The following is a 56,870-nucleotide window of genomic DNA, read 5'->3' on the forward strand; positions in this document are numbered from 1 at the left end:
GGTGTTGATCAGGCCGAGGCTGTACATCTGCTCGCGACCGAAGACTTTCGGGATCAGGTGGTACAGCGAACCGATGGAGATCATCGCAACCCAGCCCAGGGCGCCGGCGTGTACGTGGCCGATGGTCCAGTCGGTGTAGTGGGAGAGGGCGTTGACGGTCTTGATCGCCATCATCGGACCTTCGAAGGTCGACATGCCGTAGAACGCCAGGGACACCACCAGGAAGCGCAGGATCGGGTCGGTGCGCAGCTTATGCCAGGCGCCCGAGAGGGTCATCATGCCGTTGATCATGCCGCCCCAGCTCGGAGCCAGGAGGATCAGCGACATGATCATGCCCAGCGACTGCGCCCAGTCCGGCAGCGCGGTGTAGTGCAGGTGGTGCGGACCGGCCCAGATGTACAGGGTGATCAGTGCCCAGAAGTGCACGATCGACAGGCGATAGGAGTAGACCGGACGCTCGGCCTGCTTGGGCACGAAGTAGTACATCATCCCCAGGAAGCCGGTGGTCAGGAAGAAGCCCACGGCGTTGTGGCCGTACCACCATTGCACCATGGCATCGGTCGCACCGGCATACAGCGAGTAGGACTTGGTCAGGCTGACCGGCAGTTCCAGGTTGTTGACGATATGCAGGATGGCCACGGTGATGATGAAGCCACCGAAGAACCAGTTACCCACATAGATGTGCTTGGTGTTGCGCTTGACCAGGGTGCCGAAGAACACGATGGCGTAGGCCACCCAGACAATGGTGATCAGGATATCGATCGGCCATTCCAGTTCGGCGTATTCCTTGGAGCTGGTGTAGCCCAATGGCAGGCTGATGGCCGCCAGCAGGATCACCAGCTGCCAGCCCCAGAAGCAGAACGCGGCGATTTTCGGCGCGAACAGCGTGGTCTGGCAGGTGCGCTGCACCGAATAGAACGACGTGGCAAACAGTGCACAGCCACCGAAGGCGAAGATCACTGCGTTGGTGTGCAATGGCCGCAGGCGACCGAAGCTGGTCCACGGCAGATCGAAGTTGAGTTCGGGCCACACCAACTGGGCTGCGAGAAAAACCCCGAGTCCCATGCCGACGATGCCCCACACCACCGTCATAATGGCGAATTGGCGGACCACCTTGTAGTTGTAGGCGGTACTGATAGAAGTGTTCATGGTTCCCCATCCACGGTTCAGCTGAAGTGAAAGCGACTGCGCGCGGCACGGCGCGCCCACTTCGTCTGGAGTTATAGGCAGACTAAAAGCGAGGCAAGCATGAGCAATGAGCACAAGGCCAGTATTGACGGGGATCAATGGGCGCAGTGCGTGCGGGAACGGGGCTGGTTGTGGGACGTCGCGGCGAGCGCGACCCCGGGCACGTCACCGACCTTGATCCTGGCTCACGGTGCTGGAGCGCCGATGGACAGCGGGTTCATGGAGCAGATCGCTGAACGCCTTGCCAGGCATGGGGTAAACGTCTTGCGCTTCGAGTTCCCCTACATGGCCCAGCGTCGCCTGGACGGCGGCAAGCGTCCTCCGAACCCGGCGCCCAGGCTCCTGGAGTGCTGGCGCGAGGTGTATGCCCAGGTGCGACCTTATGCCGCCGGGGTGCTGGCGGTGGGTGGCAAGTCCATGGGCGGGCGGATGGCCAGCTTGCTGGCCGACGAGCTGCAAGCCGATGCCCTGGTTTGCCTGGGGTATCCCTTCTATGCGGCCGGCAAACCGGAAAAGCCCCGGGTGGCGCACCTGGCCGAACTGACTACGCCGACGCTGATCGTCCAGGGCGAACGCGATGCCCTGGGTAATCGCCCGGCGGTGGAGGCCTATACCCTGGCGCCGGCCATCGAGCTGGAATGGCTGGTGGCGGCCGACCACGATCTCAAGCCCCTCAAGGCCTCGGGGTGCAGCCACGAGCAGCATTTGGAGTCCGCCGCGGCCAGGGTTGCCGGGTTCCTACGGGCGGCAGGCTGAACGCCGGGTCTGGCGGGGCAAAAAAAAACCGGAGGCGCCTGCTTCCGGTTTTTTTAATGCCCCTTGCTGGATCAGCGGTTGAACCGCTCCACCAGCGAGTATTGGGTATGTGCAGTACGGGTCAGGGCCTCGCTGAGTTCGGCCGAATGCTGGGCCTGCTCCGAGGTCTGGTCCGCCAGTTGGGCGATGGTGCTGATGTTGCGGCTGATCTCCTCGGCCACCGAGCTTTGCTCTTCGGTGGCGGCGGCGATCTGGGTGGTCATGTCGGTGATGTTGGCCACCGCTTCGCTGATGCCCACCAGCGCCTGGTCGGCTTCCAGCACCCGGGCCACGCCTTCCTCGGCCTGGCGATGGCCGGCATCCATGGTCTGCACCGCACTGGCGGCGGTTTGCTGCAGCTTGGCGATCAGGGCGTGGATCTGCCCGGTGGACTCGCTGGTGCGTTGCGCCAGCTGGCGCACCTCGTCTGCCACCACGGCGAAGCCGCGACCCATCTCCCCGGCCCGGGCCGCTTCGATCGCGGCGTTCAGCGCCAGCAGGTTGGTCTGGTCGGCGATGCCCTTGATCACGTCCACCACCCCGCCGATTTCGTCGCTGTCCTTGGCCAGCTGGGTCACCGTCTGGCCGGTCTCGCCCACCACCACCGACAGGCGCTGGATGGCTTCACGGGTTTCCCCGGCGATATTGCGGCCGCGCCCGGTAAGACGATTGGCTTCCTGGGTGGCGTCGGCGGTGCGCTGCACGTGGCTGGCCACTTCCTGGGTGGTGGCCGCCATCTGGTTGACCGCGGTGGCGACCTGCTCGGTCTCCTGGCGCTGGCGCTCCAGGCCGCTGGAACTGTTGTGGGCCAGGGTATCGGACTGGCGGGCCTGCTCGTTGAGGTGCTCGGCGGTGTCCTGCAGTCGGGTCAGGCAGGTTTTCAAGCGTGCCTCCTGGCTGAGGATCGACATCTCCAGGCGCGCCTGGGCACCCCGGCTGTCGGTGTACATCTGCGCGATCAGTGGGTCCGAGGTGGTCTGTTCGGCCAGGCGCAGCAGGCGCTTGAGGCCACGCTGTTGCCAGGTCAGGCCCAGCAGGCCCAGCGGCACCGAGAGACCGGCGGCCAGGACGAAGCCCCAGTGGGAGTTGAGCCAGGCACCGATCATGAAGCTCAGTTGGCTGACCAGGATGAACGGCAGCCAGTCTTGCAGTATCGGCAGCCACTTGTCGCGCTTGGGAATGGCCGACTTGCCCTGGTTGATCCGCTTGTAGAGGGATTCGGCGCGGCGCACCTGTTCGGCGGAGGGCTTGACCCGCACCGATTCGTAGCCCACCACCTTGCTGCCCTCGAACACCGGGGTCACGTAGGCGTTGACCCAGTAGTGATCGCCGCTCTTGCAGCGGTTCTTGACGATACCCATCCATGGCAAGCCTTGTTTCAAGGTGGTCCACATGTGGGCGAATACCGCCGCTGGCACATCCGGATGGCGTACCAGGTTGTGCGGCGCGCGAACCAGTTCTTCGCGGGAGAACCCACTGATCTCGACGAAGGCGTCGTTGCAGTAGGTGATGACGCCCTTGGCATCGGTCGTGGAAATCAACCGTTGTTGAGCCGGGAAGGTACGTTCGCGCTGAGTGACAGGCTGGTTATTACGCATGTTTTTTCAATCCGCAAGGCTTTGGTAAGTGATCGGCCGCTTTAGCCGATTATTGAAATTATTTTTCAATAATCGGCACTGGGTCTCATTGGCAGAGTGTGTTGTGTCGTCGTATGCGGCGCCGGCATCCAGCGGCGTTGGCGAGGGGCTAATCATTGACCTTCTTCCTTGGCAGTCAATACGTCTGAAGTACTGGTTTTGGCAATTCGCTTGCGGTTTTGCAGTGTCCGGGCCTATCCGGCGAGCATCGGATAGGTGAAAAGCCCGAAATGCAGCAGGTTCAGTCCGAAGTGGGTGGCCAGCGCGGCTCCCAGGCCCCCGAACCGATAGGCCAGACCGTACCCGATCCCGGCGACGCTCGCCAGCAGCGTCCATTGCCAGCCGGCTCCCAGGTGCGCCAGGCCGAACAGCAGGGCCGAGGCGAGCAGGGCCAGGTTCTCGCCGTAGGGCAGGTGTTGCAGGCGCCGGCTCAGGCCACCCTGGATATAACCCCGGAACAGCGCCTCTTCCACCAGTGTCACCAGCAGCAGGTTGTTCAGTACCCATAGCCAGGCCTGTTCCGGCCATTTGGGGGCCCAGCCGATGATGCCCAGCAGCAAGGCGCCGCCCAGCGCAGCGATGGCGCACAAGAGCAGGGCCAGGGCACCGGCGTACAGCGACAGGCGCAGGGAGCGACGACCGACGATCCAGGGGCAGGCCAGCAACAGCCAGAAACCGATCAGCGGCTTGTCCTGGTTCAGGTACAGGGAAAACGGCACGGCGTCATCGGTGAGGCGTTGCGGGTCGATGGCGCGTCCGTTGTAGAAGCCGGGTAGCCAGTGCATCGCCAGGGCCAGGGCGACGACCACGAACAGGCTGTGACCCAGGTATCGGCCGATGGGGCTGCGCTGCTGGCGTACGGCGAAGCCGGCGCACAACAACAGCAAGAGCGGGAGGGCGGCCAGCAGCCCCAGTTGTCCATAGCTCAGGGCCAGCGCATAGCCAAGGGAAAGGAGTGCCAGGTACATCCATGGCAGAGCGGTCATGGGGAATCCTTGTTGCGAAAGAAGGGGTATTGCAGAGACGTTGCCCGGTGCCTGATCTGTAGTCGTTGCTGTGACCGGGTAGTCAGGTTTTGCGGTCGGGCATTATAACCAGTCGATTTGTATGCGTTAACCCAATGAAAGACACCGCCCGAAGGCGGTGTCTGTGGCTGTCATGGGTCAGGCCGCGATCAATTGGCGCAAGACGTAGTGCAAGATCCCTCCGGACTTGAAGTATTCCACTTCGTTCAGGGTGTCGATGCGGCACAGCACCTCGATCTGCTCCCGGCTGCCATCCTCGCGGGTGATCACCAGTTGCAGGTTCATCCGCGGGGCCAGTTGCGTGCCGCCGAGGCCGAGGATATCCAGGGTCTCGCGGCCGCTGAGCTTGAGGCTCTTGCGATCCTGGCCGGCCTTGAACTGCAGCGGCAGCACGCCCATGCCCACCAGGTTGGAGCGGTGGATACGCTCGAAGCTCTCGGCGATCACCGCCTTGACCCCCAACAGGTTGGTGCCCTTGGCCGCCCAGTCGCGGCTCGAGCCGGTGCCGTACTCCTGCCCAGCAATCACTACCAGTGGCGTGCCCATGGCCTGGTACTTCATGGCCGCGTCGTAGATCGCCATTTTCTCGCCAGTGGGGATGTACAGCGTATTGCCGCCTTCCTCGCCGCCGAGCATTTCGTTGCGGATGCGGATGTTGGCGAAGGTACCGCGCATCATCACTTCATGGTTGCCGCGCCGCGAGCCATAGGAGTTGAAGTCCCGGGGTTCCACGCCCTTGTCCCGCAGGTAGCGCCCGGCGGGGCTGTCGGCCTTGATGTTGCCGGCGGGGGAAATATGGTCGGTGGTCACCGAATCCCCCAGCAGCGCCAGGACCCGTGCGCCATTGATGTCCTTGACCTCGGGCAGGGCGCCGGCGATGTCGTCGAAGAACGGTGGGTGCTGGATATAGGTCGAGTCGTCCTGCCAGACATAGGTCGCGGCCTGGGGGACCTCGATGGCCTGCCACTGGGCGTCGCCGGCGAACACCTCGGCGTACTCCTTGTGGAACATCCGGGTGTTGACCTGGGCGACGGCGTCGGCAATTTCCTGGCTGCTGGGCCAGATGTCCTTCAGGTACACCGGCTGGCCATCCTTGCCCTGGCCCAGGGGCTCGCGGCTGAGGTCGATGCGTACCGTGCCGGCCAGGGCATAGGCCACCACCAGGGGCGGCGAGGCCAGCCAGTTGGTCTTCACCAGCGGATGCACCCGGCCTTCGAAGTTGCGGTTGCCGGACAGCACCGAGGCGACCGTCAGGTCGGAGGTCTGGATGGCCTTCTCGATCGGTTCCAGCAGCGGGCCGGAGTTGCCGATGCAGGTGGTGCAGCCGTAACCCACCAGGTCGAAGCCCAGTTGGTCGAGGTAGGTGGTCAGGCCGGCAGCCTGGTAGTAGTCGGTCACCACCTTGGAACCGGGCGCCAGGGAGCTCTTGACCCAGGGCTTGCGCTGCAGGCCTTTTTCCAGCGCCTTCTTGGCCACCAGCCCGGCGGCCATCATCACGCTGGGGTTGGAGGTATTGGTGCAGGACGTGATGGCGGCGATCACCACCGCGCCGTTCTTCAGGCGGTAGGTCTGGCCTTCATGCTGGTAGTCGGTCTCGCCGACCAGGTCGGCATTGCCCACGGCGACGCCACCGCCGCCTTCGCTTTCAAGGCGGCCTTCTTCCTTGCTGGTGGGCTTGAACTGCAGGTCGAGGAAGTCGCTGAAGGCCTGGGCCACATCCGGCAAGGCCACCCGGTCCTGGGGCCGCTTGGGTCCGGCGAGGCTGGCTTCGACGGTGCCCATGTCCAGGGCCAGGCTGTCGCTGAACACCGGTTCCTTGCCCGGCAGGCGCCACAGGCCCTGGGCCTTGCTGTAGGCCTCGACCAGTTTCACCAGTGCGGCTGGGCGGCCCGACAAGCGCAGGTAGTCGAGCGTCACCTGGTCCACCGGGAAGAACCCGCAGGTGGCGCCATATTCAGGGGCCATGTTGGCGATGGTGGCGCGGTCGGCCAGGGGCAGGTCGGCCAGGCCATCACCGTAGAACTCGACGAATTTGCCCACCACGCCTTTCTTGCGCAGCATCTGGGTCACGGTCAGCACCAGGTCGGTGGCGGTGATGCCTTCCCTGAGCTTGCCGGTGAGCTTGAAACCGATGACCTCCGGAATCAGCATCGACACCGGCTGGCCGAGCATTGCCGCTTCGGCCTCGATCCCGCCCACGCCCCAGCCCAGCACGCCCAGGCCGTTGATCATGGTGGTGTGGGAGTCGGTGCCCACCAGGGTGTCGGGGAAGGCATAGGTGCGGCCGTCCTCGTCCTTGCTCCAGACGGTGCGCCCCAGGTATTCCAGGTTGACCTGGTGGCAGATGCCGGTGCCCGGCGGTACCACGCTGAAGTTGTCGAAGGCGCTCTGGCCCCAGCGCAGGAAGGCGTAGCGTTCGCCGTTGCGTTGCATTTCGATGTCGACGTTCTGTTCGAAGGCGCTGCTGCTGGCGAACTTGTCCACCATCACCGAGTGGTCGATCACCAGGTCCACCGGCGACAGCGGGTTGATCCGTTGCGGATCGCCACCGGCCTTGGCCATGGCCGCGCGCATGGCGGCCAGGTCGACCACCGCGGGCACCCCGGTGAAGTCTTGCATTAGCACCCGCGCCGGGCGGTACTGGATCTCGCGGTCGGAGCGGCGCTCCTTGAGCCAGGCGGCGAGGGCCTTCAGATCGTCGCTGGTGACGGTCTCGTTGTCCTCCCAGCGCAGCAGGTTCTCCAGCAGGACCTTGAGCGACATGGGCAGGGCATCGATATCGCCCAGGCTCCGCGCTGCGTCCGGCAGGCTGAAATAGTGATAAGTCTTGTCGTCGACTTTCAGGGTCTTGAGGGTTTTCAGGCTATCGAGGGATGGCATTGAACGACTCCTTCTGGCCCGCACGGCTACGGGCCTGTGATACGGACAGAGAGTTAACCTAGCTCTGTTTGGGTCTTATCGCTAATCACTGGACTGCTGGGTTCAGCCCAAGGTTCCTAACTCGGTTATCATGCGCCGTTTTTCGTGACAGGCTTTGCGCGTGCTCCGTTTCGTTGATCCGGGGCACTTTCGGGCAGGTTTGCGCAACGATTGATCGCCAACGCCCAGGAGATTCCATGAACACCCTGTTTATCCATTGCCGTCCCGGTTTCGAAGGCGAGGTCTGCTCGGAGATCGCTGATCATGCGGCCCATTTGCATGTCGCCGGATATGCCAGGGCCAAGCCGGGCACCGCCTGCGCCGAGTTCATCTGCAGCGAGGACGACGGCGCGCAGCGGCTGATGCAGGGCCTGCGTTTTTCCCAGTTGATCTTTCCCCGGCAGTGGGCGCGGGGAGCTTTCGTCGAGCTGCCGGAAACCGACCGCATCAGCGTGATCCTGGCCCACCTGGACGCTTTCCCGCAGTGCGGCAGCCTGTGGCTGGAAGTGGTGGATACCAACGACGGCAAGGAGCTGTCGAACTTCTGCAAGAAATTCGAAGGTCCGCTGCGCAAGGCGCTCAAGGGCGCCGGCAAGCTGGTGGAGGATGCTGGCTTGCCGCGCCTGCTGCTGACCTTCAAGAGCGGGCGGGAAGTCTTCGTCGGGCTGGCCGATGCCGGCAACTCGGCGATGTGGCCCATGGGCATCCCACGGCTGAAGTTCCCCCGGGAGGCTCCTAGCCGCTCGACCCTGAAGCTCGAAGAGGCCTGGCATCATTTCATTCCGCGAGAGCAGTGGGACGAGCGCCTGCACAGCGACATGACCGGGGTCGACCTGGGAGCCGCCCCGGGCGGCTGGACCTGGCAGCTGGTCAATCGCGGCATGCTGGTGACTGCGGTGGACAATGGGCCGATGGCCGAGAGCCTGATGGACACCGGCCTGGTCCAGCACCTGATGGCTGACGGCTTCACCTACCAGCCCCGGCAACCGGTGGACTGGATGGTCTGCGACATCGTCGAGAAGCCGGCGCGCAACGCAGCCTTGCTGGAGACCTGGATCGGCGAGGGCCATTGCCGCGAGGCGGTGGTCAACCTGAAGCTGCCGATGAAGCAGCGCTATGCCGAGGTCAAGCGCCTGCTGGAGCGGATCGAGGATGGATTCAAGGCCCGAGGCATCCGCGTGGCCATCGGCTGCAAGCAGCTGTACCACGACCGCGAGGAGGTGACCTGCCACCTGCGGCGCCTGGACACCAAGCCTGCCCGTTCCCGCTGAGCCCCTCGCCACATGGCCGGCATTGCGCGACAATGCCGGCCAGTTTCAGGAGTGAACCATGAGTCAGATCATCGATACGCCGGTAGACGGTACCCTCGACGCCACCGGCCTCAATTGCCCCGAGCCGGTGATGATGTTGCACCAGCATATTCGTGACCTGCCGCCGGGCGGGTTGTTGAAGGTGATCGCCACCGACCCGTCCACCCGCCGCGACATCCCCAAGTTCTGCGTCTTCCTCGACCATGAACTGGTGGCGCAGGAGGAAGACGCGGGCACCTATCTCTACTGGATCCGCAAGAAACTCGATTAACTCGCCGAGCGGCTGCTGCGGATCTGCTTGCGTGCGCTGCGCACCAGGCGGATCGACAGCATCAGCGCGGCGCAGCTCAAGCCGACGATCAGGCCTTCCCACAGGCCGCTTGGCCCCCGGGGCGCACCGAACCATTCGGTCAGGCCCAGGGCATAACCCACCGGCAACCCGATACCCCAATACGCGAACAGGGTCAGGATCATCGTCACCCGGGTGTCCTGGTAACCGCGCAGCGCGCCGGCGGCGGTCACCTGGATGCCGTCGGAGAACTGGAACAGCGCCGCGTACACGATCAGCATCGACGCCACCTGGATCACCAGCGGATCGGTGGTGTAGATCGAGGCGATGGGCTCGCGCAGGAAAAACATCAGGCTCGCCGACAGGCAGGCATAGGCCAGCGCCGTCGCCATGCCGACCCCGGCGCTGAAGCGGGCGTTGCGCGGTTCCTGGCGCCCCAGGGACTGGCCGACGCGCACGGTCACGGCCATGGCCAGGGAGTAGGGAATCATGAACATCAGGGCGCTGACGTTGAGGGCGATCTGGTGTCCGGCCACCACCGTGGCGCCCAGGCTGCCGATCAGCAGGGCGATCACCGCGAAGATACTCGACTCGGCGAACACGGCGATGCCGATGGGCAGGCCGACGCCCAGCAGGCGCTTGATCACCGTCGATCGCGGCCACTCGAAACGGCCGAACAGCTGGATCTTGCGATAGGCCGGCGCCCAGCGGACCCAGCCGGCCATGCCCAGCATCATTGCCCACATCACGATCGCCGTGGCCCAGCCGCAGCCAACGCCACCCATGGCCGGCACGCCGAAGTGGCCATAGATGAAGATGTAGTTGATGGGAATGTTCAGGGCCAGGCCGCAGAGGCCGATGACCATGCTCGGCACGGTACGCCCCAGGCCATCGCTCAGGCAGCGCAGCACGTAATACAGGGCCACCGCCGGCAGGCCGCTGGCGATGCCATGCAGGTAGCCCATGCACGGCTCGATCAGCTCCGGATCGACCTTCATCAAGTGCAGCACTGGCTCGGCGCTGATGAGGATCAGCATGGCCGAGATCCCGGCCGCCACGGCCAGCCACAACGCCTGGCGCACCAGCGGGCCGATCTCCTCGAGCTTGTTGGCACCGAAACGCTGGGCGACCTTGGGGGTGGTGGCCAGCAGGGTGCCGGTCATCAACAGGAACACCGGGATCCAGATCGAGTTGCCCAGGGCCACGGCCGCCAGATCGCGGGGGCCCACTCGCCCGGCCATCACCGCATCGACGAAGCCCATGGCGGTGGTGGCCACCTGGGCGATCATGATGGGCAGGGCCAGTACCAGCAGGTCTTTTAGCTCGCGGCCGACCCGGGCGGGGCGGCTGGTGGAGAGGGTGGCGGTGGAGTCGGTCACGGAATTCACGGGGCGAAGCGTCCATAGGTGTGTTGCGCGGGACGCGACAGTCTACGCGTTGCCGCCATGCCTGGGATAAGTCCCGTGTTGTGGATTTGTAATACGGGCCTCGGTTGCCTTCGCGCCTGCAAGCCGTGCTGGTTCGCCGGGTGATCTGGGCCTAAACTGCGCCTCCCCAAGAGGAGCCTGCCATGCTGATCGTTGCCGACGAAAACATTCCCCTGATCGATGAATTCTTTGCCGGGTTCGGCGAGATCCGGCGCTTTCCCGGGCGCGCCATCGATCGCGCCAGCGTGGCCCAGGCGGATGTGCTGCTGGTGCGTTCGGTGACCCAGGTCGATCGTGCCTTGCTCGAGGGCACCCCGGTGCGCTTCGTCGGAACCTGCACCATCGGTACCGACCACCTGGACCTGGACTACTTCCAGCAGGCCGGCATTGCCTGGTCCAGCGCTCCGGGCTGCAACGCCCGCGGGGTGGTGGACTACGTGCTGGGCAGCTTGCTGACCCTGGCCGAGATCGAGGGCGTGGACCTGTCGCGCCGCTGCTATGGCGTGGTCGGCGCTGGTGAGGTCGGTGGCCGCCTGATCGAGGTGTTGCGTGGCCTGGGCTGGCAGGTGCTGGTCTGCGATCCGCAGCGCCAGGCGCTGGAGGGCGGTGACTACGTCAGCCTGGAGCAGTTGCTCGAGCGTTGCGACGTCATCAGCCTGCATACGCCGCTGACCCGCGATGGTGAACATCGTACCTGGCACCTGCTGGATCGCCAGCGCCTGGGGCGGCTGCGCCAGGGCGCCTGGCTGATCAACGCTGCACGAGGCCCGGTGGTGGACAACAGTGCCCTGCGTGAAGTGCTCCTGCAGCGTGAGGACCTGCAGGCGGTGCTGGATGTCTGGGAGCAAGAGCCGACGGTGGACACTGCCCTGGCGGATTTGTGCGTGCTGGCCACGCCGCATATCGCCGGCTACAGCCTGGATGGCAAGCAGCGTGGTACGGCGCAGATCTACCAGGCGTTCTGCCGGCACTTCGGCCATGCCGAGCAGGTCCTGCTGGAGAGCCTGCTGCCAGCGCCGTGGGTGGCGCAGGTCAGCCTGGATGCCAAGGCCGATCCGGCCTGGGCCCTGGCGACGATTTGCCGGGCGGTGTACGACCCGCGTCGCGACGATGCGGATTTTCGCCGGAGCTTGTCCGACGATGTCGCGCAGCAGCGCAGCGCCTTCGACGGGTTGCGCAAGCACTACCCGCAGCGCCGGGAGATCGACGGCCTGCAGGTGCGGATCCAGGGCGAGTCGGCGGATCTGCAGCGGATCGTCCGGGCATTGGGGGCCACGCTGGCCTGAACCGCGGGCATAAAAAACCCGGCCACCAGGCCGGGTCAAGAGGACGTGAGGCTATGTGTCAATCTTGCCGAGCAGGCTTGACCAGTCGCTTTTCCAGTTCGCGGCAGGCGTTCTGGATCATGTCTTCAGTAATAGGTACTTCGCGGCCCTGGGCATCGATGATGGCACAACCCAGAGACTGGTTGGGCTGGGTACGGATCACTTGAATCTTGTCATTGCTGCTGTGTTGCAAGGACATGGCCTGTCTCCTCATCAGGTTGTGTGCTTACTTTAGAATGACCGGGTGACCGGGCTGTTACAGACCAGCGCCAGGGCAGGTCCGGTAACTTCACTCCATCAGAAATACCGCAGGAGTGCCAGTCGCGGATTAGACCGATAACCTCTAGGTGCTAGCGTTACCGGTCATAATCAACCTGACTCATTGCGATTTACCAAAGTTCCTGCGAATTCATCCCGTTACCGGCGCTGCCGTGGGGCGATCGCCGGCGCGTCAACGGATGAACGGCATGCTCTCTTCTCGTCATCGCCGGGCCTTGCGCCTGGCCAGTCGCTTTATCGCTCCCTACCGTTGGCAGGCGCTGGGGGCCTTGCTGGCCCTGGTGCTCACCGCGGGCATCACCCTATCCATGGGGCAGGGCATCCGCCTGTTGGTGGACCAGGGCTTCATGACCCAGTCGCCGCACCTGCTGAACCAGACCATCGGCCTGTTCCTGCTGCTGGTGCTGGCGCTGGCCGTGGGCACCTTCGTGCGTTTCTACCTGGTGTCGTGGATTGGCGAGCGCTGCGTCGCGGACATCCGGCGCCAGGTGTTCAACCACTTGATCTACTTGCACCCGGGTTTCTACGAGAACAATCGCAGCTCGGAAATCCAGTCCCGCCTGACGGCGGACACCACGCTGCTGCAGTCGGTGATTGGATCTTCGCTGTCGTTGTTCCTGCGTAATGCACTGATGGTCCTGGGCGGCATAGTCCTGCTGTTCATCACCAATCCCAAGCTCACCAGCATCGTGGTGATCGCCCTGCCGCTGGTGTTGGTGCCGATCCTGCTTTTCGGTCGCAGGGTGCGCAGCCTGTCGCGCTTGAGCCAGGATCGGATCGCCGATGTGGGCAGCTACGTGGCGCAAACCCTCGGGCAGATCAAGACGGTCCAGGCCTACAACCACCAGGCCGAGGACGAACGGCGCTTCGCCCTGACGGTAGAGGACGCTTTTCATACCGCGCGCCAGCGCATCATCCAGCGTGCCTGGCTGATCACCCTGGTCATCGTCCTGGTGCTGGGCGCCGTGGGGGTGATGCTCTGGGTCGGCGGCATGGATGTGATCGCCGGGCGAATTTCCGCCGGCGAGCTGGCGGCCTTCGTGTTCTACAGCCTGATCGTCGGCAGCGCCTTCGGTACCCTGAGCGAGGTGATCGGCGAGCTGCAACGGGCGGCAGGGGCTGCGGAGCGGATCGCCGAGCTGCTGCGGGAGCAGAGCATCATCCAGGCGCCGAGCGCCGGGCTGGTCCGCTTGCCAGTCCGGGTCAGGGGTGAGCTGCAACTGGAGAACCTGCGCTTTGCCTATCCCTCACGAGCGGATCGCTATGCCCTGGATGGCTTGTCCTTGAACATCCGCGCCGGGGAGACCCTGGCCCTGGTCGGGCCCTCGGGGGCTGGCAAGTCCACCTTGTATGACTTGCTGCTGCGTTTCTACGATCCACAGCAGGGGCAGATCCTGCTGGATGGCGTGCCCCTGGCCAACCTCGATCCGCAGGACCTGCGGCGTTGCTTCGCCCTGGTGTCGCAGAATCCGGCGCTGTTCTTCGGCAGCATCGAGGAGAACCTGCGCTACGGCAATCCTGGCGCGACTGCGGAGCAAGTCCGGGAGGCGGCGCGGATCGCCTATGCCCATGAGTTCATCGAGCAGATGCCCCAGGGCTACCAGACTCACCTGGGCGATGGTGGGCAGGGCCTGTCCGGAGGCCAGCGCCAGCGCCTGGCGATCGCCCGGGCGCTGCTGGTGGATGCACCGATCCTGCTGCTGGACGAGGCCACCAGTGCCCTGGATGCGCAGAGCGAACACCTGATCCAGCAAGCCTTGCCGAGCCTGATGCAGAATCGCACCACCCTGGTGATCGCCCATCGGCTGGCCACGGTGAAGAATGCCGATCGAATCGTGGTCATGGACCAGGGCCGGCTGGTGGCGGTAGGTACGCACCAGCAATTGATTGCCGACAGCCCGCTGTATGCGCGCCTGGCGGCACTACAGTTCAGTGACGGTTCTTGAGTTCACCGGGCTTGATGGTGCGCACGAGGACGTAGTCCTCGCCAGCCACGGAGGATTGCAAGGGACAGGCGCAGAGGCGAAAAAGCCCGCAATCATGCGGGCTTTTTCTTGGGCGGGAGATCAGAGGTCGTCGAAGTAGCGTTCGTGCCAATCCACCAGCGGTTGCGGTGAATTGAGCTTCTGGCCGTAGATCACCGAATAGGACAGGACGTTCTGCACGTACTGGCGGGTTTCGTCGAAGGGGATGCTTTCCACCCACACGTCGAAGCTCAGGTGGTCGGCGCCCTTGAGCCACTGGCGCACTCGGCCGGGGCCGGCGTTGTAGGCTGCGGAGGCCAGCACCCGGTTGCCGTTGAACTGGCTGTGGACCTGGCTCAGGTAGGCCGCGCCCAGCTGGATGTTCTTGTCCGGATCCAGCACTTGCTGCGGCGAGGCCAGGGGAATGCTGAACTTGCGCGCGGTTTCCTTGGCGGTGCCGGGCATCAGTTGCATCAGGCCGCTGGCGCCGACACCGGAGCGGGCGTCGTCCATGAACGCGCTTTCCTGGCGGGTGATGGCGAACACCCAGCTGGAATGCAGGCCACGGACCTTGGCTTCGCGCACCAGGGTATCGCGGTGGGCCATGGGGAAGCGGATGTCCAGGTCGTCCCAGTACTGGGCCTGGCTGATGGTGCGGATGGCCGGGAAGTACCACTTCAGGTCATAGGCCAAGCGGGCCTGGGCGACCATTTCGTCGCGGTTGAAATGCCGGCTGACGTGGTACCACTCGCGACGCCCGTCGACGATCTGTCCCCGGGCATGGAGTTCCAGGGCGCGACGCACGCCGGGAGTGTTGCGTACCTTGTTGATCACCGCCTGGCTGAGCATCAGCGGCTGGTTGTTCAACTGGTAGGGCGCCTTGGCATGATCGGCGGCGAGGAAGCCATAGAAGTCCCGCTCCCGGGACAGGCCCTTGAACAGTGCCTGGGCCTGGGGGTTCTTCGGTTCCGCCAGTTCCAGGCTGCGCGCCTGCCAGTAGCGCCAGCGGTTGGTGCTGGCCAGCTCCTGGGGCAGCTTGCGGGTCAGCTGGTAGGCATCTTCCCAGCGCGCCAGGCGCAATAGCAGGCGCAGGCGCCATTCGGACACGGTGTTGTCCCGCAGCTCGGGATCGTACTTGGTCATCACGTCCAGGGCGCGGCTGTCGAAGCGCCGGGCCAGGGTCAGGCCGATCTCGCGGGCAATGGCCACTTTTTCGTCACGGGAGAAGTGCATGCTGCTGGCATAGCCGTCGAGCAGGGCCATGGCCTTGTCCGGGTCCTGGCGGGCCAGGCGGCGCAGGCCAAGGCCGACCACATCGGACATGGCTTCGTTGGCGGGCTGGAAGCGTGAGGGCTGGCTCAGCAGCTCCGGTTTCTGGGCCACGTCCACCAGCAGGCGGCCCTGGGGCGCCAGGGTGGTCATGCTGTTGACCAGGCTGTTGGCCAGGGCGTAGTTGCGCGCCTCGGCCGCCAGCTTGGCCCGCTGCCAGCGCTTTTGTTCGGTCAGCTGGCCCTCGGCGGCCCACTGGCCGAACAGGCCGTCGCAGGCCGCAGGTTGGGACTTGCCGCTCAGCCAGAGCTTTTCGGCGGTGGCGTAGCCCTCGGCCTTGAGGTTGTGGCCCAGCTGGTACTGGCCGTTGAGGCAGTCGAGTTCGGTGAAGTTGAGCTTGGGGTCGTAGTACTTGGTGAAGGTCGCCCAGTCGCCGCGTTCGGCCAGCCAGCGCAACCAGCGCAGTTTCATCCAGTTGGCCTGGGGCAGGTCGCCGTGTTCGGCGAGGAATTTCTCGATCTCGGCGTTGCTGGCGCTCTTGAGCCGGGCAGTGAGTTCGTCGTAGGCCAGGTAGGGCTCCAGCGGGTAGTCACGCAGCGCATCGGCGTAACGGAAGTAGGGTCCGGAATCACCCTTGGCCAGGGCGCGCTTGGCTTCGTCGTAGTACTGGCGTTGCAGGCTCAGGTCTGCCGCCTGGGTGGATTGGGCGGCAGCGGCGGAAAGAAGCAGGCAGGATAAAAGGCTGAAAAGGCGACTGCGCATGAGACATCCGGGCAGAGAAATCATGACAAGTGCCGACAGGGCCAACACTGATTGCTCACTAGCTTAGCCTTTTGCCAGCAACCGGCGAAAGCTTTGCCGGTTCGCTGGTATCAGTTGGCAACAAATGTCGCCCCAGGGTCGCCACCGGCGAAATAGCCGGCCTTCTGCGAGCCTAACTCAGGTAGAATGCGCGCCCGGTTTTTGGAGAAGAACATGACCCTGCTCAAATTCAGCGATGTGTCCCTTGCTTTCGGCGCCATGCCGTTGCTGGACAAGGTGTCCTGGCAGATCGCCCGTGGCGAGCGGGTGTGCATCATCGGTCGCAACGGTACTGGCAAGTCCAGCATGATGAAGCTGGTCAAGGGCGACCAGAAGCCCGACGACGGTGCCATATGGCGCGCACCCGGCCTGAAGATCGGCGAGTTGCCCCAGGAGTTGCCGGTGGCCGACGAGCGCACCGTGTTCGATGTGGTCGCCCAGGGCCTGGCTGGAGTCGGCGAGCTGCTGGCCCAGTACCATCACCTGAGCCAGAACATCGTCACCGACGCCGACCTGGAAAAGCTGATGCACGTCCAGCACGACCTCGAGGCTCGTGACGGCTGGCGCTTGCAGCAACTGGTGGACAGCACCCTGAGCCGCCTGCAACTGCCTGCCGACAGGACCCTCGCCGAGTTGTCCGGCGGCTGGCGCCGGCGCGTCCTGCTGGCCCAGGCTCTGGTGGCGGAGCCGGACCTGCTGCTGCTCGACGAGCCGACCAACCACCTGGACATCGGTGCGATCGCCTGGCTGGAAGAAGCGTTGAAGGATTTCCCGGGGGCCGTGCTGTTCATCACCCACGATCGTTCCTTCCTGCAGAACCTGGCCACTCGTATTCTCGAACTGGATCGTGGCGGCCTGATCGACTGGAACGGCGACTACGCCAGCTTCCTGGTGCACAAGGAAGCGGCCCTGGCCGCGGAAGAAACCGCCAACGCACTGTTCGACAAGCGCCTGGCCCAGGAAGAAGTCTGGATTCGCCAGGGCATCAAGGCCCGTCGCACCCGTAACGAGGGCCGCGTGCGAGCGCTCAAGGCCTTGCGCGTGGAGCGTAGCCAGCGTCGCGAGCGCACCGGCAAGGCCAACATCCAGCTGGAAGCGGCGGACAAGTCCGGCAAGCAGGTGATGGTGCTGGAGAATGTCAGCTTCGCCCACCCGGAAGGGCCGTTCCTGGTCAAGGATTTCTCCATGGTCCTGCAGCGCGGCGATCGTATCGGCCTGCTGGGCGCCAACGGCACCGGCAAGACCACCTTGCTCAAGCTGATGCTGGGCGGCCTGGTGCCCAGCAGCGGCACGGTGGAAGAGGGCACGCGGATCGAAGTGGCCTACTTCGACCAGTTGCGCCACCAGCTGGACCTGGAAAAGACCGTGATCGACAACGTCGCCGAAGGTCGCGACTTCATCGAGATCGATGGCCAGAACCGGCATGTGCTCAGCTACCTGGGTGATTTCCTGTTCAGCCCACAGCGGGCGCGGACGCCGGTCAAGGCGCTGTCGGGTGGCGAGCGTGCGCGCCTGCTGCTGGCCAAGCTGTTCAGCAAACCGGCCAACCTGCTGGTGCTGGACGAGCCGACCAACGACCTGGACGTGGAAACCCTCGAGCTGCTCGAAGAGGTGCTGTCGAACTACCAGGGCACGGTACTGATGGTCAGCCACGACCGAGCCTTCCTCGACAACGTGGTCACCAGCACCTTGGTCTTCGAGGGTCAGGGGCGCGTGCGCGAGTACGTCGGTGGTTATGAGGACTGGATCCGCCAGGGTGGCTCGCCGCGTTTGCTGGGTGTGACCGAGAACAAGTCCGGCAAGGCCGAGCTGAACTCCGCCGTAGTGCCGCCAGTGTCGGCCCAGGCGCCGGAGCCAGTACTGGAAGCCGCTGCACCTGCGGCGAAGAAGAAGCTCAGCTACAAGCTGCAGCGTGAGCTCGAGGCCCTGCCGGGGCAGATCGAGGCCATGGAGCAGCAGATCGCCGACGTCGAGGCGGAAATGGCCGATGCCGGTTTCTACCAGCGGCCCGTGGCGGAAACCACCGCGGTCATCGCGAAGCTGGAGCAACTGAACGCCGAACTGGACCAGATGGTCGAGCGCTGGGCGGAGCTGGATGCCTGATTGCTGGGTGCCTGATGCAAAAAGCCCGACTCCAGAGTCGGGCTTTTTGTCGGTGCGGTTATCGGTTCTTCAGTTCGGCAACGGCAAGCGTCAGCGCTTGGCCAGGTGTACCGCCAGCACGTCGCAAGGTGCTCCGTGCAGGACGTCGTTGGCGGTGGAGCCGAGCAACAGGGCCAAGCCATGGCGACCGTGGCTGCCGACCACGATCAGGTCGCACTCCTGTTCCTTGGCCAGGTGATGGATTTCCTGGCGCGGCTGGCCATAGGTCAGGTGGCTGTATTCCTTGGTCAGTTCCGGGTACTTGTTGATCAGGCGGTCCAGGCGTTCCTTGGCCTGGTCGAATTGTTGCTGCTGCAACTGCGAGAGATCCATGGGGACGTCGCCACCGAAGGCCATCGCCATCGGTTCGACGATGTGCACCAGCGACAGCTTGGCGCCATTGCTCACCGACAGTTCGCGGGCCCGGTGGATAACAGGATCGCACTCTTCGGTTAGATCTACGGCGACCAGAATATGGTGGTAGGGCATGAGGCGCTCCTCCAGAGGATTGCAATAGCTTCAAGTATGGCTGGTTTGAAGCGGGTTGGTTGCAACGGCCCGCTCATCGAGAATCGAGAGTACAGATATGACGGTGTGGATAGTGGTGTCAATCCTTGTGGTGGTCTTGAGTCCCTGGGCATGGCTACGACCTTCGCGTCGCCAGAGTGGGTTGATCGCCGTGCGCATGGAGGCTCGGCGCATGGGCCTGGCCATGCAGTTGGCGCCCCAGGAGTGGCCGCACTGGCTGGGCCAGCAGCCTCCAGACCCGTGTCCGCAATACCACCGTCCACGGCGTGGCGGCCAGGTGGCGTGTTGGAGCTATTGGCAGGTGGCCCCGGGAAGTTGGGTCAACCAATGGCGCGAGCCCTGTGCCGATGAGCCGCTGCTCCAGCACCTGCGAACCCTGCCGGCCGGCGTGTTCAAGGTGGAGGCCGACAAGCAGCTGATCGCCCTGTACTGGAATGAGCGGGGCGAGCCCCGGGTGTTGCAGGATATCGCCGCGGTACTCAAGGCCCTGGCTTGAGGGTCGAGCAAGTGGGGCAAGCCTGTGCGCCAGGCAATAAAAAGCCCGACTCAGCATCGGGCGGGGTGGCCAGGCAGGCCGGAAACTCTCATGAAGCCACCTTCGGGTGGCTTTTTGTTGCCTGGGCATGGGCTTGTGACGGCATGCAGTTCCAGTGGCCAAGCATGCGGCGTTGTTCGGATTTCTTCCTGAAGCTTAGCCAGGGGTTGTCATGTCCGCGGAAGATTTAGGGCGATTTTTCTAAATATTGATCTTATGAATGACTGCAGATGCAGGGGCGTGTTGGTGGTCCGCGACACCCGGGAATGACCGCAAAGTCGCGTTTCAAACAGCATTTCGGACGATTGACAATTAGCGGATTTTCCGTGAATGTGGCGTACCCAAATCAAACGGGCGTATGAAATGAGCGTTTGTATCTCAGGCGTCTCGATACAGATTCCCGATTATCGCGTTGGCGGGTGTGCCTGGCGGATTGGCGTTAGCATCGACGGTGACGTCAGTGTCATGCCAGAAGTTAGCGTCCGACGTGTACTGTTCAGCTTCCATATCGTGGAGATCAGTTGATGATTTACGAAGGTAAAGCCATCACGGTTAAGGCTCTTGAAAGCGGCATCGTCGAATTGAATTTCGACCTCAAGGGTGAGTCCGTCAACAAGTTCAACCGTCTAACCCTGAACGAATTGCGTCAGGCTGTTGACACCATCAAGGCAGATGCGTCGATCAAGGGCGTGATCGTCAGCAGTGGCAAGGACGTGTTCATCGTCGGCGCCGACATCACCGAGTTTGTCGACAACTTCAAGCTGCCGGATGCGGAGCTGGTGGCAGGCAACCTCGAAGCCAACAAGATCTTCAGCGATTTCGAAGACCTTGGCGTGCCTACCGTTGCCGCCATCAACGGCATCGCCCTGGGCGGCGGCCTGGAAATGTGCCTGGCAGCGGACTACCGCGTCATGTCCGCCAGCGCCAAGATCGGCCTGCCGGAGGTCAAGCTGGGCATCTACCCGGGCTTCGGCGGCACCGTGCGCCTGCCACGCCTGATCGGTACCGACAACGCCATCGAATGGATCGCCGCCGGCAAGGAAAACCGTGCCGAAGACGCGCTGAAAGTCGGCGCGGTGGATGCCGTGGTAGCTCCTGAGAAGCTCAAGGATGCGGCCCTGACCCTGCTCAAGGGCGCCATCTCCGGCGAGTTCGACTACAAGGCCAAGCGCCAGCCGAAGCTGGAGAAAATCAAGCTCAACGCCATCGAGCAGATGATGGCCTTCGAAACCGCCAAGGGTTTCGTGGCCGGCCAGGCGGGTCCTAACTACCCGGCTCCGGTCGAGGCGATCAAGACCATCCAGAAGGCCGCCAACTTCGGCCGCGACAAGGCCCTGGAAGTGGAAGCCGCAGGCTTCGTCAAGCTGGCCAAGACCTCGGCCGCCCAGAGCCTGATCGGCTTGTTCCTGAATGACCAGGAGCTCAAGCGCAAGGCCAAGGCCTACGACGAGATCGCCCAGGACGTGAAGCAGGCCGCCGTACTTGGCGCCGGCATCATGGGTGGCGGCATCGCCTACCAGTCGGCCTCCAAGGGCACGCCGATCCTGATGAAGGACATCAACGAACACGGTATCGAGCAGGGCCTGGCGGAAGCCGCGAAACTGCTGGTTGGCCGCGTCGAGAAGGGCCGCATGACCGCGGCGAAGATGGCCGAAGTGCTCAACGGCATTCGCCCGACCCTGTCCTACGGTGATTTCGGCAACGTCGACCTGGTGGTCGAGGCCGTGGTCGAGAACCCCAAGGTCAAGCAGACCGTACTGGCTGAAGTCGAAGCCCAGGTCAAGGAAGGCGCGATCCTGGCGTCCAACACCTCGACCATTTCCATCAGCCTGTTGGCCAAGGCCCTCAAGCGTCCGGAAAACTTCGTCGGCATGCACTTCTTCAACCCCGTGCACATGATGCCGCTGGTGGAAGTGATCCGTGGCGAGAAGTCCAGTGAGCTGGCCGTCGCCACCACCGTTGCCTATGCCAAGAAAATGGGCAAGAACCCAATCGTGGTCAACGACTGCCCGGGCTTCCTGGTCAACCGCGTGCTGTTTCCGTACTTCGGCGGTTTCGCCAAGCTGGTCAGCGCTGGCGTGGACTTCGTGCGCATCGACAAGATCATGGAGAAGTTCGGCTGGCCGATGGGCCCGGCCTATCTGATGGACGTGGTTGGCATCGACACCGGCCACCATGGTCGCGACGTGATGGCCGAAGGTTTCCCGGATCGCATGAAGGATGATCGCCGTTCGGCCATCGACGTGCTCTACGAGGCCAAGCGCCTGGGCCAGAAGAACGGCAAGGGCTTCTACGCCTATGAGACCGACAAGCGCGGCAAGCAGAAGAAGGTCGCCGATCCGTCGGTGCTGGAAGTGCTCAAGCCGATCGTCTACGAGCAGCGTGAAGTCACCGACGAAGACATCATCAACTGGATGATGATCCCACTGTGCCTGGAAACCGTTCGCTGCCTGGAAGACGGCATCGTCGAGACCGCTGCCGAAGCCGACATGGGCTTGGTCTACGGTATTGGTTTCCCTCCATTCCGTGGCGGTGCGCTGCGCTACATCGATTCCATCGGTGTCGCCCAGTTCGTTGCCCTGGCCGACCAGTACGCCGATCTGGGCGCGCTGTACCACCCGACCGCGAAGCTGCGTGAGATGGCCAAGAACGGCCAGAGCTTCTTCGGTTAAGCGCCCACACTAGAGCGAGAGTGAACATATGAGCTTGAATCCTAGAGACGTCGTGATTGTCGACTTCGGTCGTACTCCGATGGGCCGCTCCAAGGGCGGCATGCACCGCAACACCCGTGCCGAAGACATGTCGGCACACCTGATCAGCAAGCTGCTGGAGCGCAACGCCAAGGTCGATCCGGCGGAAGTCGAGGACGTGATCTGGGGCTGCGTCAACCAGACCCTGGAGCAGGGCTGGAACATCGCCCGCATGGCCTCGCTGATGACCCAGATCCCCCACACCTCGGCTGGCCAGACCGTCAGCCGCCTGTGCGGTTCGTCCATGAGCGCCCTGCACACCGCGGCACAGGCGATCATGACCGGCAACGGCGACGTGTTCGTCGTCGGCGGCGTCGAGCACATGGGCCATGTGAGCATGATGCATGGCGTCGATCCGAACCCGCACCTGTCCCTGTATGCGGCGAAGGCCTCGGGCATGATGGGGCTGACTGCCGAGATGCTGGGCAAGATGCATGGCATCACCCGTGAGCAGCAGGACGCCTTCGGCCTGCGCTCCCACCAGCTCGCCCACAAGGCGACCCTGGAGGGCAAGTTCAAGGACGAGATCATCCCGATGCAGGGTTACGACGAGAACGGCTTCCTGAAGCTGTTCGACTACGACGAAACCATCCGTCCGGACACTACCCTGGAAAGCCTGGCGGCCCTGAAGCCGGCGTTCAACCCCAAGGGCGGCACCGTGACTGCCGGTACTTCGTCGCAGATCACCGACGGCGCCTCGTGCATGATCGTGATGTCTGCCCAGCGTGCCCAGGACCTGGGTATCCAGCCGATGGCAGTGATTCGCTCGATGGCGGTCGCAGGTGTGGATCCGGCGATCATGGGCTATGGTCCAGTACCGGCTACGCAAAAAGCCTTGAAGCGTGCGGGCCTGGGAATCGCCGATATCGACTTCTTCGAACTTAACGAAGCTTTCGCCGCACAGGCCCTGCCAGTGCTGAAAGATCTGAAAGTACTCGACAAGATGGACGAGAAGGTTAACCTGCACGGCGGCGCGATCGCCCTGGGCCACCCTTTCGGTTGTTCCGGCGCGCGTATCTCCGGGACTCTGCTCAACGTCATGAAGCAGAATGGCGGCACCTTCGGTGTGTCCACCATGTGCATCGGCCTTGGCCAGGGTATCTCGACCGTCTTCGAACGCGTTTAAGCGTTGGGTTGATGGAAGCCGGGGCCCTGTGCCCCGGTTTTTGTTTTTCTGAAGATTTTTAATTTTTTGCACGAGGGCCAGAGCATGCAGTTACAACCCGGGCTCTACCAGCATTACAAAGGGCCGCAGTACCGCGTGTTCAGCGTGGCGCGGCATTCGGAAACGGAAGAAGAAGTGGTGTTCTACCAAGCCCTGTATGGCGATTACGGCTTCTGGGTGCGTCCCTTGAGCATGTTCCTGGAGTCAGTCGAAGTTGACGGCGAGCAGGTCCCACGCTTTGCTTTGGTGCAGGCCGAACCCAGTCTTTTTTCACCGGCTTGAGCGCAGGTCGCGCAGTACCCTGCGCTTGACCTCACCTTGTTGCCACTATATATAGCGGTGCCGCGTCAGGCGCCATCCGCCTCAACTTCTCGAATTCAGGAATTTTCCGATCCATGGGCAAATCGCTGGTCATTGTGGAATCCCCGGCTAAGGCCAAGACCATCAACAAGTACTTGGGCAACCAATACGTGGTGAAGTCGAGTATCGGCCATATCCGAGACCTGCCCACCAGCGGTTCGGCAAGTGCCGCCAAGGAGCCTGCCGCCAAGCGTGGCAAGGCCGCAGGCGAGGCTCCGGCCCTGTCGCCGAAGGAAAAGGCGCGCAAGCAGCTGGTGGCGCGCATGGGCGTCGATCCCGAGCACGGCTGGAAAGCCAAGTACGAAATCCTTCCTGGCAAGGAAAAGGTCATCGAAGAGCTGCGCCGCCTTGCCAAGGATGCCGACACCATCTATCTCGCGACGGACTTGGACCGCGAAGGGGAAGCCATTGCCTGGCACCTGCGCGAGGCCATCGGTGGTGACGACGAGCGCTACAAGCGCGTGGTGTTCAACGAAATCACCAAGAAGGCGATCCAGGACGCCTTCTCCCAGCCGGGCGAGCTGGATATCCATCGGGTCAATGCCCAGCAGGCCCGGCGCTTCCTCGACCGCGTAGTGGGCTACATGGTGTCGCCGCTGCTGTGGGCCAAGATCGCCCGTGGCCTGTCCGCCGGTCGCGTGCAGTCGGTTGCGGTCAAGCTGGTGGTGGAGCGTGAGCGAGAAATCCGCGCCTTCATCCCCGAAGAGTACTGGGAAGTGCATGCCGACCTCGGGACCGCGAAGAACGCCAAGGTGCGTTTCGAAGTGGCACGCGAGAATGGCGAGGCCTTCAAGCCGCTCAACGAAGCCCAGGCCATGGCGGCGCTGGAGAAGCTCAAGGCGTCGTCCTACAGCGTCGCCAAGCGTGAAGACAAGCCCACCAGCAGCAAGCCTTCGGCGCCGTTCATCACTTCCACCCTGCAGCAGGCCGCGAGCAACCGCCTGGGTTTCGGGGTGAAGAAGACCATGATGATGGCCCAGCGCTTGTACGAAGCGGGCTACATCACCTACATGCGTACCGACTCCACCAACCTCTCGGCCGACGCCGTGGCGATGGCTCGCAGCTATATCGAGAGCGAATTCGGTGACAAGTACCTGCCAGCCTCGCCCAATGTCTACAGCAGCAAGGAAGGGGCCCAGGAGGCGCACGAAGCGATTCGTCCGTCCGATGTGCACACCCATCCGAGCAAGCTGTCGGGCATGGAGCGTGACGCCGAGCGCCTGTATGAGCTGATCTGGCGCCAGTTCGTGGCCTGCCAGATGCCGCCAGCGCAATACCTGTCCACCACCGTCAGCGTTGCCGCTGGCGACTTCGAGCTGCGCGCCAAGGGCCGTATCCTCAAGTTCGACGGTTACACCCGGGTCATGCCCCAGGTGAGCAAGCCGGGCGATGACGATGTGCTGCCCGACATGGCCCAGGGCGAAGTGCTGAAGCTGATCAAGCTGGATCCGAGCCAGCACTTCACCAAGCCGCCGGCGCGCTACTCCGAAGCCAGCCTGGTGAAGGAAATGGAAAAGCGTGGTATCGGGCGTCCTTCGACCTATGCGGCGATCATCTCCACCATCCAGGATCGCGGCTACGTGACCCTGCACAACCGACGCTTCTATTCGGAAAAGATGGGCGATATCGTCACCGAGCGCCTCTCCGAGAGCTTCTCCAACCTCATGGACTACGGCTTCACCGCCGGCATGGAAGAGAACCTCGACGATGTGGCCCAGGGCGAGCGTGACTGGAAGAACGTGCTCGACGAGTTCTATGGCGACTTCAAGAACAAGCTCGAGGTCGCGGAGGGCGCTGAAAGCGGTATGCGCGCCAACCAGCCGGTCATGACCGATATCCCGTGCCAGACCTGCGGCCGGCCGATGCAGATCCGTACGGCCTCCACAGGCGTGTTCCTGGGCTGCTCGGGTTACAGCCTGCCACCCAAGGAGCGCTGCAAGGCCACGGTCAACCTGGTTCCGGGCGACGAGATCGCGGCGGACGACGAGGGTGAATCCGAGTCCCTGGTACTGCGCGGCAAGCATCGTTGCCCGATCTGCAGCACGGCGATGGACGCTTACCTGCTGGATGAAAAGCGCAAGCTGCATATCTGCGGCAACAACCCGGATTGCGCCGGCTACGAGATCGAAGAGGGCAGCTACCGGATCAAGGGCTACGAAGGCCCGAGCCTGGAGTGCGACAAGTGCGGTAGCGAGATGCAGCTCAAGACCGGTCGTTTCGGCAAGTTCTTCGGTTGCACCAACCCGACCTGCAAGAACACCCGCAAGCTGCTCAAGAGCGGCGATGCGGCGCCGCCGAAGATGGACCCGGTGAAGATGCCTGAGCTCAAGTGCGAGAAAGTCAACGACACCTATATCCTGCGTGACGGTGCATCGGGGCTGTTCCTGGCTGCCAGCCAGTTCCCGAAGAACCGCGAGACCCGTGCGCCGCTGGTGCTCGAGCTGATCCCGCACAAGGACGAGATCGATCCGAAGTATCACTTCCTCTGTGAAGCGCCGCAAAAGGATCCGGAAGGCCGTCCAGCGGTGGTGCGCTACAGTCGCAAGACCAAAGAGCAGTACGTGCAGACCGAAGTCGATGGCAAGCCTACTGGTTGGCGCGCCTTCTACGACGGCGGCAGCTGGAAGGTCGAGGACAAGCGCTGAAGTCCCGTGAGCGCTGTAGGGCGACCTCCGCGCGGTGACTGACAAGGCCGCATGTTCCCTTGGAGCATGCGGCCTTTCTTTTGGCTTGCGGCCGGCGTGAGCGATCCCTGAAACTGCGATACCCGCATCCGGCTCTGTTCTTATGGTGGAGGCTGCCTACATGGCCCATGAGCTCTATACCCGTACCAATCAGAAAATCTATTTCGCCGGCTTGGCCCTGGAGGCTTTGGCGCGGGCGCAAGAGGGGCGGGCGATGAATGCCCAGGCCCTGGTCCAGGCTGGCCGCGAATCGGTGTTGTTTCACCTGTACGGGGCGCTGCTCGGGTTGTGCCACGAGATTGCCGGGTTCTATCGATTGCCCCAGGCAGGTGCTTCCCGCGTGGAGCAGATCCTCAATCGTGAGGTGCTGGAAAACATCGCCATTCCCGAGCTGGCGGAGTTGGTCGAGCTGGCGCAGAGCCCGCAAAGCTGGCTGGCGCAGTTGCTGACCGCCTATGGGACTTTGCTCCAGCCGCCAAGGGCGCCCCACAAGCCCAAGGGCGATGTCACCCAGCCGTTGATCGTGGCGGTCAGCCTGGATGAAGAGGAGCCGCCAGAGCTGGGGCATGAGGAGCTGGAAAGCTGGCGGCAGAATCTCAAGGCCCTGGCCATTCGTTTTCGGGACGGCTTGAACGAGTGTTGAGCCCGGACGCCGACTGATCCGCTGTACGACAATTTGATCAAGGAAGATTCATGCTGTTCTTCTTGCGTGACCAGGCATTGGTTCGCCTGCTTCATGACGCTCAGGTGCGGGTCGCCCGTGCCCGCTCAAACGCGGATTTGCTGGAGGTGCTCGACAGGCTCGAGGTGTTTCCCGGCGGGCTGGAGTTCAATCATATGCAGTCGATAGTCCTTCTGGTGCTGGCCTTTGCCACCTTTGCCGCGATGTGGTTGATGGATGGCATGGGTGGGATGTTCTGGCTGGGTCTAGCCCTGGTCTTTTTCAGCTACTACATCGGTAAAGGGCTTTCTGGATCATCGACGGACCTGGCCGCCAGCATTGCTCGCAAATGTGCACTGTTCTGCAATGAATTGAGCGAATTCGACAGTACCGCCGAGTGGCGCCTGAAGAAGCTCAATAGTGAATTCATCGAATATCAGCGAGGCAATGAGCGACGTCACATCGTCGACTCGGTCCAGGGCGTCTATCGGGGAGGCTGCCACCGGCTGGCGCTCGAATACCACCACCTGCAGTACGTTACCTCCAGCAACCAGCGTGGGCCGGGTGGCAGCTACAGGAAGGTCTTCGATACCTTCAATCGCTATAGCCTGGTGGTGGATTTCCCTTGGGTGATGGATATCGCGGTTCGTTCCAGTCCTTTGCCGGCCCCACAGACGTTGCAGCCGTTCAAGACCGGTTGCAGCGCTTTCGATGAGACCTTCGTACTGTGGGGCAATGATCAGGCCGGTTGCGAGCGATTCGCCACGGGCGCGACCCTGGGTTTTTTGCTGGAGTTGGCGCGTCGCCTGGATAAGGTCAACCTGGAGTTTTCCAGCCAGGGGCGGCTCTGCCTGAGCTTCGGCGATGAGATCATGGCCCGTGCCGATCTTGGGGCGTTGAGCGATCTTGCCGTCTTTCGTCAGCGGATCGTGGAGGGGATTGAGCTACCTGGGCTGTTTTCGGTGCTGGAATGGGTGTACCAGTTGGTGCTGCTGCAAGGTGGTCCAGTCGATCCGGCCTCGCAGGAAGAAGTTCGGCAGGAGAACCCGAGTTCAGTGTTTTTGACTCTCAAGCACGATGCGCAGTGAGTGCGTTTGCACTATTGAGTAGTGGCGTGGGCTCAATCCGGCGCAGTTTTGCTGGTGGTTATCGGCAGGCTCAAGTCTTCCATCACCCAACCTGGGATTAGCAGCATTTCAACAATAGCGTCCAGTTGTTCACGTGGTTCGGTGGTCAATCGATTGAATGTGAGCAGGCTTCTTACAGCGCCGTTCTCTGCTGGTCAGGTTGCAATGGATTTTGAATACAAGCCAAATTTTTGAAGATACCAAGAGGTTCTCGCGCTATTGCGCTGCTGCTGGTTGGTACCTGGTTCTTCGAGAGGCAGCCAATCGGACTCAAGCGATTCCCGCGCGAGGTTCGGGCGATGGCTGGTATAATCCTTCGCCTTTCGTGGAGAATAAATCTATATGCCAACGTCCTTTCTAGAAATTGTCGAGTTGCCAGACGGCCGTATCGAGCTGCGCAGGGCTGAAGACGAGGGTTCTCTGGTGACTTTGGATTTCTCCGAGGATGCCAAGGCCTTTCTGCAAGGCCAGCATGTGGAAGTGGCCAAGGCCATGTTGAGCGTCGGCGTACAAATGGCTGGCCGCTTGGTCGAGGGTGAAATCGAGAAGGAAGAAGGGCCGCGGGTTCTTCACTAAGGCCCGTCCATCGGTTTCTTTAGGCCGCTCGTCGCGTTGTTTCGGCTTCTCAGTCCTGGAGAAGCCTTGAATCATCCAAGCGTGTCTCCAGCTATTTCCCGTTGTTTATCCCAGGCGGATATTCAGGCTTTGTGCCTCGCCAGTCCGCGCAGCGCTGACCAGCTGTTGCCTGGCGCTGCTGCTCAGTGGGTTCAGCCAGCTGACCACCGTATGGCTACGGCCCAGGCGCAGGGCTTCGCAGGCCAGTTGTTGAGGGCTCTGGGTGCCTCGTGGGTGCAGTAGCAGGATGCGTTCGCGATTCAGGCCGGCATCCCGCAGCCAGGCCTGGGTAACACTGGAGGGCGGGGCGATCAGGGTGAGCCAGCGGGCATCCTGGTCCTGGCTCAGTTCCCTGAGGATGGGGGCCAACAGGTTCAGGCAGTTCCCGGCGGCGCCACGTAATGACAGTTCGCTGAAAGCTTCTGGGGCATTGTTCCAGGGCGATTCGGCTGCTTCCTTGAGAGCCGGCGCCAGGGGTTGGGCCAGGAATGCTTCGAACAGCGGGAGCTGTGCTTGCTGGGGGATATGGGGGAACTGCATGGAGCCTCCTTCAGCGGCGAATGACGCCGACACTCAAGCCTTCGATCACCAGTTCCTGGTCTTTCAGGTTGACTTCAATGGGGGCGAACTCGGGATTCTCGGCAATCAGCCAGACCTTGCTGCCTTCGCGCTTGAAACGCTTGACCGTGACTTCGTCGCCGATGCGTGCCACGACCACCTGGCCGTTGCGAGCTTCACGGGTGGTGTGCACGGCCAGCAGGTCGCCATCGAAGATGCCGATGTCCTTCATGCTCATGCCGTGGACCCGCAGCAGGTAGTCGGCGCGCGGATGGAAGAAAGTCGGGTTGATGTTGCAGGACTCTTCGATGTGCTGCTGGGCGAGGATCGGTGCACCAGCGGCGACCCGGCCAATGATCGGCAGGGTGTCGTCGCTTTTGGCTTCGAAGCCCGGGATACGGATGCCGCGGGAGGCGCCTGGAGTCATCTCGATGGCTCCCTTGCGTGCCAGTGCCTTGAGGTGTTCCTCGGCGGCATTGGGGGACTTGAAGCCCAGTTCCTGCGCGATTTCGGCGCGGGTCGGCGGATAGCCATTGTCTTCGAGGCAACGTTTGATAAAAGCCAGAATCTCAGCTTGGCGTGGCGTCAGTTTTAGCATGTCGATCGCTCTGTCTTTTTATACAGTTGCTGGGATTATATACAGTGGACCTGGCTTGGCAATCCTCCTTTTGCCATGCCCGGCCCGACGGTTGTCGTCCTGGCATCGGAATCTGCCGGCCCCGGCAGGCTACAGCGGCCGGCAGGTATGATTAAATAGCGCGCCGGAAGGCCTCGGGAAGGGCAGGCAGGCTTGACAATAAAGAGCCTGAAACGTATGTTTCAAACAAGTGTTTGTCAGGCGGAGTAGCCATGGCCCAGTCGGAAACCGTTGAACGCATTCTCGATGCTGCCGAGCAGTTGTTCGCGGAAAAAGGTTTTGCCGAAACCTCGTTGCGCCTGATCACCAGCAAGGCCGGGGTCAACCTGGCGGCGGTCAATTACCATTTCGGTTCCAAGAAAGCCCTGATCCAGGCGGTGTTCTCGCGCTTTCTCGGGCCGTTCTGCATCAGTCTCGATCGCGAACTGGAGCGGCGTCAGTCCAAGCCCGACAGCAAGCCGAGCCTGGAAGAGCTGCTGGAAATCCTCGTGGAACAGGCCTTGGTAGTACAGCCGCGCAGTGGCAACGACCTGTCGATCTTCATGCGCTTGCTGGGCTTGGCCTTCAGCCAGAGCCAGGGCCACCTGCGGCGTTACCTGGAAGACATGTACGGCAAGGTATTCCGCCGCTACATGTTGCTGGTCAATGAAGCGGCGCCACGTATTCCACCGATCGAGCTGTTCTGGCGGGTGCACTTCATGCTGGGTGCTGCGGCCTTCAGCATGTCCGGGATCAAGGCCCTGCGGGCCATCGCCGAGACCGACTTCGGGGTCAACACTTCCATCGAACAAGTGATGCGCCTGATGGTGCCGTTTCTGGCCGCCGGCATGCGTGCCGAAACCGGCGTCACCGACGAAGCCATGGCCAGCGCCCAGCTCAGGCCGCGCAGCAAGCCGGCCCCGGCAGCCGCCAAGGCCTGACCCTCCGGCTGGGCGCGACAGCTTACATCCGCTAAGCTAGCCGCCCATGCCGATTCTCGTTTTCCACTTCCGTATTTTCCCCTTCGCGACATCGATCGCCGTGGGCGCCTGTGTCTCATGGCTGCCGGTGTCGATGGTGTGCGCATTCGTGTTTAAGGAAACTCCATGACCGCTGGCCTGCAAGGCTCCTTAATGGTGGACGTCGCCGGTACCTGGCTGACGGCCGAAGATCGCCACCTCCTGCGTCAGCCCGAGGTGGGCGGGTTGATCATCTTTGCCCGCAATATCGAGCATCCACGCCAGGTGCGCGAGCTGTGCGCGGCGATCCGGGCGATCCGTCCCGACCTGCTGCTGGCGGTGGACCAGGAAGGTGGCCGGGTGCAGCGCTTGCGCCAGGGCTTCGTCCGCCTGCCGGCGATGCGTGCCCTGGCCGACAACCCGAATGCCGAGTACCTGGCCGAGCAGTGCGGCTGGGTCATGGCCACCGAAGTCCTGGCGGTTGGCCTGGATCTGAGTTTCGCGCCGGTGCTGGATCTCGATCACCAGCGTAGCGCTGTGGTGGGCACCCGGGCCTTCGAAGGCGATCCGGAGCACGCCGCGCTGTTGGCCGGAGCCTTCATCCGGGGCATGAACAGCGCCGGCATGGCGGCCACCGGCAAGCACTTCCCCGGCCATGGCTGGGCCGAGGCGGATTCCCACGTGGCGATCCCCAATGACGAGCGCAGCCTGGAGGAGATCCGTGCCAAGGACTTGCTGCCATTCGCCCGCCTGAGCAAGCAACTGGCGGCGGTGATGCCGGCCCATGTGATCTATCCGCAGGTCGACGGCCAGCCGGCCGGCTTCTCGCGGCGCTGGCTGCAGGACATCCTGCGCGGCGAGTTGCGGTTCGACGGAGTGATCTTCAGTGATGACCTGTCCATGGCCGGAGCCCACGTAGTGGGCGACGCCGCGAGCCGGATCGAGGCGGCCCTGAGCGCCGGATGCGACATGGGCCTGGTGTGCAACGACCGCGCTGCCGCCGAGCTGGCCCTGAGCGCTGCCCAGCGCCTCAAGGTCAGCCCGTCGCCACGGATCGCGCGGATGCGTGGCCAGGCCTTCGCCGACTTGGAGTACAAGCAGGATCCTCGTTGGTTGACCGCGCTGGCCGCGTTGCGTGATGCGCAGTTGATCGACTGATCCCGATCCCTTCGACAGGCCGCCTCAGCGGCCTGTCTTGTTATCCGGCAGCGGGGCGAACAATGCCTCGATGTCCTCGCCCTGCAGTTTCCAGTCGCCAGCCTGGCGTCCATCCAGTACGCCTGCCGCCAAGTCGGATTTTTCCTGCTGCAGGTGCTGGATCTTCTCTTCTACGGTACCCCGGGCGATCAGCTTGTAGACGAACACCGGCTTTTCCTGGCCGATGCGATAAGCCCGATCGGTAGCTTGGGTTTCGGTGGCCGGGTTCCACCAGGGGTCGTAGTGGATCACGGTGTCGGCCTCGGTCAGGTTCAGGCCGACCCCGCCGGCCTTGAGGCTGATGAGGAAGATCTGCAGCTTGCCGCTCTGGAAATCCCGCACCGGGGTGCGTCGGTCCCGGGTCTGGCCGGTGAGCAGGCCGTAGGTGATGTTGCGTCGCTTGAGCTCGATCTCGATCAGGCCCAGCATCGAGGTGAACTGCGAGAACAGCAGGATGCGCCGGCCCTCGTCGAACAGTTCCTCGAGCATGGCCATCAGGCTGTCGAGCTTGCCGGACGAGCTGCCGCGGGCTGGCGGCGAGTCGTTGACCAGGCGCAGGTCACAGCACACCTGGCGCAGCTTGAGCAGCGCTTCGAGGATGATGATCTGGCTGCGCGCCACGCCCTTGCGGGTGATCTCGTCGCGAACCTTCTTATCCATGGCCAGGCGCATGGTTTCGTAGACGTCGCGTTGCGCCTCGTTGAGCTCGACCCAGTGGATGATCTCGGTCTTGGGCGGCAGTTCGGTGGCCACCTGTTCCTTGGTTCGGCGCAAGAGGAACGGCTTGATCCGGCCGTTGAGGTGCTGCAGGCGCGCCTCGCTGGCTTGCTTCTCGATAGGCACGCGGTAGTCGCGATTGAAGCTCTTGGCGTCCCCCAGCCAGCCTGGCAACAGGAAGTGGAACAGCGACCAGAGCTCGCCCAGGTGGTTTTCCAAAGGCGTACCGGACAGGCACAGGCGCTGCCGGGCATTGAGCTGGCGGGTGGCCTGGGCGGCCTTGCTCGACGGGTTCTTGATGTATTGGGCTTCATCCAGGATCAGCACGTGCAGCGGCTGTGTGGCCAACTGTTCGAGGTCCTTGGGGAGCAGGGCATAGGTGGTCAGCAACAAGTCGTAGTCGGCCAGCTGCGGGAAATGCTTCTTGCGCCCGGCGCCGTACAGCGCCAGGACCTTGAGCTGCGGCGTGAAGTGCGCGGCTTCATCCAGCCAGTTGGGGATCAGGCTGGTGGGCATCACCACCATGCACGGGCGATCCAGGCGCCCGGCGTTCTTCTCGCTGAGGATGTGGGCCAGGGTCTGCAGGGTCTTGCCCAGGCCCATGTCATCGGCCAGGATGCCGCCCACTTCCAGTTGGCGCAGCGACTGCATCCAGCTCAGGCCTTCAAGTTGATAGGGGCGTAGGGTCGCGTTGAGTCCCTCGGGGACTGGCGCTGAATAGTCGCGGATGTCCCGCAAGCGCTGGGCGAAGCTGCGAATGTGCTCGCCACCCTCCCAAAGCAGCGGTAGTTCCTCGAGCGGGTTGAGGCGGATGGCGTCGGCGTTGCTCAGGCGCAGGGCCAGGTCGCTGTTTTCCTGCAAGTAGAACTCGCCCAGGGTCGCCAGCACTGGCTTCAAGCGGCCATAGGGCAGCGCCACCTGCAGCGGGCCGTGCAGGGAGTTGGGGTGGTTGGGAATGTTCACCAGGATCAGCTCGTCGTCGCGGCGCTTGGCCAGGCGCTCCGGGTTGAGGATCTCGGTGTGCGAGCGCATCAGGTTGAGCAGGATCGGCAGCAGGCTCAGGCGCTCGCCGTTGACGATGATCCCCAGCTCCAGGTCGAACCAGTCCCGTCCCGGGGCTTCGTCGACGCTGGCGTACCAGTCGTCCACTGCCGTCAGGTCGAAGCCGAAACCCTCGTCGATCTGCAGCTCCCACTGTTGTTCGCGCAGCTTGGGCAGCTCGTTGAGGGTGAAGGTCAGCCAGGCGCTGTCGTTGACCATCTCGTACAGCTCGCCGGCGCTTTCCGGGAGCGCCTTGCTTTGCCGAGTGGCGATCTTGAAGCCCAGGGCGCGCAACTGCTCGCGACAAGCCTGCTCCTGCTCTGGCTGGCGCTTGATGCGCAGGGTCTGCTGTTCCTGGCGGATGATCAGGTCGGCGTGCTTCTGGCCGCTGACGTATTCGCCCAGGTAATTGAAGGACAGCGCGGCGCGGTGCTGGATATAGCGCTGCATCTTGCCGTTGCGCGGTTCGAAGGCGCTGAACTCGATGCTCGCCAGCCATAGCCGGGGCACCGGTCGCACGTCGTCCAGCAGTTGCTGGGGCGCAGCCGGTGGGCGGCGGCTGTCGAGCACGGCGGAGAGTTTCTCCAGGAGCTCGGCGTCCTTGGCCGCCGCCGGGTAGGCCAGGATGTCCTCCACTTGCAGTAGGACGGCGGCGATGTGCTTGCAGTTGCTGTGTACCGGGCACGTGCAGTGGCCGTCGATCAGCAGCAGGTTGCCCTTGCTCGACTCGCGCAGGGTAATGGTCTGGCGGTAGACATTGCCGCCGGAGCCTTCGCAGCTGGCAGTGATAGCGCTGTCTCCAGCGCTGGCGATACGCACGCGCTTTTCCAGTGCATAACGCCGGCCGCGCTCCAGGGTTTGTTCCTTGAAGCGGTTGACCCAGGACGGGGCCAGGGGTTTGGTCGGGGGCGGGGTCATAGGGACTTCGATCAGTCCGGGATTTCAGTTGGGGCGGGACGCGGTGCCGGCGCGGTCAGCGAAGTGATCTTGATCAGCAGCGCCAGGTGGCCGTTATCCAGGTAGTTGAGCTGGCCATTCTTGGTGTGGCTTTGCTGCCTCAGGCGCTCGCTGCGGGTGACCAGGCCGTTGCTGTCGATCTGGTTGACCCAGAAGTCGGCATTGACGTCGGTGAAGCGCCCAAGGGTCAAGCCCAGGGTGCCTTCGATGGGGAACTGGCCGAACTGCTCGGGGCCGTCGCTGATGGCCACCTTGACCGGGGTTTCCCCCAGGGTCTGTTGCCAGGCGCGGTGCAGCAGCACGCTGTAGTTGCCGCTGGCGCCGAGTTTCTCGACGATGCCGCCCAGGGCCGGGGTGCGCTGGCTGTCCGGCCCCAGGCGCTGGGCGCCGGCGGCCCAGTCCTCCGGAGCGGCGCGGCTGATGATCTGGGGTTCGGCATTCTGGCGTACCAGGATCATTTCCACCTGGTACAGGTCGTCGGCCAGGGCCGTTGGCGCGACGACCAGGGCCAGGAGCAGGGGCAAGGAGCGGAACAGGCGCATGGGGCGTCCTTCAAGCAGTTTTCGGGGTGAGGCTCTCAAGCAGGGCCTCCAATGTATTAAAGCGCTCTTCAGGGCGTTCCATCGGCACCATGAACTTGAACAGGGTCGCGCCTTCGAACTTGTAGCGCTTGGGCTGGCCCTGGATCAGCTTGATCAGGGCCAGCGGGTCCACCGGCGTATCCGCGGCGAACTCGATGCGCCCGCCCTGGGGGCCGCCATCGATCTTCTTGATCCCCAGCTGCTCGGCCTGGAGCTTGAGCTGGGTCAGGCGGATCAGGTTCTTGGTCGGCTCCGGCAGCAGGCCGAAGCGATCGATCATCTCCACTTGCATGTCCTTCAGGCCGTCTTCGTCGGTGGCCGAGGCGATGCGCTTATAGAGGATCAGCCGGGCATGGACGTCCGGCAAGTAGTCCTCGGGAATCAGCGCCGGCAAGCGCAGGTTGATTTCCGGGCCGCCGCCCAGGGGCTGGTCGAGGTTCGGCTGCTCGCCCTTGCGGATGGCCTTCACCGCCCGCTCCAGCATCTCCATGTACAGGGTGAAGCCGACGGCCTGGATCTGGCCGCTCTGGCCATCGCCCAGCAGTTCGCCGGCACCGCGGATTTCCAGGTCGTTGGTGGCCAGGACGAAACCGGCCCCCAGGTCCTGGGTGTTGGCGATGGCTTCCAGGCGTTTCTCCGCATCCGCGGTGATCTGCTGGCGTGGCGGGGTCAGCAGGTAGGCGTAGGCCTGGTGGTGGCTACGGCCGACGCGACCGCGCAACTGGTGCAGCTGGGCCAGGCCGAACTTGTCGGCGCGCTCGATGATGATGGTGTTGGCGCTGGGCACGTCGATGCCGGTCTCGATGATGGTCGAGGCGATCAGCACGTTGAAGCGCTTGTGATAGAAGTCGCTCATCACTTGTTCCAGCTCGCTCTCGCGCATCTGCCCGTGGCCGATGCCGATCCGCGCTTCGGGGACCAGTTCGGCGAGGTCGGCGGCGCATTTCTCGATGCTCTTCACATCGTTGTGCAGGTAGTACACCTGGCCGCCCCGCAGCAGTTCGCGCAGCAGGGCTTCCTTGACCGTGCTCTTGTTCTGCTCCATGACGAAGGTCCGCACCGACAGGCGCCGGGCCGGCGGCGTGGCGATGATCGACAGGTCGCGCATGCCCGAGACCGCCATGTTCAGCGTCCGCGGGATCGGCGTGGCGGTGAGCGTGAGGATGTCCACTTCGCTGCGCAGGGCCTTGAGCTGCTCCTTCTGGCGCACGCCGAAGCGGTGTTCCTCGTCGATGATCACCAGGCCCAGGTTCTTGATCTTCACATCGTCCTGCAACAGCTTGTGGGTGCCGATGACGATGTCGATCCTGCCCTCGGCCAGGTCCGCCACGGCGGCGCTGACTTCCTTGGCCGACTTGAAGCGGCTCATGACCTCCACGGTCACCGGCCAGTCGGCGAAGCGATCGCGGAAGCTGTTGTAGTGCTGCTGGGCGAGCAGGGTGGTGGGGACCAGGATCGCTACCTGCTTGCCGCCATGCACGGCGATGAACGCGGCGCGCATGGCCACTTCGGTCTTGCCGAAGCCCACGTCGCCGCAGACCAGGCGGTCCATCGGCTTGGGCGAGAGCATGTCCTCGCGCACGGCCTCGATGGTGCTCTGCTGGTCGGGGGTTTCCTCGAAGGGAAAGCCGGCGCTGAAGGTCGCATAGTCGGCCTTGGGGTCGGCGAAGGCATAACCTTCCCGGGCAGCTCGACGGGCATAGATATCCAGCAGTTCGGCGGCCACGTCGCGTACTTGCTCGGCGGCCTTGCGCTTGGCCTTCTGCCAGGCTTCGGAGCCCAGGCGGTGCAGGGGCGCGAGGGAGTCGTCGCTGCCGGTGTAGCGGGCGATCAGATGCAGGTTGGCCACCGGCACGTAGAGCTTGGCGCCCTCGGCATACTCCAGGGTGAGGAATTCGGCGGCCTGGTTGTCGATCTCCAGGGTCGCCAGGCCCAGGTAGCGGCCCACGCCATGGTCGATGTGCACCACCGGCGCGCCTTCACGCAGTTCGGTGAGGTTCTTGATGACCGCGTCGTTGCTGGCGTCGGCGCGTTTCTCCCGGCGCCGGCGCTGCATCACGCGCTGGCCGAACAGCGGGCTTTCGGCGACCAGCGCCAAAGCCGGTTCGTCCAGCGCCAGGCCTTCGTCCAGGGGTGCGATGGTGATCGCCAGGCGCTCCTTGCTGGCGACGAAGTCCGGCCAGTTGTCGACGGTCCTGGGGCGCAGCTTGAGGCGCTCCAGCAGCTCCAGCAACACCTCCCGGCGCCCAGCGGATTCGGCGGTGAACAGCACGCGGCCAGGGAATTCGTCGAGGAACCTGGAAAGGGCCGCCAGCGGCTGGTTGGCCTTGGCCTCGATGGCAAGATCTGGCAGTGCGCGCGCGGGGAAGCGCTCGCGACCGACGCCGGTCTCGATGTCGTGCTGGCTGGCCACCACCCGTGGCCAGCTCTTCAGCCGGGCGAAGCAGTCTTCCACCGGCAGGAACAGCTCGGCCGGCGGCAGCAAGGGCCGCGAGGGGTCGATCCGGCGTTCTTCGTAGCGGTTGCGCACGTCGTTCCAGAAGTTTTCCGCGGCTTGCTCGATGCCCGGCAGGGAGAACACCTGGGTGTCCTGGGGCAGGTAGTCGAACAAGGTCGAGGTTTCTTCGAAGAACAGCGGCAGGTAGTACTCGATGCCGGCGGGGGTGATCCCGCTGGACAGGTCCTGGAAGATCGGGCAGCGGCGGAAGTCCACGTCGAAGCGTTCGCGAAAGCGGGCCTTGAAGCGGGTCACGGCTTCTTTCTGCAGGGGGAATTCCTTGGCCGGCAGCAGGCGCACCGAGTCGACCTTGTCGATGGAGCGCTGGTTTTCCGGGTCGAAGGTGCGCAGGGTCTCGATCTCGTCATCGAACAAGTCGATGCGGTAGGGCAGCTTGCTGCCCATGGGGAACAGGTCGATCAGCGCGCCACGCACGGTGAATTCACCGTGCTCGTAAACCGTGTCGACATAGCGATAGCCGCTGGCTTCCAGGCGGGTGCGCATCAGCTCCACGTCGAGCTTCTGGCCCACGTCCAGCACCAGGCTGCTGCCCAGCAGGAACTGGGTTGGCGCCAGGCGGTGCAGGGCGGTGGTGATCGGCACCACCAGCACGCCGTGCTCCAGTTCCGGCAGCCGATAGAGGCTGGCGATGCGCTGGGAAATGATGTCCTGGTGCGGCGAGAACAGGTCGTAGGGCAAGGTTTCCCAGTCGGGGAAATGCAGGACCGGCAGATCCGGGGCGAAGAAGCTCAGCTCCTGTTCCAGCCGGTCGGCGCTTTGGCTGTCGGCGGTCAGCAGGAGGGTGAAGCGCTTGGCGGCGCTGGCGGCTTCGGCGATGGCCAGGCTCAGGGCGGCACCGGGCAGGTTGCCCCAGTGCTGTTTCCCGGTGGCGGCGGGGAGTAGCGGTAGACGCAGGACAGGCACGGACGGTCAAGCTCCAGGCGTTGCGACAAAGTCGGTAATTGTAACGGGCCGGGGTCGCCACTGTCAGTGGCTGATGTGTCGATCGGGCCTGTTAAGGAAAATGTAGTGGCAATGACAAAATAATCGGCTTTTGACGGCAAAATGTAGTGCCGATGTCGGGCGGTGTTACGGAGGGTTACGGATAGAAGGTCTGGCGCGGGTAAAAATTGGCGTCGCTGGAAGCCGCGTGTTTACTGGGCTGCAGCGCGGTGTCAATTTTTTTGCAAGGGCTTTTGTTACGTTCCGCACGACAGGCGCGCATTGCTAGAGGAGGCTCTGGGCGGCATAATGTAGCCCCTTTTTTCTGTCCCTACATGTGGAAGGTTCCCGTGACTCAGAAGCCCGACCAGTGTCTTGGTGAATGGATCGACCGTGAAGCACTCGCAGAAGCGATGATTCCGCTTATCGGTCAGCTCTACCGCAACAACAATGTGGTGAGCTCGATCTATGGCCGCAGCCTGATCAACCAGTCTGTCATCGCGATTCTCAAAGCTCACCGCTTTGCTCGCCATCGTCAGTCCGACGACAGCGAATTGTCCGTCCACGAAACGTTCCCTCTCCTGAAGGCCATGAGCGAGCTCAAGCTCGGCGCGGCCTCGGTTGATCTGGGCAAGTTGGCTGTCAAATTCAAAACCCAGGGCAATGGCCGCACCGCCGAACAATTCGTTCGCGAAGAGCTGGCCGATGTCGTGGGCCAACAAAACGCCTCGGCGCGCAAGGGCACTGACGTAGTGCTGTACGGCTTCGGTCGTATCGGTCGCCTGCTGGCGCGTATCCTGATCGAGAAGACCGGTGGCGGCGACGGCCTGCGCCTGCGCGCCATCGTGGTGCGCAAGGGCGCCGAGAACGACCTGACCAAGCGCGCCAGCCTGCTGCGTCGCGACTCGGTGCACGGTTCGTTCAACGGCACCATCACCATCGATGAAGCGAACAACACCATCACCGCCAACGGCAACCTGATCCAGGTGATCTACGCCAAGAGCCCGAGCGAAGTCGACTACACCCAGTACGGCATCCACGATGCGCTGATCGTCGACAACACCGGTGTATGGCGCGATGCCGATGGCCTGGGCCAGCACCTGGCCTGCCCGGGCGCTGCCCGCGTGGTCCTGACCGCACCTGGCAAGGGCGCGCTGAAGAACATCGTGCACGGCATCAACCACGGTGAAATCACCCCTGACGACAAGATCGTTTCCGCTGCTTCTTGCACCACCAACGCCATCGTGCCGGTGCTCAAGGCCGTGAACGACCAGTACGGCATCGTCAATGGCCACGTCGAAACCGTTCACTCGTTCACCAACGACCAGAACCTGATCGACAACTTCCACAAGGGCAGCCGTCGTGGCCGCGCCGCGCCATTGAACATGGTGATCACCGAGACCGGTGCCGCCACCGCTGCCGCCAAGGCGCTGCCTGTACTCAAGGGCAAGCTGACCGGCAACGCGATCCGTGTGCCGACGCCGAACGTGTCGATGGCCATCCTCAACCTGAATCTGGAAAAGGCCACCACCCGCGACGAGATCAACGAGTACCTGCGCCAGACCGCCATGCACTCGGAGCTGCACAAGCAGATCGACTTCGTCAATTCCCAGGAAGTGGTGTCCACCGACTTCGTCGGTTCGCGCCACGCCGGTGTGGTCGATGCCGAAGCCACCATCTGCAACGACAACCGCGTTGTCCTGTACGTCTGGTACGACAACGAATTCGGTTACAGCTGCCAGGTAGTGCGCGTGATGGAAGACATGGCCGGGGTCAACCCGCCAGCGTTCCCACGCTAAGCGTCCATCGATGTGAAAACGCCCCGGCTTGTCGGGGCGTTTTTGTTTGTGCCGATAGGCCTACCGAGCACCGCCAGTCACGCTCGTCTGCGCGGTCCGCAGGGCATGGCGGTTGCCGTGGAACAGCACCAGGGTGGCGATCAGCCCCAGCACGGCGGCGCCGCTGAGCCAGATCCCGGGAGCGGCCTTGTTGTCCAGCACGTGGATCAGGTAGGTGCAGGCTGCCGGAGTGAAACCGCCGAAGGTGGCGGTGGCCAGGCTATAGGCCAGGGAGAAACCGGTGGTACGGACTTCGGCGGGCATGATTTCGGTCAGGGCCACCACCATGGCGCCGTTGTAGGAGCCATAGAGGAAGGACAGCCACAGCTCGACGATCAACAAGTGGCTGAAGCTGGGGTTGGCCACCAGCCAGGACAGCGCCGGATAAGCGGTGAGAATCGCCAGGATGGTGGCGCCCAGCAGCAGTGGCTTGCGCCCGATCTTGTCCGACAGCGAACCCATGACCGGCAGCCAGAAGAAGTTGGACGCGCCGATGCACACGGTCACCAGCAGCGAGTCGAAATCGGACAGGTGCAGTTCAGCCTTGCCGAAGGTCGGGGTGTAGGCGGTGATCAGGTAGAAGGACACGGTGGTCATCACCACCAGGGCCATGCCGGCGATGACGAGGCCGAAGTTCTGGCCGATCGAGCGCACGATTTCCTGCAGGGTCGGACGATGCTTGCGCGCCTGGAATTCCGGGGTTTCCTCCAGGGAGCGGCGAATCATGAAGATGGCTGGCACGATCATGCAGCCCACCAGGAAAGGGACGCGCCAGCCCCAGTCACCCATCTGCTCGGGGCTCAACCAGTGGTTCAGGCCGACGCCCAGCAAGCCGGCGAATACCACGGCGGCCTGTTGGCTTGCCGATTGCCAGCTGACGAAGAAGCCCTTGCGGCCGGGAGTGGAGATCTCGGCCAGGTAGACCGAGACGCCACCCAGCTCCACGCCGGCGGAGAAGCCCTGCAGCAGGCGGCCGAGCAGGACCAGCAGCGGCGCGGCCACGCCGAGGGTGGCGTAGCCGGGGACGCAGGCGATCAGTACGGTGCCGGCGGCCATCAGCGCCAGGGTGATGATCAGGCCCTGGCGGCGGCCATGGCGGTCGATATAGGCGCCCAGGAAGATCGCCCCCAGGGGACGCATCAGGAAGCCTGCGCCGAAGGTCGCCAGGGACAGCATCAACGATGCGAAGGCGCTGTCGGCGGGGAAGAAGGTCTTGGCGATCGCCGTGGCGTAGAAGCCATAGACCATGAAGTCGAACATCTCGAGAAAGTTGCCGCTGACAACGCGAAAGATCGCCTTGCCTTTGCCCGTGGTCGTGGACATGTTTTGCACTCACTTTGGCTGTCTTGTTAGCAATCCCTGGTCATTGGTCGTCCTCACTGCAAAGGTGGGGGCGCGAGGCTGCACACTGAACAGTTTTGTAACAATATGTGTGTGGAAGGGATCAGGCAACTAAAACTCTTGGTCATGGCGCGATGGCTCTAGCTTGTGGCTTTGCCTTTGTCTTTCAGGGGAAGTGGGTAGGTGAATGCCGTTCCGTCTGTCGCATAATGGCTTTTTGCTTGATGGGCAGGCCCTGCGGGTGGCCGTTCTGGAGGAATGACCTTGGCAGGTAGCAGGCAGTGGCAGGTGCTGTGGGGTGTGATGGCGTTATTGGCCGGATGTGGTGCCGGGGAGCGTTTGGAAAGCATTTCCGGGCCGACCATGGGCAGCACCTGGTCGGTGCAATATGTCCGGCCTTCAGGAGGGCCGCAGGCAACTGCGGTCAAGGCTGAGGTCGAGGCGATCCTGGCTGAAGTGGATCGCCAGATGTCCACTTACCGCAGTGATTCGGATATCGAGCGATTCAATCGGTTGCCAGCCCATGCTTGCCAACCCATGCCCGAGCCGGTGTTGCAGCTGGTGCGGGTTGGCGAGCAGCTGTCCCGTGGCAGCGATGGGGCCTTCGACCTGACGGTGGAGCCGCTGCTGGATCTCTGGGGCTTTGGTCCGCAAGGGCGGGTCGAGAAGGTGCCGGACGCGACGGCGCTGGCCGAGGTGCGGCGACGCGTGGGGCATGGGCTGCTGCGCATCGAGGGATCGCAGTTGTGCAAGGACGCGGCAGTGGAGGTGGATTTCAACAGTATCGCCGCTGGCTACGCGGTGGATCGCATCGCGGCGCGGCTCGCGGAACTGGGCATCAGCAGCTACCTCGCCGAGGCCACTGGCGAGCTCAAGGCGGCCGGGCGCAAGCCTGGAGGCGCACCCTGGCGCGTCGCCCTGGAGGAGCCCCGGGACGATCGGCAAGTGGCCGAGCGAGTGATCGCCGTGGACGGTTATGGCGTTTCCACCTCCGGCGACTACCGTCATTACTTCGAGCAGGACGGCCAGCGTTATTCCCACACCTTCGATGCCCGGCTCGGCCGGCCCATTACCCACAAGCTGGCAGCGGTGACCGTGGTCCACCGCTCGGCGCTGATGGCCGATGGCTTGTCGACGCTGTTGCTGATCCTCGGTCCCGAGGCTGGTTGGGACTATGCAAAAAAAAATGATATCGCCGCATTTTTTGTGCTGCGTGCCGATACAGGTTTCGTCACGCGTGGCAATCCGGCGTTCGAGCAATTGTTCGCCGGGCAGGCCAACTGACCTTGCATGGGTTGTGGACGCGGTAGTGCAGGCAAAAGTAGCTTACGACGCGACCAAGGGTTAATGTGCGCGGCGTTGACGCTTCTATAGACTGTGCCCGGGTTCGTAACCGAGCCAAATTGATCCTTCATGTCGCTGGCCGCGGCATGATTTAGCCGTCGATGCCAAGCGGGCATCGCGGCCTGTTCTGAGGAGTACGCATGGCTGTCTACAACTACGACGTAGTGGTGCTGGGTTCAGGCCCCGCAGGAGAAGGTGCGGCGATGAACGCCGCGAAAGCAGGACGCAAGGTGGCGATGGTCGACAGTCGTCGCCAGGTCGGCGGTAACTGCACGCACCTGGGTACCATCCCGTCCAAGGCCTTGCGTCACTCGGTCCGGCAGATCATGCAATTCAACACCAACCCGATGTTCCGGGCCATCGGTGAGCCGCGCTGGTTTTCCTTCCCGGACGTGCTCAAGAGCGCGGAGAAGGTCATTTCCAAGCAGGTGGCCTCGCGTACCGGCTACTACGCGCGCAATCGGGTCGACGTATTCATCGGCACCGGCAGCTTCGCCGACGAGCAGACGGTCGAAGTGGTTTGCGCCAATGGCGTAGTGGAAAAACTGGTGGCCAAGCACATCATCATCGCCACCGGCTCGCGCCCTTATCGCCCGGCGGACATCGATTTCAACCACCCGCGTATCTACGATAGCGACACCATCCTCAGTCTCGGCCATACCCCGCGCAAGCTCATCGTCTACGGTGCCGGAGTGATCGGTTGCGAATACGCCTCGATCTTCAGCGGCCTGGGTGTACTGGTGGAACTGGTGGACAACCGCGGCCAGTTGCTCAGCTTCCTGGACTCGGAGATCTCCCAGGCCCTGAGCTACCACTTCAGCAACAACAACATCACCGTGCGCCATAACGAAGAATACGAGCGGGTCGAGGGCGTGGATAACGGTGTGATCCTGCACCTCAAGTCCGGCAAGAAGATCAAGGCCGACGCCTTGCTCTGGTGCAACGGCCGTACCGGCAACACCGACAAGCTGGGCATGGAGAACATCGGGATCAAGGTCAATGGCCGTGGCCAGATCGAGGTGGACGAGAACTACCGTACCAGCGTCCCGAACATCTACGGCGCCGGCGACGTGATCGGCTGGCCGAGCCTGGCCAGCGCCGCCCACGACCAGGGTCGCTCCGCTGCCGGCAGCATCGTCGACAACGGCAGCTGGCGTTTCGTCAATGACGTGCCGACCGGGATCTACACCATTCCCGAGATCAGCTCGATCGGCAAGAACGAGCAGGAACTGACCCAGGCCAAGGTGCCCTACGAAGTGGGCAAGGCGTTCTTCAAGGGCATGGCCCGGGCGCAGATCGCCGGTGAGCCGCAAGGCATGCTGAAGATCCTGTTCCACCGCGAGACCCTGGAAGTGCTGGGCGTGCACTGCTTCGGCTACCAGGCATCGGAGATCGTGCACATCGGCCAGGCGATCATGAACCAGCCGGGCGAGCTCAATACCCTGAAGTACTTCGTCAACACCACCTTCAACTACCCGACCATGGCCGAAGCCTATCGGGTCGCTGCGTACGACGGCCTCAACCGGCTTTTTTGAGCGGCTCCGGCCGGTGGCCTGAGCCGGCCGGGGAGACCGATTTCAGTAATTCTCGAGGGTGGCGCTGGCCAAACCGGGAAAGTCTGTAATCAGGCTGTCTACGCCGAAGTCGGCGAGCCTGCGCATCAGCGCTGGCTCGTTGACGGTCCACACTGACACATGCAGGCCCTGGCGCTGCGCCCGTTGCAGGCGTTCCGGGGTGCACAGGGTCCAGTTCAGCGCAAGAATCTCGCAGCCATAGCTCTGGGCGACCTTCAACGGGTCGAGCCAGGCGTATTCGGCTACCAGTCCACGGGACAGGTCCGGGGTCAGTTCAAGCGCCGCCTTGAGGACTTCGCGAGAGCTTGAGGTCACGGTGACCTTGTCCAGCAGGCCGAAGCGCTGGGCCATTTCGCGAATCGCCAGCACGGTGGTGGCGGCGCGGGTGCGTGAGGCGCTCTTGACCTCCAACTGCCAGTGCTCGAAGTCGCATTTCTCGAACAATTCTTCCAGGCGTGGAATGGGGCAGGGGCTGACCCAGCCCGGCCCGCCCTTGCGGGCGTCGTAGGTCACCAGTTCGGCGGCGCTGTGCTCTACCACCTTGCCGCGTCGATCGGTGGTGCGCTTGAGGGTCGGGTCGTGGATCACCATCAGTTCCCCGTCCATGGACAGGTGCAGGTCGAGCTCGCAGCGGCGCACGCCGTGCTTGAGGCATTCCTGGAAGCTGGTCAGGGTGTTTTCCGGCGCTTCGCCCTTGGCGCCGCGATGGCCATAGATCAGGGTCACAATTGCTCCTTCAAGGGGGTGGTTGTTCTTCAGGGAGGGCCGGCGCAGGGTTCAGCCGGCGGCTGGGTCGTTCTGTTCCCGGGCCTGGCGGCGTTGCTGGGCCTGTTTCTGCAGGATGTAGCGGGCCAGCAGCTGGCGCTGGGAGTCGGTCAAGGCTTCGAACTCGGTGCCGATCTCGAAAGTGCCGAAACCCTGGGGTTCGCAGTGGGTGACCTTGGCCCGCAGCAGCAGGCCCAGGGCCTGGGGCATCAATAGCAGCTTCACCGCCAGCTGGCTGCCGGAGGGATAGCACTGGTGATGGCTGAACTCGATGCCGCCTTCGGAGAGGATCACCCGCTGCGGTTCGCCGAACTTGCCCTGTACGGTCTGGGCCACCACCTGGCCGAGCAGGTCGATGCGCTTGTTCATAGCCTTGAGATAGCTGGCCAGGGTGCGATCGCGCTCGCTGACCTGGCGTAGCAGGTGCTGGGATTCGAATTCGCTCAGGTGCAATTCGCTGAGCAGATTGAACAGCACGGATTCATCCTGCAACACTTCCTTGCTCGCCGCATCGTGGGCGGACAAGGGGCTAATTTCCAGTGCGATCGTGTCCTCGATACGGTAGTATTCGCGGCGATCTTCTTCATCTAATGTCGACATGGCGAACCCATGGTAGAGGCGGTGGTCTGAGTGTAAAGCTGCTTACCAGGCCTCGCCACAAGGACGTCTTCTTTTCCTCCGAACAAGCCCCGACATGTTCAGACCTCTGTTTGCTTTCATCGGCACGCGTTATACCCGTGCAAAGCGTCGCAACCATTTCGTGTCATTCATTTCCCTGACTTCGATGATCGGCCTCGCCCTCGGCGTGATCGTGATGATCGTGGTGTTGTCGGTGATGAATGGCTTCGACCATGAGATGCGCACCCGCGTGCTGGGCATGGTGCCCCATGCCACCATCGAATCCGGCGAGCCCATCAGTGACTGGCAGGGCCTGGCCGCCAAGGTCAAGGCCAATCCCCAGGTGCTGGCGGTGGCTCCCTTCACCCAGATGCAGGGCCTGTTGACCAACAACGGCCAGGTGCAGAAGGTGTTGCTCAATGCCATCGACCCGGCCCAGGAGCGCCAGGTCTCGATCATCGACCACTTCATGCAACAGGGGCAGCTCGATGCCCTGGCGCCCGGCAGTTTCGGCATCGTCATCGGTGACAAGGCCGCCAACAAGCTGGGCGTCGGCCTGGGCGACAAGCTGACCTTCGTCGCCCCCGAGGTCTCGGTGACCCCGGCGGGCATGTTCCCGCGCATGAAGCGCTTCACCGTGGTGGGTATCTTCCACGTTGGCGCCGGCGAGATCGATGGCTACCTGGGCCTGACCAACCTCCAGGACCTGGGCCGCCTGCACCGCTGGAAACCGGACCAGGTCCAGGGCTTGCGGTTGAAGTTCGACGACCTGTTCCAGGCGCCGCGCACGGCCTGGCAGATCGCCCAGGAGCTGGGCGAGAACCATTTCTACGCCCGTGACTGGACCCGCACCCACGGCAACCTGTACCAGGCCATCCGCATGGAAAAAGCCATGATCGGCCTGTTGCTGTTGCTGATCGTCGCGGTCGCGGCTTTCAACATCATCTCCACCCTGGTGATGGTGGTGAACGACAAGAAGGGCGACATCGCCATCCTGCGTACCCTGGGTGCCACGCCGGCGACCATCATGGCGATCTTCATGGTCCAGGGTACGGTGATCGGCGTGGTCGGCACCCTGATCGGCGCCGTGCTGGGCATGCTCGCGGCGTTGAATGTCAGCGCTGCGATCGCCGGCCTCGAGCGCCTGATCGGACACAAGTTCCTCAATGCCGACGTGTACTTCATCGACTACCTGCCGTCCCAACTGATGGCCGAGGACGTGTTGATGGTCTGCGGTGCGGCATTGGTCCTGAGTTTCCTCGCCACCCTGTATCCTGCCTGGCGTGCGGCGCGCACCCAGCCTGCGGAGGCGCTACGTTATGAGTGAGTTGGGCATGAGTGAAAAAGCAATCCTGAGCTGCCGCGACCTGGGCAAGTCTTATGAGGAAGGCCCGGAGTCGGTGGTGGTCCTGTCCGGCCTGCAACTGGAACTGCATCCGGGAGAGCGGGTAGCCATCGTCGGCAGCTCCGGTTCCGGTAAAAGTACCTTGCTCAACCTGCTGGGCGGCCTGGATACCCCTTCCAAGGGCAGCGTCTGGCTGGCCGGCGAGGAGCTCTCGGCCCTCGGCGAGAAGGCCCGCGGCCAGCTGCGCAACCGCGCCCTGGGCTTCGTCTACCAGTTCCACCACCTGTTGCCGGAATTCACCGCCCTGGAGAACGTCTGCATGCCGCTGCTGATCGGTCGTACACCGATCCCGGAAGCCCGCCAGCGGGCCACGGCGCTGCTGGAGCGGGTCGGCCTGGCCCATCGCCTGGAGCACAAGCCCGCCGAGTTGTCCGGCGGTGAGCGCCAGCGCGTGGCCATTGCCCGCGCCCTGGTGAACAAGCCGGGGCTGGTGATGCTCGATGAGCCCACCGGCAACCTTGATTCCCATACCGCCCAGGGCATCCAGGACCTGATGCTGGAGCTCAGCACTTCGATGCGCACCGCCTTCCTGGTGGTGACCCACGACATGAGCCTGGCCCGGCAGATGGATCGCGTATTGCACCTGCAAGAAGGTCACCTGGTCGCGATCTGAGGCGACCGCACGCGGCGCCGGCGGCTCGTCGGCCGGCGCCGGGTCATTAATCTTTTCAGGGTGCCTTGCCCATGTTCCGACCCTTATCGATCTTTATCGGCACGCGCTACACCCGCGCCAAGCGGCGTAACCGCTTCGTTTCCTTCATCTCCATGACCTCGATGATCGGCCTTGCCCTGGGTGTGCTGGCGATGATCGTGGTGCTCTCGGTGATGAACGGCTTCCAGCGGGAAATGAGCTCGCGGATCCTCGGCATGGTGCCCCATGCCACCATCGTCGGGATCAAGCCCATCGACGACTGGCAGCCGGTGGCCGCCGCAGCCTTGAGCAATCCGCAAGTCACCGCGGCGGTGCCGTTCACCGAAATGGAGGGCATGTTGTCCTACAAGGGGGCGATGCAGCCGATCCAGATCAGCGGCATCGACCCGGCCCAGGAAGGCAAGGTCTCCATCGTCGCCCAGCACATCGTCCAGGGCAGCCTGCAAGACCTGAAGCCCGGCGAGTTCGGGGTGGTGATCGGCGAGATCACGGCCCGGCGGTTTCGCCTGAATGTCGGCGACAAGCTGACCCTGATCGTGCCGGAAGTCAGCACGGCGCCCGGTGGTATCACCCCGCGCATGCAGCGCCTGAATGTGGTGGGGGTATTCAAGGTCGGTGCCGAGCTGGATGGATCCATGGGCCTGATCCACGTGGCCGATGCCGCTGAAATGCAGCACTGGCAGCCCAACCAGGTGCAGAGCGTGCGCCTGGCGGTGAAGGACCTGTATGCCGCGCCGCAGGTTTCGGCGAGCATCGCCAAGGGCCTGGGAGCGGACTTCAGGGCCGATGACTGGACCCATACCCAGGGCAGCCTGTTCAGCGCGATGAAGATGGAAAAGACCATGATCGGCCTGCTCCTGCTGATGATCGTCGCGGTGGCGGCCTTCAACATCATCGCCACCCTGATCATGGTGGTGAACGACAAGGGCGCGGATATCGCGATCTTGCGCACCATCGGCGCCACTCCGCGGCAGATCATGGCGATCTTCATGGTCCAGGGGACGGTGATCGGCATCGTCGGCACCCTGATCGGCGGCGTGCTGGGCGTCCTGGCGGCGCTCAACGTGAGCGAGCTGGTGGGCTGGCTCGAACGCCTCAGCGGCCAGCAGATCTTCAGCTCCGACGTGTACTTCGTCAGCAACCTGCCTTCGGAACTGCAGGGCGGCGATGTGGCGCTGATCTGCAGCGCCGGGTTCATCCTGAGCTTCCTGGCGACCGTCTATCCTGCCTGGCGCGCCTCCAAGGTCGAGCCGGCCCAGGCGCTGCGCTACTCCTGAGCCCCGGCCCCCTGCGCTGCGCGATGGCGCGGGGGCTCAGGCTTGCTTGGGCAACTCGATCACGAAGCGAGTCCAGCCCGGGCCGGATTCGCAATGGATCTGCCCGCCATGGGCGCGGACTATCGACTGGGTGATGGCCAGCCCCAGCCCCGCATGTTCGCTGCTGCCTTCACGGCGCGTCGGATCGGCCCGGTAGAACCGGTCGAACAGGCGTGGCAGCACGTCCTTGGCGATACCTTCGCCGCTGTTCTCGATACTCAGTGACAGGTTTTGCGGCCGATCGCTGATCCGCACCTGCACCGTGCCGGCAGCGGGAGTGAAGCGCAGTGCGTTGTCCAGCAGGTTGGACAGGGCCCGGCGCAGCATACTGCGGTCCCCGGAAATCCGGGCGCTGCCCTCGCGGCTGAGGTGGACTTGCGCGTCCTCGGCCAGGGGGCCGTAGAACTCCAGCAGCATGTCGGTCTCCTGGGCCAGGTCGAGCATTTCCCGTCGGGGGGCCAGCAGGCCATGGTCGGCCTTGGCCAGGTACAGCATGTCGTTGACCAACTGCGCCATCCATTGCAGCTCTTCGAGATTGCTGTGCAGGGCCTCGCGGTAGTCCTCGATGGGCCTGGGGCGGGTCAGGGTGACCTGGGTATGGGTCAACAGGTTGGACAGCGGCGTGCGCAGTTCATGGGCGATATCGGCGGAGAAGGCCGAGAGCCGCTGGAACGACTCGTCGAGGCGGCCGAGCATGGCGTTGAAGCTGCCGGCCAGTTCCGCCAATTCGGCGGGCATCTGCTCCGCCGACAGGCGTTGGTTCAGGGAGTTGGCGCAGATGCCGGCCGCCACGCTGCCCATGCTGCGCAACGGGCGCAGGCCGCTCCGGGCCGCCCAGGCGCCGAGCAGGGCCGTGGCCAGTGCCGACAAGCCTACGGTGAGCCAGATCAAGTGCTGCATGCGTTGCAAGAAGTGCTGGTGATGGGTGATGTCCAGCAGCAAGGTCAGCCGTGGCGAGTCCGGCTGGCCGGGCACCAGCGCTGCGTTGTAGACCCGATAGGCGGTTCCGGCCAGGTCCAGGCTGTGCAATCCGGGGCTGGTGGGCAGCGGGGCGGCCAGGGTTGGCAAGGTATCGAACCAGGCCTGGCCATCGGCGGCGCCCACACGCAGCGCCAGGTCCGGCTGGTGCTGCAGTTCATCCTGCAGTCGTGGCTGGTGGCGGGGAAAGTCCGCCGCCGTGGTGACGTCCTGCAAGGCGCTGCGCAGGGCGATCAGCTTGCCTTCCAGCAGTTGCTGGTCCAGCTCGACGAAGTGCGCCTGGCTGGCCCGGTTGAAGAGTATGCCGGCCAGCAGCGAGACCACGGCGGTGCAGGCGGCGAACAGCAGCGCCAGGCGCCCGCTCAAGGACAGGCGGCGCATCAGGCCTGGCGCTCTTCGAGCACATAACCCATGCCGCGCACGGTATGGATCAGCTTGTTGGAGTAGTCGTCATCGATCTTCAGGCGCAGGCGGCGGATCGCCACTTCGATGACGTTGGTGTCGCTGTCGAAGTTCATGTCCCAGACCTGGGAGGCGATCAACGACTTGGGCAAGACCTCGCCCTGGCGCCGCAGGAGCATCTCCAGCAGGGCGAACTCCTTGGCGGTCAGGTCGATGCGCTGGTTGCCACGCTCCACCCGGCGCCGGATCAGGTCCAGGCGCAAGTCGGCCAGCTGCAGGCTGGTTTCCTGGGCCGCGCTGCCGCCCCGGCGCAGCAGGCTGCGAACCCGGGCCAGCAACTCGGAGAAGGCGAAGGGCTTGACCAGGTAGTCGTCGGCGCCCAGTTCCAGGCCATGTACCCGGTCTTCCACCGCGTCGCGGGCGGTGAGGAACAGCACCGGCATCTCCAGCCCGGCTGCCCGCACCGCTTGCAGGATCTGCCAGCCGCTACGGCCGGGAAGCATCACATCGAGAATCAACAGTGCGTAGTCGCCGGTCAGCGCCAGGTGCTGGCCGGTATTGCCGTCGGCCACCAGCTCGGTATTGAAGCCGGCCTCGCTCAGGCCCTGGCGCAGGTAGTGGCCGGTCTTGGGTTGGTCTTCGACGATCAATAACTTCATGGCGGGACTCTTGGCATATGGAACCGGGGCTTTATACCTTGCAGGGGCGCTGCGCAGGTGAAGCTGACAAAGTTGTAATCTACTTGTCAGCTGGCTGGCAGCGGTCCGGCCCTAGAGTGTGGCACAGGCTCAATTGTGTTCTTGTCGGGGTTTGATGATGAATCTGCAAAAGTTGTTGTTGCAAAGCCGTTCCGTGCTCGGTGCCTGCCTGATGCTGGTGGGGGCGCCGCTCTGGGCGTCGCCGGCCACGTCCTATGATTTCGGCCAGCCGGCCGCGGCGGCCAAGGCCACGCGCAGTGTCGAGGTGGTGATGGGGGACATGACCTTCAGCCCCAAGGCGCTGGAGGTCAAGGCCGGCGAGACTGTGCGTTTCGTGCTGATCAACAAGGGCCAGCTATTGCATGAGTTCAACCTGGGGGACGCGGCGATGCATGCCCGGCACCAGCAGGAAATGCTGCAGATGCAGCAGAGCGGCATGCTGACCCCCACCGGCATGAAGGCCATGGAGCACGGCTCGATGGACCATGCCTCGATGGGACATGGCTCCATGCCCGGCATGGCCCAGGGCATGCAGCACGACGATCCCAATAGCGTGCTGGTGGAACCGGGCAAGCAGGCCGAACTGACCTGGACCTTCAGCAAAGGCGGCAGCCTGGAGTTCGCCTGCAATGTTCCCGGGCACTACCAGGCCGGGATGGTCGGCAAGCTGACGGTCAGTCCATAGCGGTCGGGGCTCAAAGGCGGGAGCAAAGGCTGTTAGAATCCGCTGATTCTTCAGTCAGGTTTCCGCCATGCATCCCGCAGCCGAACATTCGCCGCTGGGCAAGTCCAGTGAATACATCTCCACCTACACGCCATCGTTGCTGTTCCCCATGCCCCGGGCGGCGAAATGGGCCGAGCTGGGCTTGAGCGCCGAGACTCTGCCCTACCAGGGCGTGGATTTCTGGAACTGCTTCGAGCTGTCCTGGTTGCTGCCTTCGGGCAAGCCGGTGGTGGCCATCGGCGAGTTCAGCATTCCCGCCGATTCACCGAACATCATCGAGTCCAAGTCCTTCAAGCTCTACCTCAACTCGCTGAACCAGACGCCGTTCGCCGATCGGGCCACGCTCGAGGCGACCTTGCGCAAGGACCTTTCGGCCGCTGCGGGCAAGCCGGTGACGGTGCATGTCCGCAGCCTTGGGGAAGTCGAGGCGCAAGGCCTGGTGGCGCTGCCGGGCGTGTGCATCGACGATCTGGATATCAGCGTCGACAGCTACGAGCACCCGCGTCCCGAGCTGCTGCGCTGCGACAGCTCGCGGGTGGTGGAGGAGAGTTTGCACAGCCATCTGCTCAAGTCCAACTGCCCGGTGACCAGCCAGCCGGACTGGGGCAGCGTGGTGGTGCAATACCGTGGTGCGGCCCTGGATCACGCCAGCCTGCTGGCTTACCTGGTGAGCTTCCGCCAGCACTCGGACTTCCATGAGCAGTGCGTGGAGCGGATCTTCCTCGACCTGCAGCGCCTGCTCCAGCCGGAGAAGCTCACTGTCTACGCGCGCTACGTGCGCCGCGGCGGGTTGGACATCAACCCTTACCGCAGTACCGAAACGGCGGACTTCGCCAATCACCGGTTGGTGCGCCAATAAGCCAAAGCCCCGCTCTCATGGCGGGGCTTTGCATTTGGAGGGGCGTCGAAGGTCGATCAGATGCCGATGTTGCCCAGGGTCTGGACGATATTGCGCAGGGTTCCGGCGATGGCCGGGTGCTCCAGTTCGAAGCGCTCGACCGCCAGGTTGACACCATCGGCGAGGCTGGTGTCGTGGGTGCTGTTCTCCAGCTGGAGCTGCAGCTCGATCTGCTGCATCAGTGCTTGCAGGTTCTCGCGTTCGGCCGGCGACAGCGGCGGGTTCTGTTCCAATTGCTCGCGCAGGGTATCGAGTTGTTGTTGCAGTTCGCGGGCAGGCATGGCGTTCTCCCTTCATTGATAGGCAGAGGGATGGACCGCGTGCCAAAGGCAAAGGTCCATGCCCACAGGATTTAGATTAATCCACCCGCAAGCGCCGTGCATGATCTTGATCAACAGGCGTATTTCAGGGTTTTTCCCCCTTGAGCCTTCGCAGCCCGATGTCTTCCAGGCAGGTGGTCAGTTCACCCAGGTGGTCGATCACCGAGTGTACCCCCAGGCCGAACAGTTGCACCGTCGCCTTGCCGCGCTTGAGCTCGCGCTCCTGCTGGCTCAGGGCCTGCCACTCGCTGGGAGACATGCCGCACAGCGAGCCGCAGGACGCGAGGCCGATGGTCCACAGGCCGGCATTGAGCCCCGATTGCAGCAAAGTCGGTTCTCCGCTCACCAGCACGCAACCGTCCAGGCCCTTGACCTTGAGTGCCATCAAGGCCTGCCAGCAAGCGTCGGGAGCGGGCCAGGGGGTGGTGGCTGCAGGAGCCGGCTCGATCCATTCCGGCAGGATGGCGGCCAATTGGCGAGTGCTGGTGGCAGGTAGCTGTTCCAGCCAGGCACAGGGTATGCCTTGTCGTTCCAGGTGATGCAGGCTTTCCAGGGCGCCGGGCGTGGCCTGGAGTCGTTCCGGGGTGGGTTGCCATGCCGTTTGCAGGCGTGACAAGGCACCGAAGTCCACCAGGCAGCCGCTGAGCCCGAAAAGCACCGCAGTCAGGGAGCGGGAGGGGGGAGCAGGGGGGGCGAGGTGGGGCATGGCGGCATCCTTGAAGTGCCTTCCGAAACTAGCGGCAGAACATGACATCAAGGTTACAACCAGGTGAACGCCCGGCCGATTCGCTCGCACGGCCTGCGCCGATGCTGCCTAAAGCGGCACATCCGTTTTATACTCCGGGCCTAACCTCAGGGCATGACCCCATGAGAGAACAAGCCGAGGAGTTTCCTGCGATGCGCTGGAGCCGTTATCTAGTTCCACTGTTTATGAGTGCCGGCGTGACGCTGGCTCCCCTGGCCGTCCAGGCGGCGGAGGAGGATCCGTGGGAAGGTGTCAACCGCCCGATCTTCACCTTCAACGATACCTTGGACACCTATGCCTTGAAACCATTGGCCCAAGGCTACCAGGCGGTCACGCCGCAGTTTCTGGAGGACGGCATCCACAACATGTTTCGCAACGTCGGTGACGTCGGCAACCTGGTCAACGACGTCTTGCAGGCCAAGCCCCATGCCGCCGGTGTCGATACCGCGCGCCTGCTGATGAATACAACCCTGGGCCTGGCCGGCTTCTTCGATGTCGGCACCAAGATGGGCTTGCAGCGCAACGACGAAGATTTCGGCCAGACCCTGGGCTACTGGGGCGTGGAAAGCGGTCCCTACGTGATGCTGCCGCTGCTGGGGCCGAGCACCTTGCGTGATGCGCCGGGCAAGTTCGTCGACAGCTACACCGAGCCTTATCGCTACATCAACGATGTTCCGGCCCGCAACATCGCCATGGGCGTGAACGTGGTCGACAGCCGTGCCAGCCTGCTGGCGGCGGACAAGCTGATCCGCGGCGACAAATACACCTTCATTCGCAATGCTTATCTGCAAAACCGCGAATTCAAGGTCAAGGATGGCAAGGTCGAAGACGATTTCTAGTATTTTCGAGGCTCTTGCGTTAACGAAAAGGCGGCCATGGGGCCGCCTTTTTCATGGGCTTTTTCACTGCAAGCAGGGTTAATTCATTTTAAGGATTGTAAGGCCAAGTTTCTGCCCGCCACCGTCCAGAGGCTTGATCCACACCACTTCGGTATCCGCCTCCAGTCCTCGAAGCGCCGTGTGCTCCGAATCGATGCGCACGCTCACTTGATCGCCGACCTGGAACGAGCGCGGTGCCTGGACTTGCATGCCACCGCTGGAAAGGTCGATGCAGACTGCTTCGATCACTTGTCCCTGGTGGATCAGGCTGATCTCGGCATCTACTCGCATGCGGATGTAATCGCGCTTTTCGCTATAGTCACGCTGATTCTGATTCATGGGGTCCATCCTGCAATTGAGTAGCGGTTTTAACGGTTTTTATAACTCTCGGTGATTTGTGGTGTAAAGACGCCAAGCGACCATCGGCATGAGCTTGAAACGCCCCGCGGATGGGAGTACCGTCTGCGCCTTAGAAGGGCACCTCTGACGGTCGGGCGTGCAGGATTCAAGATCCTGGCCTTGTCGGAGTGGCTAGAAAGCGAATCCAGTAGCATGCCTCTGGCTCATGGCCAAGCTAGCTACGCCAACCCAATTCTGGCGCCGTTTGCCCACATGCAAAAAACCAGTGCCACGCTGCTGATAATCGATGACGACGAAGTAGTACGCGCGAGTCTCGCGGCCTATTTGGAAGACAGTGGCTTCAGCGTACTGCAGGCTGCCAATGGCCAGCAGGGTCTTCAGGTATTCGAGCGCGATAAACCCGACCTGGTGATCTGCGATCTGCGCATGCCCCAGATGGGCGGTCTCGAACTCATCCGCCAGGTGACGGAACTGTCGTCGCAAACCCCCGTGATCGTGGTTTCAGGCGCTGGCGTGATGAACGATGCGGTGGAAGCCCTGCGCCTGGGCGCGGCGGACTATCTGATCAAGCCTCTGGAAGACCTGGCGGTACTCGAGCATTCCGTGCGCCGGGCGCTGGATCGTGCTCGCCTGCTGCTGGAGAACCAGCGCTACCGGGAAAAGCTCGAAGCGGCCAACCGTGAGCTGGAAGCCAGCCTGAACCTGCTCCAGGAAGACCAGAATGCCGGGCGCCAGGTGCAGATGAACATGCTGCCCACCAGCCCCTGGTCGGTCGATGGCTTCAGCTTCGCTCACCAGATCATCCCGTCGCTCTACCTGTCGGGGGATTTTGTCGACTACTTTCGTGTAGACGAGCGCCGGGTGGCGTTCTACCTGGCTGATGTTTCCGGTCATGGGGCGTCTTCGGCTTTTGTCACCGTATTGTTGAAGTTCATGACTACGCGCCTGCTGTTCGAGTCCAAGCGCAATGGCACCTTGCCGGAGTTCAAGCCGTCGCAGGTGCTGGGCCATATCAACCGGGGCCTGATCAGTTGTAAGCTGGGTAAACACGTCACGATGGTCGGTGGAGTCATCGACGAGGAGACCGGTTTGCTGACCTATAGCATTGGCGGGCACCTGCCGTTGCCAGTGTTGTATACACCAGGCAGCGTGCG

At 63.3% G+C, this 56,870-nt stretch carries 47 protein-coding genes (2 of these 47 only partly in view); 26 read left to right on the forward strand and 21 right to left on the reverse strand.

The window, feature by feature from the left end; all coding sequences use genetic code 11:
* Nucleotides 1–1,149: the 5' portion of a cytochrome-c oxidase, cbb3-type subunit I gene (gene ccoN / locus H7A76_RS17285; RefSeq protein WP_185699622.1), read on the reverse strand. 276 nt of this gene lie to the left of the window's left edge; 1,149 of the gene's 1,425 nt are visible here — the first part of the coding sequence; its start codon is at nucleotides 1,147–1,149; the stop codon falls past the left edge of the window.
* Nucleotides 1,150–1,248: 99 nt separating this feature from the next.
* Between ccoN and H7A76_RS17290 the strand changes: the two genes are divergently transcribed.
* Complete coding sequence (locus tag H7A76_RS17290; RefSeq protein ID WP_260498002.1) at nucleotides 1,249–1,944, forward strand: alpha/beta family hydrolase; 696 nt, start codon at nucleotides 1,249–1,251, stop codon at nucleotides 1,942–1,944.
* A 71-nt stretch (nucleotides 1,945–2,015) separates the two neighbouring features.
* On the opposite strand, the gene H7A76_RS17295 is transcribed toward H7A76_RS17290, so the two are convergent.
* From H7A76_RS17295 to acnA, 3 genes are all read right to left on the reverse strand, one after another.
* On the reverse strand, nucleotides 2,016–3,581 hold the full coding sequence (locus H7A76_RS17295; protein ID WP_185699623.1) for a PAS domain-containing methyl-accepting chemotaxis protein: 1,566 nt from the start codon (nucleotides 3,579–3,581) through the stop codon (nucleotides 2,016–2,018).
* A gap of 233 nt (nucleotides 3,582–3,814) precedes the next feature.
* Nucleotides 3,815–4,606, reverse strand: a complete 792-nt coding sequence (locus tag H7A76_RS17300) for a CPBP family intramembrane glutamic endopeptidase (RefSeq protein ID WP_185699624.1) — start codon at nucleotides 4,604–4,606, stop codon at nucleotides 3,815–3,817.
* A gap of 177 nt (nucleotides 4,607–4,783) precedes the next feature.
* Nucleotides 4,784–7,525: an aconitate hydratase AcnA gene (gene acnA, locus H7A76_RS17305; protein WP_185699625.1), complete on the reverse strand. Its 2,742-nt coding sequence runs from the start codon at nucleotides 7,523–7,525 to the stop codon at nucleotides 4,784–4,786.
* 236 nt (nucleotides 7,526–7,761) lie between these two features.
* On the opposite strand from acnA, the gene rlmM reads away from it, so the two are divergent.
* Nucleotides 7,762–8,835, forward strand: a complete 1,074-nt coding sequence (gene rlmM / locus H7A76_RS17310; protein WP_185699626.1) for a 23S rRNA (cytidine(2498)-2'-O)-methyltransferase RlmM — start codon at nucleotides 7,762–7,764, stop codon at nucleotides 8,833–8,835.
* A gap of 58 nt (nucleotides 8,836–8,893) precedes the next feature.
* Entirely contained in the window at nucleotides 8,894–9,145 is a 252-nt protein-coding gene (gene tusA, locus H7A76_RS17315) for a sulfurtransferase TusA (protein WP_022643338.1), read from the forward strand.
* Here tusA and H7A76_RS17320 read toward each other — a convergent pair.
* Nucleotides 9,142–10,551: an MATE family efflux transporter gene (locus H7A76_RS17320; protein WP_312026260.1), complete on the reverse strand. Its 1,410-nt coding sequence runs from the start codon at nucleotides 10,549–10,551 to the stop codon at nucleotides 9,142–9,144. The two genes, tusA and H7A76_RS17320, sit on opposite strands and share 4 nt — an antisense overlap.
* Nucleotides 10,552–10,733: 182 nt before the next feature.
* Here H7A76_RS17320 and pdxB point away from each other — a divergent pair, with 182 nt between their 5' ends.
* On the forward strand, nucleotides 10,734–11,876 hold the full coding sequence (pdxB, locus tag H7A76_RS17325; RefSeq protein WP_185699627.1) for a 4-phosphoerythronate dehydrogenase PdxB: 1,143 nt from the start codon (nucleotides 10,734–10,736) through the stop codon (nucleotides 11,874–11,876).
* A gap of 58 nt (nucleotides 11,877–11,934) precedes the next feature.
* On the opposite strand, the gene H7A76_RS17330 is transcribed toward pdxB, so the two are convergent.
* On the reverse strand, nucleotides 11,935–12,114 hold the full coding sequence (locus tag H7A76_RS17330; RefSeq protein ID WP_011060254.1) for a PA1571 family protein: 180 nt from the start codon (nucleotides 12,112–12,114) through the stop codon (nucleotides 11,935–11,937).
* Nucleotides 12,115–12,373: 259 nt separating this feature from the next.
* On the opposite strand from H7A76_RS17330, the gene H7A76_RS17335 reads away from it, so the two are divergent.
* Nucleotides 12,374–14,140 carry an ABC transporter transmembrane domain-containing protein gene (locus H7A76_RS17335; RefSeq protein WP_185699628.1) on the forward strand — a complete coding sequence of 589 codons (1,767 nt, stop codon included), beginning with the start codon at nucleotides 12,374–12,376 and terminating at the stop codon, nucleotides 14,138–14,140.
* Between the two features lie 120 nt (nucleotides 14,141–14,260).
* Here the strand turns inward: H7A76_RS17335 and H7A76_RS17340 are convergent, their stop codons facing one another.
* Entirely contained in the window at nucleotides 14,261–16,189 is a 1,929-nt protein-coding gene (locus tag H7A76_RS17340) for a transglycosylase SLT domain-containing protein (protein WP_185699629.1), read from the reverse strand.
* Nucleotides 16,190–16,402: 213 nt separating this feature from the next.
* Here H7A76_RS17340 and H7A76_RS17345 point away from each other — a divergent pair, with 213 nt between their 5' ends.
* The gene (locus H7A76_RS17345; RefSeq protein ID WP_185699630.1) at nucleotides 16,403–18,331 is read left to right on the forward strand and encodes an ATP-binding cassette domain-containing protein; all 1,929 of its coding nucleotides are present in this window, start codon (nucleotides 16,403–16,405) and stop codon (nucleotides 18,329–18,331) included.
* 90 nt (nucleotides 18,332–18,421) lie between these two features.
* Here the strand turns inward: H7A76_RS17345 and H7A76_RS17350 are convergent, their stop codons facing one another.
* Nucleotides 18,422–18,859, reverse strand: coding sequence for a universal stress protein (locus H7A76_RS17350; RefSeq protein WP_022643343.1), 438 nt, complete (start codon nucleotides 18,857–18,859; stop codon nucleotides 18,422–18,424).
* Nucleotides 18,860–18,956: 97 nt separating this feature from the next.
* Between H7A76_RS17350 and H7A76_RS17355 the strand changes: the two genes are divergently transcribed.
* The 8 genes from H7A76_RS17355 to H7A76_RS17390 all read left to right on the forward strand — a co-directional run bounded on the left by H7A76_RS17355 (nucleotide 18,957) and on the right by H7A76_RS17390 (nucleotide 28,756).
* A complete protein-coding gene (locus tag H7A76_RS17355; RefSeq protein ID WP_185699631.1) occupies nucleotides 18,957–19,394 on the forward strand; it encodes a hypothetical protein in 438 nt (145 codons plus the stop codon).
* Nucleotides 19,395–19,957: 563 nt separating this feature from the next.
* Nucleotides 19,958–22,105, forward strand: coding sequence for a fatty acid oxidation complex subunit alpha FadB (fadB, locus tag H7A76_RS17360; protein WP_185699632.1), 2,148 nt, complete (start codon nucleotides 19,958–19,960; stop codon nucleotides 22,103–22,105).
* A gap of 28 nt (nucleotides 22,106–22,133) precedes the next feature.
* The gene (fadA, locus tag H7A76_RS17365; protein ID WP_031321318.1) at nucleotides 22,134–23,309 is read left to right on the forward strand and encodes an acetyl-CoA C-acyltransferase FadA; all 1,176 of its coding nucleotides are present in this window, start codon (nucleotides 22,134–22,136) and stop codon (nucleotides 23,307–23,309) included.
* An 84-nt stretch (nucleotides 23,310–23,393) separates the two neighbouring features.
* The gene (locus H7A76_RS17370; RefSeq protein ID WP_019093731.1) at nucleotides 23,394–23,630 is read left to right on the forward strand and encodes a DUF1653 domain-containing protein; all 237 of its coding nucleotides are present in this window, start codon (nucleotides 23,394–23,396) and stop codon (nucleotides 23,628–23,630) included.
* Between the two features lie 113 nt (nucleotides 23,631–23,743).
* Nucleotides 23,744–26,353, forward strand: coding sequence for a type I DNA topoisomerase (gene topA / locus H7A76_RS17375; RefSeq protein WP_185699633.1), 2,610 nt, complete (start codon nucleotides 23,744–23,746; stop codon nucleotides 26,351–26,353).
* A 160-nt stretch (nucleotides 26,354–26,513) separates the two neighbouring features.
* Entirely contained in the window at nucleotides 26,514–27,035 is a 522-nt protein-coding gene (locus H7A76_RS17380) for a DUF6586 family protein (protein ID WP_185699634.1), read from the forward strand.
* 50 nt (nucleotides 27,036–27,085) lie between these two features.
* Entirely contained in the window at nucleotides 27,086–28,141 is a 1,056-nt protein-coding gene (locus H7A76_RS17385) for a hypothetical protein (RefSeq protein ID WP_185699635.1), read from the forward strand.
* Between the two features lie 381 nt (nucleotides 28,142–28,522).
* Nucleotides 28,523–28,756: a hypothetical protein gene (locus H7A76_RS17390; protein ID WP_083457029.1), complete on the forward strand. Its 234-nt coding sequence runs from the start codon at nucleotides 28,523–28,525 to the stop codon at nucleotides 28,754–28,756.
* Nucleotides 28,757–28,861: 105 nt separating this feature from the next.
* Here H7A76_RS17390 and sulA read toward each other — a convergent pair whose 3' ends face one another.
* Both sulA and lexA read right to left on the reverse strand, forming a co-directional pair.
* Entirely contained in the window at nucleotides 28,862–29,335 is a 474-nt protein-coding gene (sulA, locus tag H7A76_RS17395; protein WP_185699636.1) for an SOS-induced cell division inhibitor SulA, read from the reverse strand.
* Nucleotides 29,336–29,345: 10 nt separating this feature from the next.
* Nucleotides 29,346–29,951, reverse strand: coding sequence for a transcriptional repressor LexA (lexA, locus tag H7A76_RS17400; RefSeq protein ID WP_185699637.1), 606 nt, complete (start codon nucleotides 29,949–29,951; stop codon nucleotides 29,346–29,348).
* A 251-nt stretch (nucleotides 29,952–30,202) separates the two neighbouring features.
* Here lexA and H7A76_RS17405 point away from each other — a divergent pair, with 251 nt between their 5' ends.
* Entirely contained in the window at nucleotides 30,203–30,910 is a 708-nt protein-coding gene (locus H7A76_RS17405; RefSeq protein WP_022643354.1) for a TetR/AcrR family transcriptional regulator, read from the forward strand.
* Between the two features lie 177 nt (nucleotides 30,911–31,087).
* On the forward strand, nucleotides 31,088–32,086 hold the full coding sequence (gene nagZ, locus H7A76_RS17410) for a beta-N-acetylhexosaminidase (protein ID WP_185699660.1): 999 nt from the start codon (nucleotides 31,088–31,090) through the stop codon (nucleotides 32,084–32,086).
* A 24-nt stretch (nucleotides 32,087–32,110) separates the two neighbouring features.
* On the opposite strand, the gene H7A76_RS17415 is transcribed toward nagZ, so the two are convergent.
* From H7A76_RS17415 to mfd, 3 genes are read right to left on the reverse strand one after another with little or no spacing between them, the layout of a single operon-like run.
* Nucleotides 32,111–34,801, reverse strand: a complete 2,691-nt coding sequence (locus tag H7A76_RS17415; protein WP_185699638.1) for a DEAD/DEAH box helicase — start codon at nucleotides 34,799–34,801, stop codon at nucleotides 32,111–32,113.
* Between the two features lie 11 nt (nucleotides 34,802–34,812).
* Nucleotides 34,813–35,382: a CsiV family protein gene (locus H7A76_RS17420; RefSeq protein ID WP_185699639.1), complete on the reverse strand. Its 570-nt coding sequence runs from the start codon at nucleotides 35,380–35,382 to the stop codon at nucleotides 34,813–34,815.
* Nucleotides 35,383–35,392: 10 nt separating this feature from the next.
* Nucleotides 35,393–38,842: a transcription-repair coupling factor gene (gene mfd / locus H7A76_RS17425; RefSeq protein ID WP_185699640.1), complete on the reverse strand. Its 3,450-nt coding sequence runs from the start codon at nucleotides 38,840–38,842 to the stop codon at nucleotides 35,393–35,395.
* Nucleotides 38,843–39,195: 353 nt separating this feature from the next.
* Here mfd and H7A76_RS17430 point away from each other — a divergent pair, with 353 nt between their 5' ends.
* Nucleotides 39,196–40,659: a glyceraldehyde-3-phosphate dehydrogenase gene (locus H7A76_RS17430; protein ID WP_185699641.1), complete on the forward strand. Its 1,464-nt coding sequence runs from the start codon at nucleotides 39,196–39,198 to the stop codon at nucleotides 40,657–40,659.
* Nucleotides 40,660–40,719: 60 nt separating this feature from the next.
* On the opposite strand, the gene H7A76_RS17435 is transcribed toward H7A76_RS17430, so the two are convergent.
* Nucleotides 40,720–42,021 carry an MFS transporter gene (locus H7A76_RS17435; protein ID WP_185699642.1) on the reverse strand — a complete coding sequence of 434 codons (1,302 nt, stop codon included), beginning with the start codon at nucleotides 42,019–42,021 and terminating at the stop codon, nucleotides 40,720–40,722.
* 321 nt (nucleotides 42,022–42,342) lie between these two features.
* Here H7A76_RS17435 and H7A76_RS17440 point away from each other — a divergent pair, with 321 nt between their 5' ends.
* Both H7A76_RS17440 and sthA read left to right on the forward strand, forming a co-directional pair.
* The gene (locus H7A76_RS17440; RefSeq protein ID WP_409519192.1) at nucleotides 42,343–43,323 is read left to right on the forward strand and encodes an FAD:protein FMN transferase; all 981 of its coding nucleotides are present in this window, start codon (nucleotides 42,343–42,345) and stop codon (nucleotides 43,321–43,323) included.
* Nucleotides 43,324–43,523: 200 nt separating this feature from the next.
* The gene (gene sthA, locus H7A76_RS17445; RefSeq protein WP_103327134.1) at nucleotides 43,524–44,918 is read left to right on the forward strand and encodes a Si-specific NAD(P)(+) transhydrogenase; all 1,395 of its coding nucleotides are present in this window, start codon (nucleotides 43,524–43,526) and stop codon (nucleotides 44,916–44,918) included.
* 42 nt (nucleotides 44,919–44,960) lie between these two features.
* On the opposite strand, the gene H7A76_RS17450 is transcribed toward sthA, so the two are convergent.
* Nucleotides 44,961–45,683 carry a glycerophosphodiester phosphodiesterase gene (locus tag H7A76_RS17450; protein ID WP_022643361.1) on the reverse strand — a complete coding sequence of 241 codons (723 nt, stop codon included), beginning with the start codon at nucleotides 45,681–45,683 and terminating at the stop codon, nucleotides 44,961–44,963.
* 51 nt (nucleotides 45,684–45,734) lie between these two features.
* The gene (locus H7A76_RS17455) at nucleotides 45,735–46,322 is read right to left on the reverse strand and encodes a PilZ domain-containing protein (RefSeq protein WP_185699644.1); all 588 of its coding nucleotides are present in this window, start codon (nucleotides 46,320–46,322) and stop codon (nucleotides 45,735–45,737) included.
* Nucleotides 46,323–46,416: 94 nt separating this feature from the next.
* Here H7A76_RS17455 and H7A76_RS17460 point away from each other — a divergent pair, with 94 nt between their 5' ends.
* The 3 genes from H7A76_RS17460 to H7A76_RS17470 all read left to right on the forward strand — a co-directional run bounded on the left by H7A76_RS17460 (nucleotide 46,417) and on the right by H7A76_RS17470 (nucleotide 49,674).
* On the forward strand, nucleotides 46,417–47,667 hold the full coding sequence (locus H7A76_RS17460) for a lipoprotein-releasing ABC transporter permease subunit (protein WP_053138647.1): 1,251 nt from the start codon (nucleotides 46,417–46,419) through the stop codon (nucleotides 47,665–47,667).
* Nucleotides 47,668–47,674: 7 nt separating this feature from the next.
* Nucleotides 47,675–48,358 (forward strand): lipoprotein-releasing ABC transporter ATP-binding protein LolD, encoded by a 684-nt coding sequence (lolD, locus tag H7A76_RS17465; protein ID WP_185699645.1) that lies wholly within the window; start codon nucleotides 47,675–47,677, stop codon nucleotides 48,356–48,358.
* A 71-nt stretch (nucleotides 48,359–48,429) separates the two neighbouring features.
* Nucleotides 48,430–49,674 (forward strand): lipoprotein-releasing ABC transporter permease subunit, encoded by a 1,245-nt coding sequence (locus H7A76_RS17470; protein ID WP_185699646.1) that lies wholly within the window; start codon nucleotides 48,430–48,432, stop codon nucleotides 49,672–49,674.
* A 36-nt stretch (nucleotides 49,675–49,710) separates the two neighbouring features.
* Here the strand turns inward: H7A76_RS17470 and H7A76_RS17475 are convergent, their stop codons facing one another.
* Together H7A76_RS17475 and H7A76_RS17480 are read right to left on the reverse strand one after the other, a co-directional pair.
* Complete coding sequence (locus H7A76_RS17475; protein WP_185699647.1) at nucleotides 49,711–51,072, reverse strand: heavy metal sensor histidine kinase; 1,362 nt, start codon at nucleotides 51,070–51,072, stop codon at nucleotides 49,711–49,713.
* Nucleotides 51,072–51,752: a heavy metal response regulator transcription factor gene (locus tag H7A76_RS17480; protein ID WP_185699648.1), complete on the reverse strand. Its 681-nt coding sequence runs from the start codon at nucleotides 51,750–51,752 to the stop codon at nucleotides 51,072–51,074. Before H7A76_RS17480 ends, H7A76_RS17475 begins: the two co-directional genes overlap by 1 nt.
* Before the next feature lie 172 nt (nucleotides 51,753–51,924).
* On the opposite strand from H7A76_RS17480, the gene H7A76_RS17485 reads away from it, so the two are divergent.
* Nucleotides 51,925–52,476, forward strand: a complete 552-nt coding sequence (locus tag H7A76_RS17485; protein WP_409302538.1) for a plastocyanin/azurin family copper-binding protein — start codon at nucleotides 51,925–51,927, stop codon at nucleotides 52,474–52,476.
* A gap of 67 nt (nucleotides 52,477–52,543) precedes the next feature.
* Nucleotides 52,544–53,374: an NADPH-dependent 7-cyano-7-deazaguanine reductase QueF gene (gene queF, locus H7A76_RS17490; protein ID WP_185699650.1), complete on the forward strand. Its 831-nt coding sequence runs from the start codon at nucleotides 52,544–52,546 to the stop codon at nucleotides 53,372–53,374.
* A 56-nt stretch (nucleotides 53,375–53,430) separates the two neighbouring features.
* Here queF and H7A76_RS17495 read toward each other — a convergent pair whose 3' ends face one another.
* Both H7A76_RS17495 and H7A76_RS17500 read right to left on the reverse strand, forming a co-directional pair.
* A complete protein-coding gene (locus tag H7A76_RS17495) occupies nucleotides 53,431–53,694 on the reverse strand; it encodes a DUF4404 family protein (protein WP_185699651.1) in 264 nt (87 codons plus the stop codon).
* Nucleotides 53,695–53,818: 124 nt separating this feature from the next.
* Complete coding sequence (locus H7A76_RS17500) at nucleotides 53,819–54,439, reverse strand: HAD family phosphatase (protein WP_185699652.1); 621 nt, start codon at nucleotides 54,437–54,439, stop codon at nucleotides 53,819–53,821.
* Between the two features lie 191 nt (nucleotides 54,440–54,630).
* Here H7A76_RS17500 and H7A76_RS17505 point away from each other — a divergent pair, with 191 nt between their 5' ends.
* Nucleotides 54,631–55,317, forward strand: a complete 687-nt coding sequence (locus H7A76_RS17505) for a VacJ family lipoprotein (protein WP_185699661.1) — start codon at nucleotides 54,631–54,633, stop codon at nucleotides 55,315–55,317.
* A 78-nt stretch (nucleotides 55,318–55,395) separates the two neighbouring features.
* Here H7A76_RS17505 and H7A76_RS17510 read toward each other — a convergent pair whose 3' ends face one another.
* Nucleotides 55,396–55,695: a PilZ domain-containing protein gene (locus H7A76_RS17510; RefSeq protein ID WP_185699653.1), complete on the reverse strand. Its 300-nt coding sequence runs from the start codon at nucleotides 55,693–55,695 to the stop codon at nucleotides 55,396–55,398.
* Between the two features lie 273 nt (nucleotides 55,696–55,968).
* Between H7A76_RS17510 and rssB the strand changes: the two genes are divergently transcribed.
* Nucleotides 55,969–56,870 carry the 5' portion of a two-component system response regulator RssB gene (gene rssB / locus H7A76_RS17515; RefSeq protein WP_185699662.1) on the forward strand. The gene runs 280 nt beyond the window's last position, so the window shows 902 of its 1,182 coding nt (coding positions 1–902); it begins with the start codon at nucleotides 55,969–55,971; its stop codon lies beyond the right edge, outside the window.

This window comes from Pseudomonas sp. MSSRFD41 (assembly GCF_014230245.1).
Taxonomy (GTDB): Bacteria; Pseudomonadota; Gammaproteobacteria; order Pseudomonadales; family Pseudomonadaceae; genus Aquipseudomonas; species Aquipseudomonas piscis.

Bases quoted from the DNA above. Each gene is read 5' to 3' on its own strand.
- H7A76_RS17290 (WP_260498002.1), top strand. From the start codon at position 1,249: ATGAGCAATGAGCACAAGGCCAGTATTGACGGGGATCAATGGGCGCAG.
- H7A76_RS17295 (WP_185699623.1), bottom strand. From the start codon at position 3,581: ATGCGTAATAACCAGCCTGTCACTCAGCGCGAACGTACCTTCCCGGCT.
- H7A76_RS17300 (WP_185699624.1), bottom strand. From the start codon at position 4,606: ATGACCGCTCTGCCATGGATGTACCTGGCACTCCTTTCCCTTGGCTAT.
- acnA (WP_185699625.1), bottom strand. From the start codon at position 7,525: ATGCCATCCCTCGATAGCCTGAAAACCCTCAAGACCCTGAAAGTCGAC.
- rlmM (WP_185699626.1), top strand. From the start codon at position 7,762: ATGAACACCCTGTTTATCCATTGCCGTCCCGGTTTCGAAGGCGAGGTC.
- tusA (WP_022643338.1), top strand. From the start codon at position 8,894: ATGAGTCAGATCATCGATACGCCGGTAGACGGTACCCTCGACGCCACC.
- pdxB (WP_185699627.1), top strand. From the start codon at position 10,734: ATGCTGATCGTTGCCGACGAAAACATTCCCCTGATCGATGAATTCTTT.
- H7A76_RS17330 (WP_011060254.1), bottom strand. From the start codon at position 12,114: ATGTCCTTGCAACACAGCAGCAATGACAAGATTCAAGTGATCCGTACC.
- H7A76_RS17335 (WP_185699628.1), top strand. From the start codon at position 12,374: ATGAACGGCATGCTCTCTTCTCGTCATCGCCGGGCCTTGCGCCTGGCC.
- H7A76_RS17340 (WP_185699629.1), bottom strand. From the start codon at position 16,189: ATGCGCAGTCGCCTTTTCAGCCTTTTATCCTGCCTGCTTCTTTCCGCC.
- H7A76_RS17345 (WP_185699630.1), top strand. From the start codon at position 16,403: ATGACCCTGCTCAAATTCAGCGATGTGTCCCTTGCTTTCGGCGCCATG.
- H7A76_RS17350 (WP_022643343.1), bottom strand. From the start codon at position 18,859: ATGCCCTACCACCATATTCTGGTCGCCGTAGATCTAACCGAAGAGTGC.
- H7A76_RS17355 (WP_185699631.1), top strand. From the start codon at position 18,957: ATGACGGTGTGGATAGTGGTGTCAATCCTTGTGGTGGTCTTGAGTCCC.
- fadB (WP_185699632.1), top strand. From the start codon at position 19,958: ATGATTTACGAAGGTAAAGCCATCACGGTTAAGGCTCTTGAAAGCGGC.
- fadA (WP_031321318.1), top strand. From the start codon at position 22,134: ATGAGCTTGAATCCTAGAGACGTCGTGATTGTCGACTTCGGTCGTACT.
- H7A76_RS17370 (WP_019093731.1), top strand. From the start codon at position 23,394: ATGCAGTTACAACCCGGGCTCTACCAGCATTACAAAGGGCCGCAGTAC.
- topA (WP_185699633.1), top strand. From the start codon at position 23,744: ATGGGCAAATCGCTGGTCATTGTGGAATCCCCGGCTAAGGCCAAGACC.
- H7A76_RS17380 (WP_185699634.1), top strand. From the start codon at position 26,514: ATGGCCCATGAGCTCTATACCCGTACCAATCAGAAAATCTATTTCGCC.
- H7A76_RS17385 (WP_185699635.1), top strand. From the start codon at position 27,086: ATGCTGTTCTTCTTGCGTGACCAGGCATTGGTTCGCCTGCTTCATGAC.
- H7A76_RS17390 (WP_083457029.1), top strand. From the start codon at position 28,523: ATGCCAACGTCCTTTCTAGAAATTGTCGAGTTGCCAGACGGCCGTATC.
- sulA (WP_185699636.1), bottom strand. From the start codon at position 29,335: ATGCAGTTCCCCCATATCCCCCAGCAAGCACAGCTCCCGCTGTTCGAA.
- lexA (WP_185699637.1), bottom strand. From the start codon at position 29,951: ATGCTAAAACTGACGCCACGCCAAGCTGAGATTCTGGCTTTTATCAAA.
- H7A76_RS17405 (WP_022643354.1), top strand. From the start codon at position 30,203: ATGGCCCAGTCGGAAACCGTTGAACGCATTCTCGATGCTGCCGAGCAG.
- H7A76_RS17415 (WP_185699638.1), bottom strand. From the start codon at position 34,801: ATGACCCCGCCCCCGACCAAACCCCTGGCCCCGTCCTGGGTCAACCGC.
- H7A76_RS17420 (WP_185699639.1), bottom strand. From the start codon at position 35,382: ATGCGCCTGTTCCGCTCCTTGCCCCTGCTCCTGGCCCTGGTCGTCGCG.
- H7A76_RS17430 (WP_185699641.1), top strand. From the start codon at position 39,196: ATGTGGAAGGTTCCCGTGACTCAGAAGCCCGACCAGTGTCTTGGTGAA.
- H7A76_RS17435 (WP_185699642.1), bottom strand. From the start codon at position 42,021: ATGTCCACGACCACGGGCAAAGGCAAGGCGATCTTTCGCGTTGTCAGC.
- H7A76_RS17440 (WP_409519192.1), top strand. From the start codon at position 42,343: ATGGCGTTATTGGCCGGATGTGGTGCCGGGGAGCGTTTGGAAAGCATT.
- sthA (WP_103327134.1), top strand. From the start codon at position 43,524: ATGGCTGTCTACAACTACGACGTAGTGGTGCTGGGTTCAGGCCCCGCA.
- H7A76_RS17455 (WP_185699644.1), bottom strand. From the start codon at position 46,322: ATGTCGACATTAGATGAAGAAGATCGCCGCGAATACTACCGTATCGAG.
- H7A76_RS17460 (WP_053138647.1), top strand. From the start codon at position 46,417: ATGTTCAGACCTCTGTTTGCTTTCATCGGCACGCGTTATACCCGTGCA.
- lolD (WP_185699645.1), top strand. From the start codon at position 47,675: ATGAGTGAAAAAGCAATCCTGAGCTGCCGCGACCTGGGCAAGTCTTAT.
- H7A76_RS17470 (WP_185699646.1), top strand. From the start codon at position 48,430: ATGTTCCGACCCTTATCGATCTTTATCGGCACGCGCTACACCCGCGCC.
- H7A76_RS17475 (WP_185699647.1), bottom strand. From the start codon at position 51,072: ATGCGCCGCCTGTCCTTGAGCGGGCGCCTGGCGCTGCTGTTCGCCGCC.
- H7A76_RS17480 (WP_185699648.1), bottom strand. From the start codon at position 51,752: ATGAAGTTATTGATCGTCGAAGACCAACCCAAGACCGGCCACTACCTG.
- queF (WP_185699650.1), top strand. From the start codon at position 52,544: ATGCATCCCGCAGCCGAACATTCGCCGCTGGGCAAGTCCAGTGAATAC.
- H7A76_RS17495 (WP_185699651.1), bottom strand. From the start codon at position 53,694: ATGCCTGCCCGCGAACTGCAACAACAACTCGATACCCTGCGCGAGCAA.
- H7A76_RS17500 (WP_185699652.1), bottom strand. From the start codon at position 54,439: ATGCCCCACCTCGCCCCCCCTGCTCCCCCCTCCCGCTCCCTGACTGCG.
- H7A76_RS17505 (WP_185699661.1), top strand. From the start codon at position 54,631: ATGCGCTGGAGCCGTTATCTAGTTCCACTGTTTATGAGTGCCGGCGTG.
- H7A76_RS17510 (WP_185699653.1), bottom strand. From the start codon at position 55,695: ATGAATCAGAATCAGCGTGACTATAGCGAAAAGCGCGATTACATCCGC.